Annotated in this window: 53 protein-coding genes and 1 pseudogene (1 of these 54 cut by a window edge); 18 read left to right on the plus strand and 36 right to left on the minus strand. The window is 44.3% G+C overall.

Annotated elements, in window-relative coordinates; genetic code table 11:
• The 4 genes and pseudogenes from ACSU6B_RS10865 to ACSU6B_RS10880 form a co-directional block, all read right to left on the minus strand.
• Window positions 1-43 carry the 5' end (the start) of a UDP-N-acetylglucosamine 1-carboxyvinyltransferase gene (locus ACSU6B_RS10865; RefSeq protein WP_168241299.1) on the minus strand. It extends 1244 nt beyond the left edge of the window, so 43 of the gene's 1287 nt are visible here — the first part of the coding sequence; the start codon lies at window positions 41-43; its stop codon lies off the left edge, out of view.
• A gap of 183 nt (window positions 44-226) precedes the next feature.
• A pseudogene (locus tag ACSU6B_RS10870) lies at window positions 227-404 on the minus strand (fructose-6-phosphate aldolase); the annotation flags it as partial.
• Between the two features lie 108 nt (window positions 405-512).
• Window positions 513-1370, minus strand: coding sequence for a class II fructose-bisphosphate aldolase (locus ACSU6B_RS10875; RefSeq protein WP_215010745.1), 858 nt, complete (start codon window positions 1368-1370; stop codon window positions 513-515).
• Window positions 1371-1618: 248 nt separating this feature from the next.
• A complete protein-coding gene (locus tag ACSU6B_RS10880; RefSeq protein WP_066248710.1) occupies window positions 1619-1990 on the minus strand; it encodes a response regulator in 372 nt (123 codons plus the stop codon).
• A gap of 171 nt (window positions 1991-2161) precedes the next feature.
• Here ACSU6B_RS10880 and ACSU6B_RS10885 point away from each other — a divergent pair, with 171 nt between their 5' ends.
• On the plus strand, window positions 2162-2668 hold the full coding sequence (locus ACSU6B_RS10885) for a DUF2529 domain-containing protein (protein ID WP_410885094.1): 507 nt from the start codon (window positions 2162-2164) through the stop codon (window positions 2666-2668).
• Window positions 2669-3032: 364 nt separating this feature from the next.
• Here ACSU6B_RS10885 and ACSU6B_RS10890 read toward each other — a convergent pair whose 3' ends face one another.
• The 10 genes from ACSU6B_RS10890 to ACSU6B_RS10935 all read right to left on the minus strand — a co-directional run bounded on the left by ACSU6B_RS10890 (window position 3033) and on the right by ACSU6B_RS10935 (window position 17430).
• On the minus strand, window positions 3033-4628 hold the full coding sequence (locus ACSU6B_RS10890; protein WP_410885097.1) for a CTP synthase: 1596 nt from the start codon (window positions 4626-4628) through the stop codon (window positions 3033-3035).
• A gap of 213 nt (window positions 4629-4841) precedes the next feature.
• Window positions 4842-5414, minus strand: a complete 573-nt coding sequence (gene rpoE / locus ACSU6B_RS10895; RefSeq protein WP_410885099.1) for a DNA-directed RNA polymerase subunit delta — start codon at window positions 5412-5414, stop codon at window positions 4842-4844.
• A gap of 207 nt (window positions 5415-5621) precedes the next feature.
• Window positions 5622-5819 (minus strand): hypothetical protein, encoded by a 198-nt coding sequence (locus ACSU6B_RS10900; protein ID WP_410885101.1) that lies wholly within the window; start codon window positions 5817-5819, stop codon window positions 5622-5624.
• 150 nt (window positions 5820-5969) lie between these two features.
• Window positions 5970-9215, minus strand: coding sequence for a fused isobutyryl-CoA mutase/GTPase IcmF (gene icmF / locus ACSU6B_RS10905; protein ID WP_410885103.1), 3246 nt, complete (start codon window positions 9213-9215; stop codon window positions 5970-5972).
• Window positions 9216-9454: 239 nt separating this feature from the next.
• Window positions 9455-10093: a TetR/AcrR family transcriptional regulator gene (locus ACSU6B_RS10910; protein WP_214999328.1), complete on the minus strand. Its 639-nt coding sequence runs from the start codon at window positions 10091-10093 to the stop codon at window positions 9455-9457.
• Window positions 10094-10108: 15 nt separating this feature from the next.
• Entirely contained in the window at window positions 10109-11248 is a 1140-nt protein-coding gene (locus tag ACSU6B_RS10915) for an acyl-CoA dehydrogenase (protein WP_098932368.1), read from the minus strand.
• A 208-nt stretch (window positions 11249-11456) separates the two neighbouring features.
• Window positions 11457-12587: an acyl-CoA dehydrogenase gene (locus tag ACSU6B_RS10920; protein WP_410885105.1), complete on the minus strand. Its 1131-nt coding sequence runs from the start codon at window positions 12585-12587 to the stop codon at window positions 11457-11459.
• A gap of 78 nt (window positions 12588-12665) precedes the next feature.
• Window positions 12666-13517 carry a 3-hydroxybutyryl-CoA dehydrogenase gene (locus ACSU6B_RS10925; protein WP_410885107.1) on the minus strand — a complete coding sequence of 284 codons (852 nt, stop codon included), beginning with the start codon at window positions 13515-13517 and terminating at the stop codon, window positions 12666-12668.
• Window positions 13518-13887: 370 nt separating this feature from the next.
• Window positions 13888-15075 carry an acetyl-CoA C-acetyltransferase gene (locus ACSU6B_RS10930; protein ID WP_410885109.1) on the minus strand — a complete coding sequence of 396 codons (1188 nt, stop codon included), beginning with the start codon at window positions 15073-15075 and terminating at the stop codon, window positions 13888-13890.
• A gap of 252 nt (window positions 15076-15327) precedes the next feature.
• Window positions 15328-17430 (minus strand): heterodisulfide reductase-related iron-sulfur binding cluster, encoded by a 2103-nt coding sequence (locus tag ACSU6B_RS10935; protein WP_410885111.1) that lies wholly within the window; start codon window positions 17428-17430, stop codon window positions 15328-15330.
• 174 nt (window positions 17431-17604) lie between these two features.
• Here ACSU6B_RS10935 and cls point away from each other — a divergent pair, with 174 nt between their 5' ends.
• Both cls and uvsE read left to right on the plus strand, forming a co-directional pair.
• On the plus strand, window positions 17605-18807 hold the full coding sequence (gene cls / locus ACSU6B_RS10940) for a cardiolipin synthase (protein WP_410885113.1): 1203 nt from the start codon (window positions 17605-17607) through the stop codon (window positions 18805-18807).
• Between the two features lie 15 nt (window positions 18808-18822).
• Window positions 18823-19779 (plus strand): UV DNA damage repair endonuclease UvsE, encoded by a 957-nt coding sequence (uvsE, locus tag ACSU6B_RS10945; protein ID WP_410885115.1) that lies wholly within the window; start codon window positions 18823-18825, stop codon window positions 19777-19779.
• Window positions 19780-19846: 67 nt separating this feature from the next.
• Here the strand turns inward: uvsE and ACSU6B_RS10950 are convergent, their stop codons facing one another.
• The 5 genes from ACSU6B_RS10950 to speE all read right to left on the minus strand — a co-directional run bounded on the left by ACSU6B_RS10950 (window position 19847) and on the right by speE (window position 24488).
• Window positions 19847-20026: an H-type small acid-soluble spore protein gene (locus ACSU6B_RS10950; RefSeq protein WP_214999241.1), complete on the minus strand. Its 180-nt coding sequence runs from the start codon at window positions 20024-20026 to the stop codon at window positions 19847-19849.
• A gap of 309 nt (window positions 20027-20335) precedes the next feature.
• Entirely contained in the window at window positions 20336-22006 is a 1671-nt protein-coding gene (gene argS, locus ACSU6B_RS10955) for an arginine--tRNA ligase (RefSeq protein WP_410885117.1), read from the minus strand.
• Window positions 21993-22418 carry a DUF1934 domain-containing protein gene (locus tag ACSU6B_RS10960; protein ID WP_410885119.1) on the minus strand — a complete coding sequence of 142 codons (426 nt, stop codon included), beginning with the start codon at window positions 22416-22418 and terminating at the stop codon, window positions 21993-21995. Before ACSU6B_RS10960 ends, argS begins: the two co-directional genes overlap by 14 nt.
• A 221-nt stretch (window positions 22419-22639) precedes the next feature.
• Window positions 22640-23512 carry an agmatinase gene (gene speB / locus ACSU6B_RS10965; protein WP_410885121.1) on the minus strand — a complete coding sequence of 291 codons (873 nt, stop codon included), beginning with the start codon at window positions 23510-23512 and terminating at the stop codon, window positions 22640-22642.
• A gap of 148 nt (window positions 23513-23660) precedes the next feature.
• Complete coding sequence (speE, locus tag ACSU6B_RS10970; RefSeq protein WP_410885123.1) at window positions 23661-24488, minus strand: spermidine synthase; 828 nt, start codon at window positions 24486-24488, stop codon at window positions 23661-23663.
• Window positions 24489-24703: 215 nt separating this feature from the next.
• Between speE and ACSU6B_RS10975 the strand changes: the two genes are divergently transcribed.
• Window positions 24704-26773, plus strand: a complete 2070-nt coding sequence (locus ACSU6B_RS10975; protein WP_410885125.1) for a transglycosylase domain-containing protein — start codon at window positions 24704-24706, stop codon at window positions 26771-26773.
• A 348-nt stretch (window positions 26774-27121) separates the two neighbouring features.
• Here ACSU6B_RS10975 and ACSU6B_RS10980 read toward each other — a convergent pair whose 3' ends face one another.
• Both ACSU6B_RS10980 and ACSU6B_RS10985 read right to left on the minus strand, forming a co-directional pair.
• Window positions 27122-27631, minus strand: a complete 510-nt coding sequence (locus ACSU6B_RS10980) for a YwhD family protein (protein ID WP_215002085.1) — start codon at window positions 27629-27631, stop codon at window positions 27122-27124.
• Between the two features lie 15 nt (window positions 27632-27646).
• Window positions 27647-28297, minus strand: coding sequence for a site-2 protease family protein (locus tag ACSU6B_RS10985; protein ID WP_410885127.1), 651 nt, complete (start codon window positions 28295-28297; stop codon window positions 27647-27649).
• 203 nt (window positions 28298-28500) lie between these two features.
• Here ACSU6B_RS10985 and ACSU6B_RS10990 point away from each other — a divergent pair, with 203 nt between their 5' ends.
• Complete coding sequence (locus ACSU6B_RS10990; protein ID WP_410885129.1) at window positions 28501-28686, plus strand: 2-hydroxymuconate tautomerase; 186 nt, start codon at window positions 28501-28503, stop codon at window positions 28684-28686.
• A gap of 377 nt (window positions 28687-29063) precedes the next feature.
• Here the strand turns inward: ACSU6B_RS10990 and ACSU6B_RS10995 are convergent, their stop codons facing one another.
• From ACSU6B_RS10995 to ACSU6B_RS11005, 3 genes are all read right to left on the minus strand, one after another.
• Window positions 29064-29567, minus strand: a complete 504-nt coding sequence (locus ACSU6B_RS10995; RefSeq protein WP_410885131.1) for a YwgA family protein — start codon at window positions 29565-29567, stop codon at window positions 29064-29066.
• Between the two features lie 60 nt (window positions 29568-29627).
• Window positions 29628-30926, minus strand: a complete 1299-nt coding sequence (locus ACSU6B_RS11000) for an HD domain-containing protein (RefSeq protein WP_410885133.1) — start codon at window positions 30924-30926, stop codon at window positions 29628-29630.
• A 331-nt stretch (window positions 30927-31257) separates the two neighbouring features.
• Window positions 31258-31497, minus strand: a complete 240-nt coding sequence (locus ACSU6B_RS11005; RefSeq protein WP_335398176.1) for a DUF1450 domain-containing protein — start codon at window positions 31495-31497, stop codon at window positions 31258-31260.
• A 273-nt stretch (window positions 31498-31770) separates the two neighbouring features.
• Between ACSU6B_RS11005 and ACSU6B_RS11010 the strand changes: the two genes are divergently transcribed.
• The gene (locus tag ACSU6B_RS11010) at window positions 31771-32562 is read left to right on the plus strand and encodes an RsfA family transcriptional regulator (protein WP_410885135.1); all 792 of its coding nucleotides are present in this window, start codon (window positions 31771-31773) and stop codon (window positions 32560-32562) included.
• 81 nt (window positions 32563-32643) lie between these two features.
• Here the strand turns inward: ACSU6B_RS11010 and ACSU6B_RS11015 are convergent, their stop codons facing one another.
• Both ACSU6B_RS11015 and pta read right to left on the minus strand, forming a co-directional pair.
• Complete coding sequence (locus ACSU6B_RS11015) at window positions 32644-33474, minus strand: lipoate--protein ligase family protein (protein WP_410885137.1); 831 nt, start codon at window positions 33472-33474, stop codon at window positions 32644-32646.
• A 127-nt stretch (window positions 33475-33601) separates the two neighbouring features.
• Entirely contained in the window at window positions 33602-34573 is a 972-nt protein-coding gene (pta, locus tag ACSU6B_RS11020) for a phosphate acetyltransferase (RefSeq protein WP_410885139.1), read from the minus strand.
• A gap of 249 nt (window positions 34574-34822) precedes the next feature.
• Here pta and hemQ point away from each other — a divergent pair, with 249 nt between their 5' ends.
• Entirely contained in the window at window positions 34823-35566 is a 744-nt protein-coding gene (gene hemQ, locus ACSU6B_RS11025) for a hydrogen peroxide-dependent heme synthase (protein ID WP_410885141.1), read from the plus strand.
• Between the two features lie 231 nt (window positions 35567-35797).
• Window positions 35798-36277, plus strand: coding sequence for a spore coat protein GerQ (gerQ, locus tag ACSU6B_RS11030; protein ID WP_410885143.1), 480 nt, complete (start codon window positions 35798-35800; stop codon window positions 36275-36277).
• A gap of 230 nt (window positions 36278-36507) precedes the next feature.
• Here the strand turns inward: gerQ and ACSU6B_RS11035 are convergent, their stop codons facing one another.
• The 9 genes from ACSU6B_RS11035 to ACSU6B_RS11075 form a co-directional block, all read right to left on the minus strand.
• Window positions 36508-36882: a DUF423 domain-containing protein gene (locus ACSU6B_RS11035; protein WP_214730743.1), complete on the minus strand. Its 375-nt coding sequence runs from the start codon at window positions 36880-36882 to the stop codon at window positions 36508-36510.
• A gap of 148 nt (window positions 36883-37030) precedes the next feature.
• Complete coding sequence (locus ACSU6B_RS11040; protein ID WP_215001473.1) at window positions 37031-37351, minus strand: YwdI family protein; 321 nt, start codon at window positions 37349-37351, stop codon at window positions 37031-37033.
• 175 nt (window positions 37352-37526) lie between these two features.
• Window positions 37527-38546, minus strand: coding sequence for a thiazole biosynthesis adenylyltransferase ThiF (locus ACSU6B_RS11045; RefSeq protein WP_410885145.1), 1020 nt, complete (start codon window positions 38544-38546; stop codon window positions 37527-37529).
• A gap of 5 nt (window positions 38547-38551) precedes the next feature.
• The gene (moaD, locus tag ACSU6B_RS11050) at window positions 38552-38785 is read right to left on the minus strand and encodes a molybdopterin converting factor subunit 1 (RefSeq protein WP_410885147.1); all 234 of its coding nucleotides are present in this window, start codon (window positions 38783-38785) and stop codon (window positions 38552-38554) included.
• Entirely contained in the window at window positions 38778-39242 is a 465-nt protein-coding gene (locus tag ACSU6B_RS11055) for a molybdenum cofactor biosynthesis protein MoaE (protein WP_410885179.1), read from the minus strand. Before ACSU6B_RS11055 ends, moaD begins: the two co-directional genes overlap by 8 nt.
• Before the next feature lie 5 nt (window positions 39243-39247).
• Window positions 39248-41179: a molybdopterin biosynthesis protein gene (locus ACSU6B_RS11060; protein WP_410885149.1), complete on the minus strand. Its 1932-nt coding sequence runs from the start codon at window positions 41177-41179 to the stop codon at window positions 39248-39250.
• A 13-nt stretch (window positions 41180-41192) separates the two neighbouring features.
• Entirely contained in the window at window positions 41193-42425 is a 1233-nt protein-coding gene (locus ACSU6B_RS11065) for a molybdopterin molybdotransferase MoeA (protein WP_410885151.1), read from the minus strand.
• 17 nt (window positions 42426-42442) lie between these two features.
• Window positions 42443-43072, minus strand: a complete 630-nt coding sequence (gene mobA / locus ACSU6B_RS11070; protein WP_410885153.1) for a molybdenum cofactor guanylyltransferase — start codon at window positions 43070-43072, stop codon at window positions 42443-42445.
• A 158-nt stretch (window positions 43073-43230) separates the two neighbouring features.
• A complete protein-coding gene (locus tag ACSU6B_RS11075; RefSeq protein WP_410885155.1) occupies window positions 43231-43392 on the minus strand; it encodes a hypothetical protein in 162 nt (53 codons plus the stop codon).
• Window positions 43393-43549: 157 nt separating this feature from the next.
• Between ACSU6B_RS11075 and pdxK the strand changes: the two genes are divergently transcribed.
• From pdxK to bshB2, 3 genes are all read left to right on the plus strand, one after another.
• Window positions 43550-44392, plus strand: a complete 843-nt coding sequence (pdxK, locus tag ACSU6B_RS11080) for a pyridoxine/pyridoxal/pyridoxamine kinase (protein ID WP_410885157.1) — start codon at window positions 43550-43552, stop codon at window positions 44390-44392.
• Window positions 44393-44595: 203 nt separating this feature from the next.
• Window positions 44596-44928, plus strand: a complete 333-nt coding sequence (locus tag ACSU6B_RS11085) for a YojF family protein (RefSeq protein WP_098932519.1) — start codon at window positions 44596-44598, stop codon at window positions 44926-44928.
• A gap of 192 nt (window positions 44929-45120) precedes the next feature.
• Entirely contained in the window at window positions 45121-45792 is a 672-nt protein-coding gene (bshB2, locus tag ACSU6B_RS11090) for a bacillithiol biosynthesis deacetylase BshB2 (protein ID WP_410885159.1), read from the plus strand.
• Here the strand turns inward: bshB2 and ACSU6B_RS11095 are convergent.
• Window positions 45752-46066, minus strand: coding sequence for a hypothetical protein (locus ACSU6B_RS11095; RefSeq protein ID WP_410885161.1), 315 nt, complete (start codon window positions 46064-46066; stop codon window positions 45752-45754). The genes bshB2 and ACSU6B_RS11095 overlap by 41 nt on opposite strands.
• A gap of 244 nt (window positions 46067-46310) precedes the next feature.
• On the opposite strand from ACSU6B_RS11095, the gene ACSU6B_RS11100 reads away from it, so the two are divergent.
• The 7 genes from ACSU6B_RS11100 to ACSU6B_RS11130 all read left to right on the plus strand — a co-directional run bounded on the left by ACSU6B_RS11100 (window position 46311) and on the right by ACSU6B_RS11130 (window position 53093).
• Window positions 46311-46754 carry a cytochrome c gene (locus ACSU6B_RS11100; RefSeq protein WP_215001456.1) on the plus strand — a complete coding sequence of 148 codons (444 nt, stop codon included), beginning with the start codon at window positions 46311-46313 and terminating at the stop codon, window positions 46752-46754.
• Window positions 46755-46771: 17 nt separating this feature from the next.
• Window positions 46772-48637, plus strand: a complete 1866-nt coding sequence (gene nosZ, locus ACSU6B_RS11105; protein ID WP_410885163.1) for a Sec-dependent nitrous-oxide reductase — start codon at window positions 46772-46774, stop codon at window positions 48635-48637.
• Between the two features lie 208 nt (window positions 48638-48845).
• Window positions 48846-49415, plus strand: coding sequence for a hypothetical protein (locus tag ACSU6B_RS11110; protein WP_410885165.1), 570 nt, complete (start codon window positions 48846-48848; stop codon window positions 49413-49415).
• Window positions 49416-50759: a nitrous oxide reductase family maturation protein NosD gene (gene nosD, locus ACSU6B_RS11115; RefSeq protein WP_410885167.1), complete on the plus strand. Its 1344-nt coding sequence runs from the start codon at window positions 49416-49418 to the stop codon at window positions 50757-50759.
• On the plus strand, window positions 50723-51520 hold the full coding sequence (locus tag ACSU6B_RS11120; RefSeq protein WP_410885169.1) for an ABC transporter permease: 798 nt from the start codon (window positions 50723-50725) through the stop codon (window positions 51518-51520). The genes nosD and ACSU6B_RS11120 overlap by 37 nt, the downstream gene beginning before the upstream one ends.
• Entirely contained in the window at window positions 51517-52194 is a 678-nt protein-coding gene (locus ACSU6B_RS11125) for an ABC transporter ATP-binding protein (RefSeq protein WP_410885171.1), read from the plus strand. Before ACSU6B_RS11120 ends, ACSU6B_RS11125 begins: the two co-directional genes overlap by 4 nt.
• Window positions 52191-53093 (plus strand): FixH family protein, encoded by a 903-nt coding sequence (locus ACSU6B_RS11130; RefSeq protein ID WP_410885173.1) that lies wholly within the window; start codon window positions 52191-52193, stop codon window positions 53091-53093. Before ACSU6B_RS11125 ends, ACSU6B_RS11130 begins: the two co-directional genes overlap by 4 nt.
• Window positions 53094-53115 lie beyond the last annotated feature (22 nt).

A 53115-nucleotide genomic window follows, 5' to 3' on the forward strand; every position in this document is an offset into this window, starting at 1 on the left:
TTCCCTTTAACGGATAACCACCCGCAATTTTAAGTTTTTCCATTTTCGACTCCCTTCTAAGCCCTTGTAAGTCAATCGGTACGCATCCGCTTATTACTGAATGAGGCTCTAGGTATATTTTTCCATCATAAAAAGTCAAAATCCGACAGTTTGTCTATCCTTTAGTTTACACCAAAATTCTATTTTCATGTATGGTAATGAAAATTTTTTTCATAAAACTGGAAATTTATGCCTCTGTACGAGCTTTCCAGTCTGTTAGGAAGCCTTCAATGCCCTTATTATGGATGATGGAATAATCCCATTAATACTTTGTATGGAAGAGTTGCAATATGAGCGCCTCTTAACGCGGCTTCTGTCACGTGAACTGGATTACGAATGGAGGCTGCAATGATTTCTGATTCAATTTTCAGTTTTCTTTACAGACTGAAACCGCCCTTTGGTAAGGACGGTTTCATTTTATCATAATTGGAACAAATATAAAAACGACATTGTTCCTGTTTTTTAGAATTGTCTTACGCTTTGCCTGAAGAACCGAATTCACGAATTTTGCCAATAACGGTTGCTTTGATGGCATCACGAGCTGGTCCTAAATATTTACGTGGATCGTATTCTTCAGGTTTAGCAGCTAATGATTCACGAACAGCTTTTGCAGATGCGATTTGATTTTCTGTGTTCACGTTGATTTTGGCTGTTCCAAGTGAAACAGATTTTTGGATATCCTTTAATGGGATACCAGTTCCGCCGTGAAGGACTAATGGAAGACCAGTAATCTTGCCGATTTCTTCCATCTCAGCAAAACCAAGGTTTGGTTCGCCTTTGTATGGACCGTGAACAGAACCTAATGCAGGTGCAAGGCAGTCGATACCTGTGCGTTTTACAAGTTCTTCACATTCTTTTGGATCTGCATAAATGACGCCTTCAGCGATAACATCGTCTTCTTGGCCGCCAACAGTTCCTAGTTCCGCTTCAACAGAAACACCTTTTGAATGAGCATAGTCAACTACTTTAGAAGTAATTTCGATATTTTCTTCAAATGGGTGGTGAGAAGCATCGATCATAACAGATGTGAAGCCTGCATCAATCGCTTCTTTACATTTTTCAAAGCTTGAACCGTGGTCAAGGTGAATGGCCACTGGTACTGTCACTTTCAAGTCTTCCATTAAGCCTTCAACCATTTTTACAACGGTTTTGAAGCCGGACATATAACGGGCAGCACCTTCAGATACCCCAAGGATAACTGGTGAATTTTCAGCTTGTGCAGCTTGAAGAATGGCTTGTGTAAATTCTAGGTTATTTAAGTTAAATTGCCCAACCGCATATCCTTCTGCTTTTGCTTTGATGAGCATTTCTTTCATTGAAACTAATGGCATTTCTCTTCCTCCTTAGTTTAGGTCGCTATCTTTTTCAAAAATGAGCCTTCCATATTAAGGTTTTCCCTCAATTTTACGGATTATGTATTACTTGAAAAAGATAACCAAACAGTAAAAAGTTCATATGTATCATATCAAACCAAGGTTCGAAATGCCATTAAAAAGACAGAGTTTTATAAACTTTCATAATGAAAGCGCGCCCATTTAACTATTCCCACAGTTCTTATGTTTTTTATACAAAAATGACGTTAATTCATCTTTTGAGGGATGTGTTTTCGAACGGCTGCACGAATATCATCAATGTCAAAAGGCTTGGCAAAATGAGTAATTGCTCCAAGGTCCTTCGCTTCTTGAATCATATCCAGCTCGCCATAAGCTGTCATGATAATGACGCGAATGTCAGGATCGATTACCTTCATTCTTTTTAAAATCTCGATTCCGTCCATTCCAGGAATTTTCATATCCAATAGGACAAGGTCGGGGTCATGCTTTGTTACAATTTCAAGGGCCTGAATGCCATTGGCAGCCTGAAAGGTCTGATACCCTTCTTTTTGAAACACTTCATTTAGCAGGATTCGAATGCCAAACTGATCATCAACAATTAAAATTTTCTCTTTCATAACTCCACCTCTTCCTTATTTTTAAATTGCTTTTTTATTATCCCCTATATCTCTCACTTGTTATATTTCTCGCTGAAAGATAAATTCTCCTGCAGAAATTTTGATATTTTTCTTTTATTTTTGCAGTGGCATAAAAATGCTTATAATAAGAGGGTGAATAGGAGGGTTTTTATGTTAAAAATGTTTACTACTCAATTAACCGGTCTATTGAAGCGGATTGAGGAAAAAGAGGAATATTCCTTTGAAGATGGTGCCCGCTTGCTTGCGCAAGGGCCGATATATATTTTTGCCACGAAGGAAATGAAGGCGGTTGAGTTTGAAGCTTTAGAGGGTGCCGAACCATTGAAGGGCGCAAAGGTGTTTGAGAACGCGGGAGCGCTAACTGACTCTGATCGGGTGCTGATTTTCTCGCGGTATTCAAGTGATGAAGACGCTATGGAGGTGGCCGCTCAACTTCAGGAAAAGATGATACCTTTTGTGGCTGTTTCCACGGCTGTACCGGAGGGTGGAAAATTGCAAGAGTTGGCCGATCTCCATATCGATTTGCGGCTGACGAAAGGTCTCCTCCCCGATGATTTTGGAAATCGCTATGGCTATCCATCATCAATGGCAGCATTATTCGTTTATTTCGGCTTGAAATTTACGATTGAGGAGATTTTAGCGGAATATGAGGAGTAAAACGGGGTGAATAACCCTGTTTTTTTATTGCCTTTGATTATTTCCCGGGGGGTTAAGAGGTCAAAATTATAGACTTTGGGCTTTTGTGCCATTTTGGGGTGGTTTTGTGCTTTTTTGGCATGCTTTTGTGCCATTTTCAAAAGGTTTTGTGCCATTTTGAAGTAGTTTTGTGTAATTAGACAATAAATGGAAATTACTTGCATGATGTTAATACCACTTTTACAAAAATCCCCTATATATATTTCACTGCAAGTTACCTTTTATAAAAATCACCTTTTTATAACCTGACACAAATACCCTTTTTATAAAAACCCAAAGATAAAAAAACAGGACCAGCAAACTAAACTGGTCCTGACCACATAACTTATTTTTGAATCGTTGCTTTAATAAAGTCACGGAACAAGGGCTGCGGACGTGTTGGTCTAGAGACGAATTCCGGATGGAACTGCGAAGCTACAAACCACGGATGGTCCTTCAATTCGACAATCTCCACTAAACGGCCGTCCGGGCTAGTCCCAGAGAACACAAAGCCGCGAGCTTCCATGTCTTGACGATAATGATTGTTAAACTCGTAACGATGGCGGTGGCGCTCATAAATAACCTCTTCGTCATACGCTTCAAACGCCTTCGAGCCCTCAACAATACGCGCAGGATAAAGACCTAAACGCAACGTGCCGCCTAAATCCTCAACATCCTTCTGCTCTGGAAGCAAATCGATAATCGGATGAGCTGTATCCGCATCAAATTCTGCAGAATGCGCACCTTGAAGTCCAAGCACATTGCGGGCAAATTCAATCGTTGCCAGCTGCATTCCTAAACAAATACCAAGGAATGGCTTCTTCTGTTCACGAGCATAGCGTGTCGCTTCAATTTTCCCTTCAATCCCGCGGTCACCAAAGCCGCCCGGAACAAGGACACCGTCGACATCATTCAATAACTCAGCCACATTTTCACGTGTAACCTCTTCGGCATTAATCCATTTAATTTCAACATCGGTATCAAACGCATAACCCGCATGTTTCATCGCTTCAACGACAGAAATATAAGCATCCTGAAGCTCCACATATTTTCCGACAAGACCAATGCGCGTCTTATTCGAAAGGTTGATGACGCGGTCAACGAGTGCTTTCCACTCCGTCATATCCGCTTCGTTCGTAACTAATTTCAAATGATCGCAGACGATTTGGTCCATATTTTGATCTTGAAGCGCTAGTGGAATCGAATAAAGTGTATCGGCATCGCGACATTCGATTACAGCTTTTGCATCAATATCACAGAACAAGGCAATTTTATCCTTCATATCCTGTGAAACTGGCATTTCCGTCCGCACGACAATAATGTTTGGCTGAATTCCAAGGCTGCGCAGCTCTTTCACACTGTGCTGGGTCGGCTTGGTTTTCATTTCACCCGCTGCTTTAATATACGGAATCAGCGTACAGTGAATGTACATCACATTTTCCGAGCCGATATCGCTCTTGATTTGGCGAATTGCCTCAAGGAATGGGAGTGATTCAATATCGCCTACCGTTCCGCCGATCTCCGTAATCACGACATCGGCATTCGTTTCTTTACCGGCGCGGAAGCAGCGCTCCTTAATTTCATTGGTGATATGCGGAATAACCTGTACGGTTGCACCCAAATAATCACCGCGGCGCTCTTTCCGTAAAACCGTCGAATAAATTTTTCCTGTTGTTACGTTGCTGTACTTGTTTAAGTTGATGTCAATAAAACGCTCATAGTGACCTAAGTCCAAATCTGTTTCAGCGCCATCACCGGTAACGAATACTTCCCCGTGCTGGTACGGACTCATTGTTCCAGGGTCAACGTTAATGTATGGGTCGAATTTTTGAATGGTTACATTCACGCCCCGATTTTTCAATAAGCGTCCTAAAGATGCTGCTGTAATTCCTTTTCCCAGTGATGAAACCACACCACCAGTTACAAAAATATATTTTGTCATAAATATTTCCCCCTCTTATACAGTTTGTACATTATTCAGTTTGTTTAAGGGTTTTTGTAAAAAAATATTTTCCTTACGCCCGAAAAAATTTGGAACAATAAAAAACGCTCTCCTACTCTTGGTAGGGAGCGTATTATAAGTAAATAGCGTATCGTCCTTTTTTAAGGAGCCCAAAAGTGATTCTACAAGGGCACGAATAAAATGTCAAGTCGATTAGTCTTCTTCTACTTCCTCTTCTTCAAACACTTCTTCTTCCTCAAGATCATCATCGAGGTCATCTTCTTCATCCAAGTCAATCTCAAGCTCGTCCTCGATCACATCATCATCATCATCGTCTTCGTCAAACTCATCTACTTCGTCGATATCAAGATCATCTTCATCATCCAGGAGATCATCTTCATCATCAAAGTCATCAAAATCATCATCAATTTCTTCCACTTCATCGATTTCATCGAAATCTTCTTCGTCGACAACCTTCTTCGCCTTTTTCTTCTTAGGTTTCACAACGGTGACAACTTCTTCCTCAGCAGTATCGACTGGATACCAAACGCGAAGTCCCCAGCGGTTACTTCCTAATGAAAGGAAACGGCCATCTACATTTATGTCGGTGTAAAATTGTGCTAGTCTTGATTGAATTTCTTGCTCAGTAATCCCAGATGCCTTCCTTATCTCTTTTAATAGATCATTAAAGGCAATCGGCTCCTTACTATTTTTCAAAAATTCAAAAGCCATTTCCATAAGGGAAAACTCTTTTAATTCCTCTTTTGAGTATTGTGCTAAACTCAATATGGGCACTTCCTTTCTCTATTTAACACTCTTAAATGAGTGATTAACGGACATAACAATAAGGTTTGATTAATAATAAACTTGAGAATTGTCCAGCTCCAGCGACTAGTGTATTTCGCTAAATAGGCGCTTCCACTTTTCTCTTAAAAATACATATTCTTCATTATAAACAAATTCTTCCGGTTTATGCTAGTGCTAGTCGTTGTTTCACTTGAATTTTTGCGGATGATCCTTTTCACTATCCGTTTTCTTGGCTTGCTTCTGCTTTCTCATCTCCTTAATAGATATCACTAGAAAGAAGATTGCTAGCAGCAGGAACGAAATCGCGCCCAACTGACGTTGATAGAGATAATTTAATGGCCAGGCACAAACAATTAAAACCACCAATATATGACTTACCTTCATTTGCTCACCTGCCCAAAACCCTCGAAATATGTACGCTAAATCGATTATATAAGATTAACGCAAATATTAATATCTCATAAAATAAGTTTTATTACAAAAATTGGTGTCAGGCACCATGTGAAACATTCACATGGTGCCTGACACCGTACTTTACATATTTCTTCGATATTGTCCGCCCACTTCGTACAGGGCTCTCGTGATTTGCCCGAGGCTGGCTACTTTAACGGTTTCCATTAATTCGGCAAAAATATTGCCATTGTTGACGGCGGCCTCTTTTAAGCGCTTCAACGCTGCTCCTGAAGCATCTGCATGACTTTCCTGGAAGGTGCGTAAATTGACGATCTGCAGTTCCTTCTCTTCGTAGGATGCGCGCGCTATTTCCATATTATTGACATCTTCCGCTGACGGAGGATTCGGGTTCAAATACGTATTCACGCCGATAATCGGTAATTCGCCGGTATGCTTTATCATTTCATAATACATCGATTCATCTTGAATTTTACCGCGCTGATACTGTGTTTCCATCGACCCAAGCACACCGCCGCGGTCATTCAAACGCTCAAACTCTTGTAGGACCGCTTCCTCGACGAGATCGGTCAGCTCCTCGACAATAAACGAACCCTGCAACGGATTTTCATTTTTCGCTAAACCATGTTCTTTGGTAATAATCATCTGAATCGCCATCGCCCGGCGTACTGATTCTTCCGTCGGCGTCGTAATGGCTTCATCATACGCATTTGTATGGAGCGAATTACAGTTATCCTGCAGGGCCATTAATGCCTGCAGTGTCGTCCGGATATCATTAAAGTCAATTTCCTGAGCATGGAGCGAACGGCCAGAAGTCTGGACATGATACTTTAATTTTTGGCTGCGCTCGTTGGCGCCGTATTTATTGCGCATCACCGTTGCCCAAATTCGTCGTGCGACACGGCCAATCACGGTATATTCTGGATCCAATCCATTCGAGAAAAAGAACGACAAGTTCGGGGCAAAATCATCAATATTCATGCCGCGGCTTAAATAGTATTCCACATACGTAAACCCATTTGACAATGTAAACGCCAGCTGCGAAATCGGATTGGCACCGGCTTCCGCAATATGATAGCCCGAAATCGACACAGAATAATAATTGCGGACTAGATGTTCGATGAAATATTGCTGAATATCGCCCATCATCCTTAGAGCAAACTCGGTTGAAAAAATACATGTATTTTGGCCCTGATCTTCTTTTAATATATCGGCCTGCACCGTACCGCGCACCGTCCGTAACGTATAGGCCCGTACCTCCGCAAACTCTTCAACCGTTAACACACGGCCAAGTTCCGCTTCCTTCCGCTGCACCTGCTGGTCGATCGCGGTATTCATAAACATCGCTAATATAATCGGTGCTGGCCCATTAATCGTCATCGAAACCGATGTCGACGGATGGCACAGGTCAAAGCCATCATATAGCTTTTTCATATCATCTAAAGTACAAACACTGACGCCGCTCTCCCCGATTTTCCCGAAAATATCCGGGCGGTAATCCGGGTCTTCACCGTACAATGTCACGGAGTCAAACGCGGTACTTAACCGTTTCGCCTCATCATCCTTCGATAAATAATGGAAGCGGCGATTCGTCCGCTCCGGTGTCCCTTCGCCTGCAAACTGCCGTTTCGGATCTTCCCCCTCACGCTTGAACGGGAATACCCCCGCCGTATATGGGAACGAACCCGGCACATTTTCCTGGTAGACCCAGCGCAGAATTTCACCGTAATCCTTATACCTTGGCAGCACCACTTTCGGAATGTCGAGCCCTGAAAGGCTTTTCGTTTTTAACACCGTGATAATTTCTTTATCACGTATCCTCGTCACAAACTTATCGCCAGAATAGGCCGCCTTTGTCTGTGCCCACGAATCAAGAATTTTCCGTGACTCTGGTGTCAGACGCGCCTCGGTTTCTTGCTTCACCGCTTCTAAAGCAGCAATCACCGCCGTATCGCTTACCGCTTCGATCGCCCCTTCTAACTGGAATAACTTCCGGGCAATATTCGCCTGTTCTTCGGCTTTCTTATGATAACCGCGCACCGTTTCAGATATTTCACGTAAATAATAACGACGGTCGGTTGGAATAATCACATTTTGCTTCTCCACAAGGGCATCTTTACTAAAAGAAGTCACCCAGCCGGTGCCCATTTTGTCATTAATTTTTTCAATCAAGGCCGCGAACAATGCATTCGTGCCCAGGTCATTGAACTGGCTCGCAATCGTTCCATAAACCGGCATATCATCGATGTCTTTTTCAAAAAGCATATGGCTCCGCTGATACTGCTTTTGCACCTGACGCCTTGCATCCTCTGAGCCCTTGCGCTCAAACTTATTAATGACAATCAGGTCAGCAAAATCAATCATATCAATCTTTTCAAGCTGGGACGGCGCTCCAAATTCACTCGTCATCACGTACAAGGAAACATCGCAAATCTCCGTGATTTCCGCATCCCCCTGGCCAATCCCGCTCGTTTCGACAATCACGAGGTCAAAGCCAGCAGCCTTCGTGACGGCAACCGCATCGCCGATCGCCAGTGATAATTCACTTTTCGAATGTCTTGTGGCCAGACTGCGCATATACACATTCGGCGAAAAAATCGCATTCATGCGGATCCGGTCCCCTAACAGCGCACCGCCCGTCTTTTGCTTGGTTGGATCCACCGACAGAATCGCCACCTTTTTATCCGGCAATTCATTAATAAAGCGGCGGATCAATTCATCGGTCAAGGAACTTTTTCCGGCACCGCCTGTACCCGTGATCCCAACAACTGGAATCCGCTTCTCCAGTGACTTTACTTGGTCAAGAACCTGCTCAACCGTTGCCGCCGCCTCGTTCCGTTTATCAACATGAAGCTCTGCCAAGGTAATCAACTTCGCCACTGCATTCACATCACCCGTCGGAAGCTTCTCCATTTGTTCAGCCGCATCCAGCGGAACCGTCGCAAAATCGCACTCCTTCAGCATCCGGTCAATCATCCCTTGAAGCCCTAACTTCCGGCCATCTTCCGGTGAAAAAATCCACGCAATCCCGTACTCATGCAGCTCATTTATTTCCCGAGGGATAATCACACCGCCGCCGCCGCCATAAATGCGGATGTTCGGCGCCCCTTTTTCCTTCAGCAAATCGTACATATATTTAAAGTATTCAACATGCCCGCCTTGATACGAAGAAATCGCAATCCCCTGCACATCCTCCTGAATCGCCGCGTTCACAACCTCCTCAACCGAGCGATTATGGCCAAGATGAATGACCTCGGCCCCGCTTGCCTGAAGAATACGCCTCATAATATTGATGGAAGCATCATGACCGTCAAACAGACTCGAAGCCGTGACAAAGCGAATATGATGCTCCGGCTGATAATTTCCCATAGTTCTCCCCCTTTTTTATAAAAGGCTCCGTTAAACTTGGCTGTTGATTTCCGTTCCAGGCGCTTCGCTTTCCGCGGGTACGAACCGCCTCCTCGGCGCTAAGCGCCTGTGGGGTCTCCCCGGTCCCGTCCTCCCGCAGGAGTCTTCGCGCCTTCCACTCCAATCAACATAGTGAGCACTCTTAACATAGCCTTTTTTATAGAAATGAACTCCATTCACTGTTCGCCATACGTCTAGCATTACGAGCTTGCTTGTGTGGACGAATGAATGCCGTTAAACAATTGATCGGTTTGCAGTTCAATGTATTCATCAAGTGTATATAATTTTTGCAGCGCCCAGCGGCGGAACGCCCACATTTGGCCCTCGACAATAATGTTATGGGAAATCAATTCGATCTGCTTTTCTGATAACTGCAGCTCGCCATTGTCGACGCACCTTGTGATCAAACTCTCAAACATCGCCGCCATTTCCATTTCTTTTTTCAGCACATAGGGAAGGGCATCCTTCGTCAGCGATTTGGCTTCTTGATACATGACAAGAACCTCATCCTGCATCTCATCAATCACTCGGAAATAATGACGGACCCCCATCTTCAGGCTCAAAAGCGTGCCTTTTTTCTGCTCGAGATCCTGCTCGAGGCGCTCGCGAACATGATCATAGATTCTGTCGCACACGAGATAAAGGACGTCTTCCTTGGAACGGATGTATTCATAAAGTGTCCCGATGCTAAAACCGGCCGCTTTCGCGATTTCCCTTGTCGTCGTCCGATGAAATCCCTTTTCCTTAAAAAGGCTGACGGCCCCTTTGATCATTTGATCACGCCTTTTTTGAACCAGGCGTTCATCCTTTACTGAAGCCAGTACTTCCCGCTTTTTCATCATGCTCTAACCGCCTTATTTCGTGATCATCCGTGAGATAACGAGGCGTTGAATTTCTTGTGTTCCCTCGTAAATTTGCGTGATTTTTGCATCGCGCATAAATCGCTCAACAGGATAATCCTTTGTATAGCCATACCCGCCAAAAACTTGTACGGCTTCGGTTGTTACCTTCATCGCTGTATCGCCAGCAAATAACTTGGACATCGCTGACTCCTTGCCGTAAGGCAGACCTTGTGACTCCAGCCATGCCGCTTGATAAGTTAATAATCTCGATGCCTCAATCCCGGTTGCCATATCCGCCAGCTTAAAGCCGATTCCTTGATTGGCGACGATTGGTTTTCCAAATTGATGGCGTTCCTTTGCATAATCCACTGCAGCATCGAGCGCCCCTTGAGCAATTCCCACGGCTTGCGCAGCGATGCCGTTGCGGCCGCCATCAAGCGTCTGCATGGCAATTTTAAAGCCTTCGCCTTCTGCGCCGAGTCGATTGGCAACAGGAACCTTGCAATCTTCAAAAATAATTTCTGTTGTCGGAGAGGAACGAATGCCGAGTTTCTTTTCTTTTTTTCCAACCGAGAAGCCTGGGAAGTCGCTCTCGATAATAAACGCGGTCGTTCCTCTTTGTTTACTTGTTGGATCGGTTAGTGCAAACACGACATAAATGTCGGCCACGCCGCCGTTTGTAATGAATATTTTCGAACCATTAAGGACATAGTGATCTCCTTCTAGACGTGCGGTTGTTCTCATCCCGCCTGCATCCGAACCGCTGCCAGGCTCTGTTAAGCCGTACGCGCCAATTTTGGTTCCTTCTGCCATTGGGCGCAGATAGGTTTGCTTTTGCTCCTCACTGCCAAATTTGTAAATCGGCCAGCCGGCTAGAGACGTATGGGCGGAGAGCATCACGCCTGTCGATGCGTCGACGCGGGACAGTTCTTCAACGGCAATACAGTAAGCAAGATAATCGCTGCCAATCCCGCCGTATTCTTCCGGCCACGGAATCCCGGTTAAACCAAGCTCCGCCATTTTGTCAAAAATCTCGCGGTCAAAGCGCTCTTCCTCGTCCCGCTCTGCGGCTGTCGGTGCTACTTCATTGCGCGCAAAATCCCGTACCATTTTCCGGATCATTTCATGTTCTTCAGAAAGTTTAAAGTTCATTTCAAGTCCCCCTAGTGGATGAATATATATTAAAAGATTAAGATTTGAACTCAGATTACTGTCTAGCTCCGGCGCCCAACGGCTAGTGTACTTCGCCCTTTTCCCTACGATAAGTCAAGCACGAATGCGCTTACGCTCTCCGTGTTTCCTTTATCTCAGTCAAAGGGCTCCAGTCCATACGCCGCTAAACGGGCGCCTCCGCTTTTCTTTAAAGATGTTTACTAATCACAATCCGTTGAATTTCACTCGTGCCTTCATAAATTTCGGTTATTTTCGCGTCACGGAAATAGCGTTCAACCGGATAATCTTCGGTATAGCCGTAACCGCCAAATACTTGGATTGCTTCGGTTGTTACCTCGACCGCTGTTTTGGTCGCGAACAGTTTCGCTATCGACGCCTCCAAGGTACATTTCAACCCATGAGTTCGTAAATAAGCAGCCCGATAGACTAATAGTTTTGCCGCTTCGACACTTGTCGCCATGTCGGCTAGTTTGAAACCAATCCCTTGTTGGCGGGCGATCGGCTTGCCAAATTGCTGGCGGTCCCCAGCATAGGTGGTTGCGGCGGACAGTGCAGCCTCGGCAATCCCTAGTGCTTGGGTAGCAATCCCAATACGGCCGACATCAAGGTTCGCCATCGCGATTTTAAAGCCCTCTCCTTCTGCCCCGAGAAGGTTTTCTGCTGGAACTTGCATGTCCTCGAACGTGAGCTGGACAGTTCTCGAACCATGCAGGCCCATTTTCTTCTCATCCTTACCGACGACAAAGCCAGGGGTATTTTTTTCAACAATAAACGCAGAAATTCCCTTGCTGCCTTGTTCCGGATTCGTTTTCGCAAAAACAATATAAACATCGGCCTCGCCGCCGTTCGTAATGAACACCTTTGAGCCGTTGATGACGTAATGATCACCCTTCTTAACCGCACGAGATTTTAAGCTGGCGGCATCGGAACCTGAACTTGGCTCGGTTAAGCAAAACGCACCAAGGTACTCCCCTGAAGCAAGCTTCGGCACATACTTCATTTTCTGTTCTTCTGAGCCAAAATAGAGAATCGGGTTGGTGCAGACCGAGGTATGGACTGATAGAATCACTCCCACCGTCGCACTTACCTTTGAAAGCTCATTAATCGCTAGGATATAGGAGGTGAAGTCCATCGCGGCTCCACCGTATTTTTCAGGTACAGGAATCCCCATCAGGCCAAGTTCGCCCATTTTGCGAAGGATTTCGCGCGGGAATTCGCCTCTTTCCATATTTTCAATAAACGGTGCAATTTCGCTGTTGGCAAAATCGCGAACCATTTTACGCATCATTTCTTGTTCTTCGGTGAATGACAGATTCATGGTGGTCTCCCCTTTGGAGGAATGTAATATCGTGGTACTCATCATCATCACGACCCCTTTTTCGAAGAAATGCTGTGGTTATTCATACGTATAAAAACCGCGTCCTGTTTTCTTACCGAGCCAGCCTGCTTTCACATATTTACGGAGAAGCGGGCAGGGACGGTATTTGTCGTCGCCAAAGCCTTGGTGAAGCGTTTCCATAATATACAGGCATGTATCTAAGCCGATAAAATCGGCCAAGGTTAACGGCCCCATGGGGTGGTTCATGCCGAGCTTCATGACTTCGTCGATCGCTTCCTTCGTAGCCACGCCCTCATAAAGCGTATAAATCGCTTCGTTGATCATTGGCATCAGAATCCGGTTTGAGACAAAACCAGGAAAATCATTGACTTCAACCGGTACCTTGCTTAAGGTTTTTGTCATATCTTCAATAACTTGGTACACTTCGTCGGCAGTCGCGAGGCCGCGGATGATTTCGACGAGCTTCATGACCGGAACCGGGTTCATGAAGTGCATGCCGATGACTTTTTCCGGACGCTTGGTTGCCGCCGCAATTTCGGTGATTGGCAGTGATGAGGTATTGCTCGCTAGTATTGAATGTGCTGGAGTAATGTCATCGAGTTGGGCAAAGATTTTTGTTTTGATGTCCATATTTTCAACGGCTGCTTCGATGACGAGGTCGACGTCACTGGCATCATTTAGGTCGGTGGAAGTGGTGATGTTGCTGAGAACTTTCTGTTTTTGCTCTTCAGTCAGGCGCCCTTTATCAACGTTCCGTGTAAGTATTTTATTGATCCCAGCTAAGCCACGTTCCACAAATTCCGGTTTTAGATCATTTAAGATGACCGTGTATCCCGCCTGGGCACAAACTTGAGCAATCCCTGAGCCCATTTGTCCTGCACCGATCACCATAAGCTTTGAAATCTTCATTTTTTCCCCTCCGAAGTAAGGCCGGAACAAGTCCGACCTAGATTTTTTATGTTTTTGTCTATTTTTACATCGGTTTTGTGTTAATTTAAGAGTACTTTTGAGTCATCTCAGGTGTTTTGTGTTTTTTCAAACAAGCTTTTGTACCATCTCAGGAGTTTTGTACGTGCTTCTTGGTGTTTTGTGCTATTCCGGCAAGGTTTTGTGTCATTTCCCAATAGTTTTGTGCCATTTTCAAATTGTTTTGTGCCAAAATTCTGCTGTTTTGTGCAATTAGACATTATTTAGAAAAAACCCACTCTGAAAGTTAGCTTTTTGGAACCCTCCGTTGAACACGACTCCGATTAATCAAATTAAAATCTCACCCTTGAGATCAGCCCTTTGGAACCTCGATCATCACGGCATCCCCTTGACCGCCGCCGCTGCAAATCGCAGCAATCCCAATTCCGCCGCCGCGGCGCTTTAATTCGTGCATTAACGTAAGGATAATGCGCGCCCCGCTGGCACCAATCGGATGACCTAAGGCAACCGCACCGCCATTGACATTGACTTTTTCTAGATCAAGACCAGCAATTTTCCCGCTCACTAAAGCAACCGCAGCGAAGGCTTCATTGATTTCAAATAAATCTATTTCCGCCAACGTTCTCCCTGTTTTTCGTAACAGCTCATTAATAACAAGTCCCGGTGTTTTCGGGAAATCCTTCGCTTCCACAGCGACCGCCGTATGGCCGACAATCACCGCTTCCGCCTGCCTGCCTTCACGAATTGCACGCTCTTCACTCATTAACACGAGGGCTGCTGCTCCGTCGTTGACACCAGGGGCATTTCCAGCTGTAATCGTACCAGTTGAATTAAATACGGGTGCTAATTTAGCTAACCGTTCGATCGACGTGTCTTTGCGCGGTGATTCATCACTCTCGACAACAAGTGGTGCACCCTTTCGTTGTGGAACCTCAACCGATACGATTTCTTCCGCAAATTTTCCACTCTCGATTGCGGCAATCGCGCGCTTGTGGCTTCGCAATGCCCACTCGTCCTGTGCTTCCCGGCTAATTTCCATATCGGCAGCCGATACGTTGCCGTATGTGCCCATGTGAGCGCCGGTAAAGCTGCAGGTTAACCCGTCATGAATCATTAAATCTTTGACCTGTGCGTCACCCATTCGGAAGCCCCAGCGTGCTTTTGGTAAAACATATGGTGCATTGCTCATCGATTCCATTCCGCCTGCAACAATCACTTCTTCATCGCCAGAACGGATGATTTGGTCTGCCAAGGTAACACTGCGCATCCCTGACGCACAAACCTTATTGATTGTTTCGGTTTTCACTTCCCACGGCAATCCGGCGTGATGTGCTGCTTGGCGCGATGGAATCTGCCCCTGGCCCCCTTGTAAAACAGTTCCAAGAATGACTTCCTGTACGTCTTCAGGCTTCACTTCGGCACGAACTAATGCCTCTTTTACGGCAATTCCCCCCAGCTTTGAGGCAGTAAGGCTGCTTAATGTTCCCCCTAATTTTCCAAAAGGCGTTCTAACCCCGCTTAAAATGACCGTTCTTCCCATTCAAAACACTCTCCCTTTTCTTAATATTCAGTCAAACTTTTGTATAAAAAATCGCGGCGACTGAACGCTCGCTCGGGTAGGAACCAAAAAAGAAACGCAGGCTCCTGCCTTTTTTAAAAAATGTTAATGTAAGCGTTTTTATCTACGTACTATATTCTACATAAAAATGAGCAGAAGTTGAAATGTTTTCCACAAAATTTTTAAAATTTTATGAATATGTAAACAAATCGAACCTCTGCTCCCCCTTAAAAACTATGCGACTTCCCCGCAAACCGCTTTTTCAAGCAGCTCGGCCACATCGTAAGTCGAAACCTTTTCTTCCACTTCTTTTGCCTTCGTACCATCTGACAGCATCGTTAAGCAATACGGACAGCCTGAACTGATCACCGATGGATTAACAGCAAGTGCCTGCTCGGTTCTAGCCACGTTAATGCGGTGTCCGGTTTCTTCCTCCATCCACATCAAACCGCCGCCAGCACCACAGCACATCGCCTTCTCTCTGTTCCGCTCCATTTCAATCAACTTCACGCCCGGAATGGATTTAAGAATCTCACGTGGTGCATCATAGACATCATTGTAACGGCCTAAGTAACAAGAATCATGGAAGGTGATCGTTTCATCAACCGAATGTTTCGGCACAAGCTTGCCATCGCGAACTAGCTCATATAAAACCTCGGTATGATGGAACACTTCGACATCCGTTAAGCCAAAATCAGGGTATTCATTTTTGAAAATATTATAAGCATGCGGGTCAATCGTGACGATTTTCTTGATCTCTGCTTTTTCAAATTCCTCAATATTTTTCGCTGCCAGGTCTTGGAACAAGAATTCATTGCCGAGGCGGCGCGGTGTGTCACCAGAATTTTTCTCTTTGTTGCCAAGAATCGCAAATTTCACGCCTGCTTCGTTCAGCAGCTTCGCAAACGATAAGGCAATCTTTTGGCTGCGGTTATCGTAAGAGCCCATGGCGCCTACCCAGAAAAGGTATTCAAATTCTTCGCCGGCTTTATTCATCTCTTTCACAGTTGGCACATGAACATCTTCGCGGGCCTCTCGCCAAGTTTCACGTTCCTTTCGGTTCAAGCCCCATGGATTGCCTTGGCGTTCGATATTCGTCATCGCACGCTGGGCATCGGCATCCAATTTCCCTTCGGTTAAAACCAAATAACGGCGCAGGTCAATAATTTTATCGACATGCTCATTCATGACTGGACATTGGTCTTCACAATTCCGGCACGTTGTACATGCCCAAATTTCTTCTTCGGTAATGACATCGCCAATTAAGCTCGGGCTATAAGCTAATGCGGCAGCGGATTCCTGTGCGCCTTGACCTGCAGATGCAAGCGCCAGTTGATTTCCCTTCGTATTCGCAAATGCAATCGTTGGCACCCACGGCTGTTTCGAGGTAACCACAGCACCGTGGTTCGTTAAGTGATCACGAAGTTTGACGATTAAGTCCATCGGTGACAGCATTTTGCCAGTTCCCGTTGCCGGACACATATTCGTACAGCGGCCGCATTCAACACATGCATAAAAATCGATCATTTGGTGCTGCGTAAAGTCTTCTATTTTTCCAACCCCAAACGTTTCTTGGGATTCATCTTCAAAATCAACTTTTTTCAACTTTCCTGGTTTATCTAATCGGTTAAAATAAACATTCGCTGGTCCAGCAATTAAGTGAGCATGTTTGGACTGCGGTACATACACTAAGAACGTTAACAAGAATAATAAGTGCGCCCACCAGGCAATGTAAAAAATTACAATGGAGGCGGTTTCATTTATTCCTGAAAAGATCAGAGAAATTAGCGAGGCTACCGGTTCTGTCCATGAAGCTTCTTCCCCATGCCAGATCAGACTCATTCCGTTGCCAAGTAAAACAGAAAGCATTAAACCACCAATAAATATAAGGACAAGACCGGATTTAAAGTTCCGCTTCAGGCGAACTAATTTTTCCACATAGCGGCGATAAAAAGCCCAAATGACAGCCACTAAGATCATCAGTGTGACAAGCTCTTGGAAAAAAGTGAACCCTGCATAAAGAGGTCCAAGCGGCAAATGTGCCTCAGGTTTAATCCCTTTGATAATAAAATCAATCGCGCCAAATTGGACCAGAATAAAGCCGTAGAAGAACATGACGTGCATGATCCCGCTTTTCTTATCCTTCAGCAGTTTCTTTTGGCCAAACACATTGACCCAAATTTTTTGAAGCCGCTCTTTCACATTGTTATCAAACTCAACCTTTTTCCCGAGTTTAATAAATTCAATTCGAGTTTTGACGACATACACAAACAGACTGACTGCGTAAGCGGTTACAACAAGAAATGCAATCAGGTTGACCCAGAGTAAACCATTCATACAAATGCCCCTTTCCGATAACTTCTAGAAAATAATTAATTTTCAGAATCTACACTTAACTCTATTATATTATGAATGAGCATTCAGTCAAATAGTTTTTGAAAAGTTTCTCTAACTTATAGAAATGACCGCTTTCGGAAAAACTAACAAAACTGATTGGAGGAAAGAATTCTGATGACGTTTGCACTCTTTTCGAGCGTACTTATTTTTCTCATCATTCTATGGTTTGTTTTAGATTTTATTTTAGGTAAAAGGAAGCATCTTTCCATTGTCAGTCGAAGAGAAACAGCCATCATACATGGGAATTTTGATATTTTCACTCACGGAAAGAAGTTATTCGCCGACTATTTCCATGAACTGCGGAACGCGAAAAAGCATATTCATGTGCTATTTTATATTGTTAAAGACGATGCGATTAGTCAGGAGTTTTTCTCTATTTTAAAAGAAAAGGCACGGTCCGGAGTCGAAGTTCGGCTGCTTATTGACCGGCTTGGCAGCTGGAAGGTGAGGAAGGCGGCCGTTAGGTCTTTGCAGGAGGCGGGTGTTCGATTTGCTTTTAGCAATACGATCAAGTTCCCCTTCCTTTTTTATTCTTCGCAGATTCGGAATCACCGCAAGATTACGATTATTGACGGGGAAATTGGGTATCTTGGCGGTTATAACATTGGGAAGGAATATATTGACGAAGAGCCTTCCTTGGGGATCTGGCGCGATTACCATTTAAAAATTACCGGCCGGAGCGTAAATTTTTTACAAAGTGAGTTTTTGCTTGATTGGCACGAGTATGCGGGGGAAGATATTATGGGGAATCCGACCTATTTTCCGACCCTGGCTGATGGTCCTGTCCGCCATCAGTTTGTTCCAACGGAAGCCAATCAATTAGAGCAAAATTATCTTCGTCTGATTCAAAAAGCAACCCATTCGATGATCATTGGCACTCCCTACTTTATTCCATGTCATAAGATTTTGGCCGAGTTACTTGCAGCCATAAAACGCGGGGTTCAGCTTTCTGTCATCGTCCCGTATACCGCTGACCACCTGCTTGTCCAAGAGGCCTCGTTCCGTTATTTACGGAAGCTGATTCGGGCGGGGGCGGCCGTTTATCAATATAAAAAAGGTTTTTATCATGCCAAAACACTCGTTATTGATGACAAACTGTGTGACATCGGCACCGCCAATTTTGATAAACGAAGCATGTATTTAAACAAGGAAATCAATTGCTATATTTATGACCCTGCCTTTATCGAGCGCTTGATGGATATTCTCAAAAAGGACATCGATGACTCAGAACCTCTGACCTTAGCTGAACTTAACAAACCGAACCCTGTCCGCTCCATCAAAGAAGGCATCGCCGCGGCCGTTTCCTATTTTTTATAAGAAAGGAGTTTGTCTATGAAGATTCGGTTTGGGTATGTTTCGCATGCGATAAGCTTATGGGATGCTTCGCCCGCAAAGACGCTGACATTTACTCGTTATCAGCAGTTAAGCCCCGAGGAACGGCAGGAGAAATTGCTTGATGTGACGAAGCAAAATCTGGACCACACCCTTAGGATGCTCTACTACAATATTGCTCATCAACTTGAATTGTATCGGATGTCTAGTTCGATTGTCCCGCTAGCGACCCATCCCGAAGTGAACTGGGACTTTGTGACCCCCTTTCATTCGTTGTGGCAGGAAATTGGTGAACTGGTTAAAAGGAAAGGGCTGCGGGTGAGTTTTCATCCGAATCAATTTACCTTGTTTACCTCACCGCAAACGAAAATTACCGATAATGCCGTAGTCGATATGAGCTACCATTATCGAATGTTTGAAGCGATGGGACTGGAGCAGGAAGGACTGATTAATATCCATATCGGTGGTGCTTATGGTGATAAACGGAAAACTTTACCACGATTCCATCAAAACTTAACCAAGCTGCCAGCGCCGATTAAACGCGTGATGACGCTGGAAAATGATGATAAAACGTATAATGCTGAAGAAACGTTAGCCGCCTGTGAAAAGGAAACGATTCCGTTTGTATTCGATTATCATCACCATATCGCCAATCTATGTGAAACCGCGCTTGAGGATTTGCTGCCGCGGATTTTTCAGACTTGGGAGCATGCACGCCACATCCCGAAGGTACATATTTCCTCCCCCAAAAACGAAAAGGAATTCCGCTCCCACGCTGATTTTGTTGACCCGGAATTTATCATGCCTTTTTTGAAAATGCTGCGCGAAATCGGTGCGGATATTGATTTCATGATTGAGGCCAAAGCAAAGGATCAAGCCGCCCTGAAATTAATTGAAGATCTCAGCCGGATCCGCGGCTTTAAAAGGGTCAGCGGTGGTACTGTTGAGGTGAAATAGACTAGCCGCTGGGTCCCTTGGGCTAGACAATAGAAAAAAGTCTTCGAACGACTTCGAAGACTCTTTTCTATTCCTCAATTAAGTTTAAAACAGGAACTTCCCGCTCATTATCGGGGTCCGTTCTTGAATATATTCGCGCCACTTGTGTGGCCTCATCGACATGTTGAATGATCACAGGTTTCCCCTCGTAAGTGACATTAAACATGTCGGCAGATTCGACGATCTCCTTCGCTCTTCCCACATTCATCCGCTTTATCCACTCCTCGCTCAAAGTTCCCTACTAGTATTTGCCTTTTATTAGGTAATATTCATAAATAGGAACAAGTTTACTTTGATAAATTTTGCCTGTTTTTCAGGTTACTGTCGGATTTTGATTCTTTACTGTCCACTTTACTTAGTTTACTGTCCAGGTCTACGATTTACTGTCGACTTTATTCAACTTACTGTCCACTTTTTCCAGTTTACTGTCCACTCCTCATAATTCCAAATATTCACACAACAATAACATCACCCACAATAAAAAAAGCCCCCTTAACCGTAAGGGAGCCATCATCATTTACATTTTTTCAGGAGCTGAAACCCCAATCAACGCCAGCGCATTGCGGAGTGTAATCTGCACCGCTCGCACCAACGCGAGTCGTGCTTTAGTACGCTCTACATTATCAAGGTCGAGCACCTTTTCCGCATTATAAAAACTGTGGAACGTCGACGCTAAATCAAAGATATAGTTGGTAATCCGGTGTGGGACACGCTTCTGTGCAGCCTCGCCAACAGCCAACGGAAACTCACCAAGCTTCTTCAATAAATCCATTTCCTTCTCCGATGCCACTAACGAAAAATCCGCATCCGAATCAACACGAACACCCTGCTCCTCACCAGAACGCAGAATACTAGAAATCCGTGCATGGGCATAATGCGCATAATAAACCGGATTTTCATTCGACTCCGACACCGCTAAATCCAAATCAAAATCCATATGCGTATCCGAGCTGCGCATCGCAAAGAAATAACGCGTCGCATCAAGGCCGACCTCATCAACCAAATCACGCATCGTGACCGCTTTCCCGGTCCGCTTACTCATCTTCATCTTCTCGCCATTTTTATAAAGGTGCACCAGCTGAATGATTTCCACCTCAAGAGCCTCGCGACTAAACCCGAGCGCCTGAATCGCCGCCTTCATCCTTGGAATATAGCCATGGTGATCCGCGCCCCAAATATTAATCAACTTCTCAAAGCCGCGGCCTAACTTGTCCTTATGGTAAGCAATATCCGGCGTCAAATACGTATACGATCCATCCTGCTTAATTAACACACGGTCCTTGTCATCGCCAAAGTCCGTCGAACGGAGCCAAGTCGCACCGTCTTCCTCATACACATAACCGCTCGCACGCAATGCTGCCAACGCCTCATCAATTTTTCCATTTTTATAAAGAGACGTCTCCGAGTACCACACATCAAAGCCCACGCGGAAATCCTCAAGGTCCTGCTTCAACTTCGCCATTTCATATTTCAGACCGTACTCACGGAAAAATTCCTGGCGCTCTTCAACGGAAACATGCACATACTTGTCGCCAAATTCTTCAGCCAAAGTTTTCCCAATGCCAATAATATCGGTACCATGGTAACCGCCCTCCGGCATTTCTTTTTCCAAACCAAGTGCCTGGAAATACCGTGCTTCCACCGACAGTGCCAGATTATTAATCTGGTTCCCAGCGTCATTAATATAGTACTCACGCGAAACATCATAGCCCGCTTTGTCCAAAATGTTACATAACGAATCGCCGACCGCTGCACCGCGGGCATGACCCAGGTGCAAGTCACCCGTTGGATTGGCAGACACGAACTCCACCATTATTTTCTCGTTGCCGCCAACCGTGGTCTCACCGTACCGCTCACCAGCCTTTAGAACCGTCGGAATCAGCTCCGTTAAATAACTATTATTCATATAAAAATTAATAAACCCCGGCCCCGCCAGTTCAATTTTTTCAATCGAAGCCTTTGAGCGGTCTATATTCTCAATCAATGCTTCCGCAATCACTCTTGGCGCCTTCTTCGCAATACGAGTCAGCTGCATCGCCATATTCGTCGAATAATCACCGTGCACCTTCTCCTTCGGCGTTTCAAGAACCACAGCAGGAATCTGCTCCTCTGTTGCCAGACCCGCCTTCAGCACCGCCGCGCGAATCTCTTCCTTTAACTTACTTTGTACTTGTTCAACTATGTTCATGTTTATCCTCCTGAAAGGTAATTTCCAAATGGTATGTACCGGCATGCGAGCCCTGCATCGTAAAATCATAAAGGATATCAATCAAGCCATCCGAATGCTCAATCCGCTTTGCCAGCGTCATCGTCTCAAAGGTACCAAACGGCATTTCATAACTGCCGCGAAGCTTCTTGTGCAAGCGAAACGGCAAACGCATCTTCACCGCGCCACCGCGCAGAATCAGCGCCTCATCCCCAGCCACCTTCACAATCGTCCGAACATTGCCCTCTTCCTGCACCTCTTCATACTTAAGAAACGAGGCCCCATCTTTTTGCAGGTAACGGCCAAACACCGCCAGCTCATAGACTTCCTTGCTCCCATGCTGATGAATCGTCGTTTTCACATTAATTTTCATAGGAATTTCCGTACTAGACAAACGAAATCGCACTTCCTTTTTTCTTTTTTAAAAAGGAACTCAGTAACACTCTTTGGAATGGTTCTAGTCCTAGTAATTGACTTAACTGCAATATTGCATACTTTTTCTATTATAAACATTGCTGGGGCACAAATCAAAAAATGCCCGCCCTCAAAAAGGGTCAGGCAACTTAAATTTGAAAATTGTCTAGCTCCGGCGCCTAGGCGCTTCGAATTTTCTGTTTATTTCACCCAGCCAAGCAGCATTTCACGAATTAACTTGCTCGCTGTATTGGCCGTTTGCTCGGAAGGGTCGTAGATTGGCGCAACCTCAACCAGGTCCCCGCCGACAACGTTCACTTCAGAACGGGCAATCGCATGAATAGAGGCAAGCAGCTCTTTCGAAGTGATCCCGCCGCAATCAACCGTACCTGTGCCAGGTGCATGCGCTGGATCAAGGACATCGATATCAATCGTGACATAAACCGGACGTCCGGCAAGTGTCGGCAGGATTTCTTTTAATGGCTCAAGCACTTCAAACTTCGAAATATGCATCCCGTTTTGCTTCGCCCACTCAAACTCTTCCTTCATCCCTGAACGGATCCCGAAGGAATAAACGTTGTTCGGCCCGATATGTTCCGCAATCTTGCGGATTGGGGTCGAGTGCGACAACGGTTCGCCTTCATATTGTTCACGTAAATCGGTGTGGGCATCAAAATGGATAATTGCTAAATCTGGATACTTTTTATACATAGCTTTCATGACCGGCCATGAGACCAGATGCTCGCCGCCCATGCCAAGCGGGAACTTGCCGGCAGTAAGGACTTGGTCGACAAAATCTTCAATGATATCAATGCTCTTTTGCGGATTCCCGAATGGAAGCGGAATATCGCCAGCATCGTAATATTTTACTTCCTCAAGTTCACGGTCAAGATAGGCACTGTACTCTTCTAAACCAATCGACACCTCGCGGATGCGGGCCGGACCAAAACGTGACCCCGGACGATAACTAACCGTCCAATCCATCGGCATCCCGTACAGAACAACCTGACTCTCCTCAAAATTTGGATGACTCTTAATAAACACATTCCCTGAATACGCCTCATCAAAACGCATCTATGTATCCCTCGCTCTCTATTCTCTATAAGGGTGTCAGGCACCATCGGTGGACAAAACACCCACTTTGTCCGCACGGAGTGGACACTTATGATTTTGTACCACTTTCTTTGTGGTGCCTGACACCACTTCATTATATCTTTTTGAATTACTTCACTAAATCCCCAACAAACTTAGGCAGTACGAATGCTGCTTGGTGAAGCTCTTTTGTGTAGTATTTTGTTTCGATTTCGTGGAAGCGGTCTTCGCTTACTTCTAATGGATCGTATTTCTTTGATCCGATTGTGAAGGCCCATAAGCCGCTTGGGTATGTTGGGATATTTGCAACATATAGCCGTGTAATTGGGAAGATTTCACGAACGTCGCGTTGTACGTTACGGATTAAATCTGCTTTAAACCACGGATTATCAGACTGAGCCACAAAAATTCCGTCTTCTTTCAACGCCTTCGAAATGCCTGCATAGAAACCTTTTGTAAATAGGTTAACCGCTGGTCCGACTGGTTCGGTTGAGTCAACCATAATAACGTCATACTCATTTTCGCTTTTCGCAATGTGCATGAATCCGTCGTCGACTTGGACATCCACGCGTGGGTCATCAAGCATCCCGGCAATCTCCGGAAGGAATTTCTTTGAGTACTCAATTACTTTGCCATCAATATCAACAAGCGTCGCTTTCTTCACGCTTGGGTGCTTTAACACTTCACGAATCACACCGCCATCGCCGCCGCCGACAACAAGAACATTCTCAGGGTTTGGGTGTGTAAATAAAGGAACGTGTGCCACCATTTCATGGTAAACAAACTCATCGCGGACAGAAGTCATCACCATGTCGTCCAATAACAGCATGTTGCCCCACTCTTCTGTTTCAATCATATCGAGCTTTTGAAATTCCGTTTGTTCTGTATGTAAGGTTTTATTTACTTTCATGGTGATTCCAAAGTTTTCGGTTTGCTTTTCTGTAAACCAAATTGACATGTTCATCTTCCTTTCACTTCATTCTATTTAAACCTCTAGTTAATTACAAAGTAATCACTTCAATTTTATAGTACCCAAACTATTGAATTACAATCACACCAAAAAGTCTAGCAAAATTTAAATAAATCCTACATTAAATGTTTAAAATGACTCTATTTTTTCAATACTATTACTATCTATTTTTTTAAAATCTGGAAATACGGTGGTGAGATATAGTGGAAATCATGACTGATCAAGGGTTTCGGAAGACGATTAAATATTTGCGGGCAGCTATTATCATCAGTTTGATAGGCATGATTTGTATGCTTATTCTCTTCCTTGGAATTCTGGCCTATGCAAAAATCCTCGGCGCGCCGCCGCTCGCCGTGCCGCAATCAACCCTTTTCTTTGCCGATGACGGGACATTGATTGGCGAAAGTAATAGTGGCCAAAAACGGTATTGGGCCCGATTAGAGGATATTTCACCGGATATTGTCGCGGCAACGATCTCGATTGAGGATAAAAATTTTTACGAGCACCATGGCTTCGATTTTAAGCGTATTGGGGGTGCTGTATTAGCCGATATTCAAGCCTTCTCAAAGGTACAGGGGGCAAGCACAATCACCCAGCAATATGCCCGAAATCTATTTCTCGAACACGATAAAACGTGGACACGGAAGCTGCACGAGGCTTTTTATACGATCCGCATTGAGATGAATTATTCAAAAAAGGAAATTCTCGAAGGCTATTTAAATACGATTTATTATGGCAACGGTGCCTATGGTGTACAGGCGGCCAGTCAATATTATTTTGGAAAAGATGCAGCTGACTTAAACCTTGCGGAAGCGAGCATGCTCGCCGGAATTCCAAAGGGGCCGGGAATCTACTCTCCGCTGGCCTCGATGGAACATGCAAAAAAGCGCCAGACGATTATTTTGAAAAGCATGGTAACGAATCATTACATCAAGAAAAAAGAAGCAATAGATGCTGCCATGCAGCCGCTGACAATTGTCGGCGCTCATAACACACAAAAAGTGAAGGTGGCTCCTTATTTTCAGGATGCTGTCAGAAATGCCTTAAAAAATCAATTACATTTAGATGACCGCACGATTGCCCTCGGCGGATTAAAAGTCTATACCACGCTTAATCGCAAACAGCAGGAGGCAGCCGAAAATCAGGTTCATAAATATGTCGCGAATCTATCGGAAATTCAAGTGGGTTTAGTTGCAATGGATCCGAAAAACGGTTATGTGAAAGCGATGGTCGGCGGCAGGGATTATGAAAAGAGCCCGTTTAACCGCGCCGTTCAGGCGATCAGGCAGCCAGGCTCCACGATCAAGCCGCTGCTTTATTATGCAGCCCTTGAGCATGGGTTCACTCCATCCTCGACGATGCGCAGTGAGTTTACGACCTTCCATTTTGACGATGGCCAGGCTGATTATACCCCGCATAACTTTAACAATAAGTATGCCGACGGCGAAATCACCCTCGCCCAAGCACTTGCTGTTTCTGATAATATCTTTGCCGTCAAAACGCATTTATTTTTAGGAGAAGAGACCTTAATTGAAACGGCTAGGAAATTTGGCCTTTCTTCTAAAATGGCTCGTGTTCCCTCACTCGCATTGGGGACTTCAGGTGTACGGGTCATCGAAATGGCGAATGCCTATAGTCTGTTTGCAAATGGTGGAAAAAAGGTGAATCCAACCTTAATTACCAGAGTGGAAGACTACAATGGCAATGTCCTTTTTGAAAAAGAAAATGAGACGAAAAAGGTTTTGGACCCAGCAAAGGCTTTTGTTATGACGCAAATGTTGACGGGGATTTTTGATCCGAAGTTAAATGGCTATGCCAAGGTAACCGGCAGCACGGTCATCAAGGATATTTCGCGCCCCTATGCAGGTAAATCAGGTTCAACGGAAACGGATAGCTGGATGATCGGCTACTCGCCGCAGCTGGTTACCGCCGTTTGGGCCGGCTACGATATGGGAAAACCGATTGAGTTGGTCGCGGAAAAAACATACGCCAAGAATATCTGGGCTAATTTTATGGAAGAAGCCTTAAAAGGGAAACCCGTGAAGGCGTTTAAAGCACCAAAAGAAGGTGTCAAAGGGGTTTATGTCAATCCTGAGAATGGCAAACTAGCGACAAAGGATTGTCCAGTGCGCCGCTTTACCTATTTTGTCGCAGGAACGGAGCCAACCGAATACTGCACAGAGCATCTCAACCATCATCAATCCGCGCCTGCAAATCATAAAGATACCAACAAGAAAGTGCCATGGTACAAAAAGATTATGCCATGGAGTTAAACAAATCTAAATATAGAAAAGCTCCGGAAAAATTCCCGGAGCTTTTCTTGTCCTAGTTTTAAAGCGTTTTTACATTGCTTATAATACTATACCTTTTAAAAAAACTACAAGCATTTATTTCAAAATAAGAAAGTATAAAAGTTTGAACCTAGATAACTGTCTAGCTCCAGCGCCTAGGGGCTTGGGGTCATAAGCCAATCCGTCCTGAAGGTTAAAAAGCTACCTTCACGCCGGCTCGTCTTATGCCTGTCGCCCCGGAACAAGGCGCTTCCGCTTTTCTATTTTCCTTTATCTCAGTCAAAGTGCTCCAGTCCATACGCCGCTCAACGGGCGCTTGTGCTTTTCTTTTTATTCGGCCAATAAACCACGTTTTAGCTCATCCGTTGAGTTGTTCCACAAGACCTCATTATGATTGCGCAAGAAATCGGCTAACACCTTTTTCGAATTCGCATCCATGTCGTCCACAATGATATGGCGTTTCAAAGACTTATCCATGCGGTTCACGTGTTCAGGCAAGGATTTGTAGCCGCGCCGAATCTCCCGGTCAACGGTCATAAAGCAGGCCGTCACACCGGCGTAGTACGGACCTTCTTGCTTGCGGTCAATCGTTACCCACACAAGCCAATACGGTTTCCCGTTCGGAACCTCTTCTTGCGTTTTCAAAAATTTAATCCCCTTTTCCACGACGCTGCGGGCATGCATTGCACCGACATCAATCTCAGCCTCGCCTGCATCGACATCAATGATGACCGGCGACACATTATCAAGGCTCAATGCACCTTTTCCGTAGCCTTTGTGACCATCCGTCGGGTCACTTTTTATAATATTAAAACCAAGTTTCTTCTTTTTTTCATCCATTAAAACGCAAGCCTCCTAAAAAAACAACATACTAAAGAAATTACTTAACCCATCCCACACCCAAGGGATGACCACCCCAAAAATAGGCTCAATCGTAAATTTATCAAGGGGTGTGAAAACTAGAATTAAGAAGATCAACGCACCGTACTGTTCATACTGGGTCATTTTTGCCCGCACATGAGTGGGAGCTAAATCCTCAATAATTCGGTACCCATCGAGCGGTGGAAAGGGTAACAGGTTAAAAATAAATAGAACAATATTAAGCCTGATAAATATTTCGAGAAAATCATAGAAACTATCTGGTACGATGACCCCCGATCGGTTTAATCCAAACGCAACAATGAAGCCTAGCGAAGCTAAAATAAGATTGCTGAGCGGCCCTGCAACCGAAACGAGAATTCCTGCGAGACGGGGCTTTTTAAAGAAAAAGCGATTAACCGGAACCGGTCGGGCCCAGCCAAAGCCGGCGATAAAAATTAAGATGGTTCCAATCGGATCGAGGTGCTTGAGTGGATTCAGCGTCAAGCGTCCTTGGTTTTTTGCCGTCATGTCCCCGAATTTATAGGCAACAAACGCGTGAGCAAATTCGTGAAACGTAAAGGCAATCATCAGGGTTATTGCCAAATAGGGAATCATGCTAAGTGGATAGGCAAGAAAATTTTCCAACGCGTATCTCCTTCCAGCTCTAACGGATGGCACGCTTTGTATGGTGCACAAGCTCCGTTTTTCTATCTATACTATATTCCTTTTAGTATACATGAAACCGTTTATAAAAAGAAAATCAAAAGCGTCATCTATTATTGCACTTTTCGTCGAATTATGGAAAACTAAAATAGAAAAGCGAAAGCGTTATATAGGAGGGGAAAAACATGCCATATGTTACCGTAAAAATGCTTGAAGGACGTTCCGATGAACAGAAACGTGAACTTGTTTCAAGAGTAACCGAAGCAGTCAGCGAAACAACAGGAGCCCCAAAAGAAGCAATCCACGTAATGATCGATGAAATGAGCAAAAGCAATCTCGGAATTGCTGGCGTCAGAAAAAGCGACCAATAAGAATGGTTTTAAAGGTGTCAGGCACCATTGTGAAATTTTCACATGGTGCCTGACACCTTTTTTGTTACAAAAACTTTATCTCGTCTTTTGGACTCCCAATCTTCATTTTTTCCAGCTCTAGCTTCATTTTTTCCCTCATTTACAAATCATAACAAATCCACATCTAAAAGAGTATTGATTTAACTGAAAATCGGGTGCGATTGTACGGATGCCGATAGACAAAATTCCACAAGGGAAAAGGAGAAATGTCTTTCGGACGAGCCACGATGGACAAAACCTCACATGGAAACAAGAGAAATGTCTTTCGGACGAGCTCAAATAGACTCAAAAAAACACCACCCAGACTCCGCAGCAGTCCAAATGGTGTTCGACATAACTTATTGAATTTTACCTTTTAAGGATTCGATATATTGATAGGCCTCTTCGATTTCCGCTTCCGTATAGCGCTGGCTTGCCTTTAATGTAAACACCTTGTTCATGACCTCTTCTTTTGGAAGATTATCAAAATATAAAACGGTGGAAACCAACTCCAAGAATCTAGCATTCTGCTCATTCATATCCACCAGGCAATCCTGCAAAAACGGCATCTCAACCTCATTCACACTTAAAAACTCTTTCCCCGGCTCTGTCAGAGAGTAGCGATACTGAAAATAACCGCCCTTTTTCTCCTTCACCTCATTGAGAAATCCCATATTACATAGCTCTTCGACCCGTAACGTCAATTCCTCTGAGTAGGGGCCATAAAAATGAAACTGGAACCGCTCATGAAAAGGGAATGCCACCTTTTTCGCAATATATATCATCTTTTGCAGCTTTTTTCGTCCGATAATTTCACCGGAAACCATAACCGCCTGCATCAGCTTCGCGTGATCATTTAACAACGTTCGTCATCTCCTACTCCATCTCAACAGATCAATATTGGGTGTCAGGCACCAATCGTTCTATAGCTCTAAAAGGGCACGGATTTGCTTTTTGACATTCTTTTTGGACGAGTCATCCTCTAGGAAATCAGCCGGGTAATAGAGCTTGTGGTCCGTTCTTCTTTTCCCTGAGATCGCATCAACGATCTCTGACTCTCTAGAAAGCTCCTTCAAATCCCCATTATGCATCAACAAATGAATCGGCAGCCGTTCCTCTTCTTCTCCAGGACGGTAGAAATCATACGGCAAATCCGACGAGGAATCGACAACCAAATAGTATTCAGGATCAATCCCTGCCTTTTTGAATAAGGAACCTAATTCGGCGAGCTTTTTGTATTCTTTCGCAGGATCAAATTCGGCATACTTAAATAGATTGCGATTCACAAAACGCCGGCAGAGGTCGCTTATAATCGGGTCAGTTTCCTCCTGCCAAATTTGAAAATAATATAAAATCACGGATTCATCTAATTTTAAATAGTCTTCTAAGGTTACTTTTTCATTGAAGATCGAAGTAAAGTGGATCGGTTCATATTTAAAAGAATAGTTTTCTTCAAATAATTGCTTGGCGCGGTGGAGAATTTTTGTCAAAATAACCTCCGCACTGCGCGAAACCGGATGAAAATAGACCTGCCAATACATCTGGTAGCGGCTCATTATATAATCTTCCACCGCATGCATCCCGCTTTTTTTGATCACCACTTGATCCTCGCGCGGCCTCATCACCCGCAGGATCCGTTCCATATCAAACTGACCATAGCTGACACCCGTAAAATAGGCATCTCGCTGCAAATAATCCATCCGGTCGGCATCAATTTGACTGGAAATAAGGCTGACAACTAGCTTTTTCTCTGAAGTTTTCGCAATCACTTCGGCTACTTTTTCAGGAAAATCTTTACCAACCTTCAACAGTACCTTATTCACTTCGGTATCTCCTAAAATAATCTTTCGGGTGAACTCCTCATGATCGAAATCAAACACTTTTTCAAAGGAATGAGAAAACGGTCCGTGGCCGAGGTCATGGAGCAGGGCCGCGCATAGGGTCAACAGGCGTTCGTCATCGTTCCATTCCGGCCTTCCCGCAAACACATCATCAATGATACGGCGGACAATTTCATAGACACCTAGTGAATGGTTGAAGCGGCTGTGCTCTGCGCCGTGAAAGGTTAAAAAAGTGGTTCCGAGCTGTTTGATGCGCCGCAAGCGCTGAAACTCTTTTGTGCCAATTAAATCCCAGATGGCCAGGTCACGTACATGGACGTAGCGGTGGACGGGGTCTTTAAATACTTTTTCTTCACTTAGCTTTTCCGCCGAATATGCCATAGACTTCCCTCTTCCTCGTATACTAGTTCCTGGCGCGTAGGGCTTCCGAGCCCTTCGCTTATATATTTCCTATTATATCCCAAAAACCACCCAGTTTTCAGCAAAATTCTACAGGATTTTTCGACATTGATGAGAAAAAAAATCACCTAAGTTTATTTGACAAAGGTGACTATTGATTGATAAGAAAGGCTCTATTAACTTAGATTACTGTCTAGCTCCAGCGTCCAGAGACTAGTGTACTTCGCTCTTCTCCCTACGATAAGTCAACATCGAATCGCTTCGCTCTCCGTGTTTCCTTTATCTCAGTCGAAGCGCTCCAGTCCATACGTCTCTAAACGGACGCTTCCGCTTTTCTAATCTTTTTATTCACTTTTTCCATTAATTCCTCTTCCGTTAATGCGGCAACCGGACGGTTATTAACGAAGGCAAAGGTCTTTTTCCGGCCTGGTCCGCAATAGGATTGGCAGCCAATTTTCACTTCAGCATCCGGATCCAGTTCTTTTAACCGAGGGATTAATGTCTTCAAATTCACGGCCTGACAATCATCACAAACGCGAAATTCATTGGACATTTGTTACAACCCTTTCTTTTGGCACTCTCTATCTATATTTTATCCAGTATGGATTACTTAAAACAACCGATTAACTCCTATGGTATTTTACATTTTCTTGTTTTCGATTGCAAGTTGCAATCTTTACTAAACTCGTGAAAAAAATCTACTATCCTTGCAACCATTTTGGTATAAAGGCTCATAAACTTGTCCATCCTAAGACTAGAACTTTTAAAAACTCGTCAAGATTCATTGGCGGGTTCATCAAAAAAACTATAATAGGGAGTTGAAAATATGAAAGTTCGTCAAGATGCATGGACAGATGAGAATGATTTGCTTTTAGCCGAGACTGTCCTTAGGCATGTAAGAGAAGGAAGCACCCAGCTGAACGCTTTTGAAGAAGTGGGCGATAAACTGAATCGTACTTCTGCCGCGTGTGGGTTCAGATGGAACGCTGTCGTCCGTCACCGCTATGAAAAAGCACTACAGCTAGCTAAAAAGCAACGGAAACAAAGACAAAGAGTTTTAGGAAAAGATCAGGGCGGCAAGAAGAAGCTGCTGTATAGTCCGCCGCTCACGGGAACACCGGAGTTTGAAACGATGCCAATGGAAGTTGAAATGCCGCTCGAATCTTCGTTTGAACTGCCAGATATGACGGCAGAAATGGCAGAAGAAACTTATGTAAAACCGGCTGCTTCCGTCCAAACACAAGCGCCAGTTCAAGCACAGGCACCCGTTCAACCATCCGTCCAAACGTACCGGCAGGCAAATACCACAGGGCTTTCGCTTGATTCCGTCATTACTTATTTGCAAAACTTTCATCATGCCAATCTGCAAAATGAAGCATTAAAAAGTGAGAATGAAAGATTGAAAAGAGAGTTGGCTGAGGTAAGGCGTCACAATGAAGAAATGGCAGCCAAAATCGCGGGGCTTGAGCAGAATACCGAAACAATCCAGGAAGATTACGAGACCTTAATGAAGATTATGAACCGCGCCCGCAAGCTTGTTTTATTTGAAGAAGAAGAAAGACCAGCGACTAAATTCAAAATGGACCGTAACGGGAACTTAGAAAAAGTAGCAGAATAAATAGAGCATTGGGAGAAGAGCAAAAGCGCAACATCTCTTTGAAAAAGAGCCGCAATTCCACTTTGGTGGGATTGCGGCTCTTTACATGGCGGCGATTTTTTCATTACGATCAATGACCCTTTGATAATAACCGGGAAATAACGCCAGCTCATAGTCATTCAATGGCCCAGCATATAAAAATTCACTATTTTCCTTTAACTGGTTCAATAGACGGAGCATTACATCGCCGATAGTCAAATTGGTCCCGAGCAATTCCGCAAGTGATGCCATGACAGAAGGGACAATTTCCGGATAAGTAAATTTCGTTTCTTCCTCTTGTTTTGCTAGTTTGTAAAATTGCCTGACCAGCTCGGCCCGCTTTTTACCGCTCCCATTCACACAAAGATAGATCTGAACGGCAACCCCTTTTTTAAGGCGGCGCTGGGAGATACCGGCAAACTTTTTCCCATCGATACTCAGGTCGTAACTTCCTGGGCAATAAGAGCCGATAATTTCCCTGGCCTCAATCTGATGCGGAAAGTCCGCAAACATGTTTTGAATGAGCTGCCACATCGTCTCATAGCCGCGATTAATATCAATCCCTTTTTCCGCCTCTGGAAAAATTAACGAAACGTTAAGGACTCCTTCATCAAGGACGACAGCGAGGCCGCCGGAATTTCTAACAATTGATTGATAGCCTTGCTCCTGTAGAAATTGAATGCCTGCTTGTAAAAATGGTAATTTGGTATCCTGGATGCCGAGGACGATGGTATTGTGGTGGACCCATGTCCGAGCGCTTGCAGGTGCCTGCCCCGATCCGACCGATGCACACAGGGTATCATCCGTTCCAAACGATTGTAATGCTTGAAAATGAATGCCAACAGCTGATTGATCGATGATTCGCCATTGCGGTTGACGCAGTAACCCTTCCATATGAGTAACTCCTTACTGATTTGATAGACTTATTTTAACAAAAAGAAGCAAAATAAAACAGATTGGACCGCGTTCGTTCACTAAAAAAGCCAGCCCACCACCCGTGGACCAGCCCTTCTCAAACCTCTTATAATCCTTGCGCCGCTGTAATTAACGCCAGTTTGTAGACGTCTTCTTCATTACAACCGCGTGATAGATCGTTTACTGGTGCATTTAAGCCCTGTAAAATCGGTCCTACTGCTTCAAAGCCGCCTAGGCGCTGTGCAATTTTATAGCCGATATTTCCTGCTTCAAGGCTAGGGAAAATGAACACATTCGCATCCCCTTGCAGCGGTGAATTCGGCGCCTTACTTTTTGCAACAGATGGCACAAACGCTGCATCAAACTGAAATTCTCCGTCCAAGACAAGTGATGGGTCACGACGCTTGGCTTCTTCTACTGCCGCTGCCACTCGTTCCGTTTCCGGTGATTTTGCTGAACCCTTCGTGGAAAAACTGAGCATTGCAATACGCGGTTCCATATCAAACATATGAGCAGTCTTCGCGCTTTCAATCGCAATTTCAGCTAAATCATTGCTGTCCGGTGCAATATTAATTGCACAATCGGCGAAAACATATTTTTCATCCTCACGAACCATGATAAACACACCTGACGTTTTCTTGACGCCTTCTTTTGTCTTGATAATCTGTAACGCAGGGCGCACCGTATCTGCTGTGGAGTGGGCCGCACCGCTAACAAGGCCGTGTGCTTTATTTAAATAAACAAGCATGGTGCCGAAATAGTTTTCATCAAGCAAAATTTTCCGGGCATCCTCTTCGGTTACTTTCCCTTTACGGCGGTCAACAAACGCTGCCACCAACTCGTCCATGCCTGCATAGCTCGCAGGGTCATAAATTTCCGTATCGTCGAGCGATACGCCAACCTCTGCCGCTTTGGCCTGAACCTGTTCGATGTTGCCAACCAAGATCGGTGTCATTAATTTTTCTGAACCCAAACGACCTGCGGCTCTGACAATCCGTTCGTCTAATCCTTCTGGAAAAACGATTCTCAAATCACGTCCAGAAACTTTTTGCTTTAATCCTTCAAATAAATCACTCACGACTAAAAATCCTCCCTTAATAAACCTACCTAATTAGCATACTTTACCTTTTTTAAATTTCAAGGATATCACTCACACCAGCTAAAAGTTTATCTTTTCAAAAAATTACACTCTAGGTTTTAGAATTTACTTTTTCCCACAAAAATATCCATTTGCCTATTTAGAAAGGTTTATTCGCGCGCCACTGGGTCAAACTATGATATAGTAATGAATGTAAATAAGAAGAGTGATTATTTAGGAGTGATTATAATGAGTGAAGCAGCAGTAACGCTTGATGGCTGGTATTGCCTCCATGATTTCCGTACCGTTGATTGGACAACTTGGAAAATGCTCCCTAGTGATGAGCGCCAGGCAGCGATCCACGAGTTTTTAAGTCTCGTTGAGAAGTGGAATGCTACACAGGAACGTAAAGAAGGCAGCCATGCTTTATATACAATTGTTGGTCAAAAGGCAGATTTTATGATGATGATTCTGCGTCCAACAATGGAAGAACTAAACCAAATTGAAACCGAATTCAATAAAACAAGATTGGCTGAATTCACGATGCCTGCACATTCTTATGTTTCAGTAGTCGAGTTAAGTAACTATTTACCTGCTGGTGAGGATCCATATCAAAACCCGCAAATTTTAGCCCGTCTGTACCCGACGCTGCCTAAGTCCAAATATGTCTGCTTCTATCCAATGGATAAGAAACGCGAGGGCAACGATAACTGGTACATGCTGCCGATGGAAGAGCGCAGAAGTTTAATGCGCAGCCACGGAATGATTGGTCGTACATACGCTGGTAAAGTAAAGCAAATCATCACGGGTTCCGTTGGTTTTGATGATTATGAATGGGGCGTTACTTTGTTTGCGGAGGATGTCCTTCAATTTAAAAAGCTTGTCTATGAAATGCGTTTTGATGAAGTAAGTGCTCGATACGGAGAATTCGGCTCATTCTTTGTTGGTAACCTGCTAGAAGAAGAACGCGTGGCAAACTTCTTACACGTGTAAAATATAAAAGTCCTCAGCTTCGGCTGGGGACTTTTTTGCTGTTTCTCCCCCATTAGCTAGTCATATTCCGCTCCATGTACTCATACTATTTAAACAGCGAGTCTAAGAAAGAACGCCACTAATCTCAAGTGGAAAAAGTTTATTTTTCTCCGTTGGCACATATTTGGGATTGAGGGAGTATTAATAGGATGTTGGGCCACTCGTTTAATTCACTTTTTAGGAGGGAAAAAGATGAATCAATACTACAATCCACAGGGATTTCAGCCTTATACTGGAGCGGCAGAGCAACAACAGAGAGCTCAAGGGATGCCGGGGGGCGGGCAAAGCTTTTATCCCGCACCTGGTGCACAAGGATTCCCACAATTTCCACCCGCCGGGGCAGGAGCTGGAGCACCATCTGCACCGCAAGGGCAAACACCAGGCATGCTGCCAATTGAGCAGTCGTACATCGAAAATATTTTACGCTTAAATAAAGGGAAATTGGTAACGGTCTTTGCCACGTTCGAAGGTAACAATCAATGGAATGCTAAGGAATTTAAAGGGATTATTGAAGCGGCAGGAAGAGACCATGTTGTCTTAAGTGACCCACAATCAGGGGCCCGTTACCTTATCCCAATGGTAGCCGTCGATTACGTCCAATTTTCTGAGGAAATTGAGTATGAATATCCTTACGGCAGCGCTCCGCCTTTATCTACTTACCCGCCAAGATAAATCATTTCAAACAAACACCAATTGACCCACAATTGGTGTTTTATTTTTTGGGTAATCTCTTTATACTATCCTGTTGATTTCCGCTCCAGGCGCTTCGCTTTCCGCGGGCGGTCCGGGGAGCCTCCTCGCCTTCCACTCCAATCAACAGAGTGACAAAATCAATAATAATGTTTAAAAGAGACTTCGACAAAAAAAGTCATTGGGAGCGTTGCCCAATGACTTCCTTTCCATTACAGATGTTTTACCGCACCGATTACCATGAGGATCCAGGCTGCTAAGAAGCATACTCCTCCAATGGGTGTAATCGCCCCTAAGATGCCAATCTTCGTCAAGCTCAATACATACAAACTGCCGCTAAAAAAGATAATACCGGCCAGCATCAACCATCCTGACCAGGTGAATTGCGGACTGGCGGCGGCTACTTTCCCAATCAGCAGCCCGATCATTAAAATACCTATCGCATGGAACATTTGATAGGTGACCCCTGTTTTCCAAATATCTAAATAATGTGCATCCAGTTTGTCTTTTAACCCATGGGCACCAAAGGCACCAAGCGCTACCGCTATAAAGGCGTTGATGGCTCCTACTATAATAAATACTTTCATCTAAAAATCTCCTCCTCTGTTATGTCTAGCTACAGGGCCAAGCCCCCCTCGAGGTCATAAGCCAATCACTTCAGAAGGCAAAAAACCGCCTTCCAAAGTGCTTGTCTTATGCTAGTCGGGGCTGAGACTGGCGCTTCCGCTTTTCGTTTTAAAAATCAAATAGCGAATCCCCGTTTGCTTCGTCTTCCATGTCGAGTTTCTTCGGCTGCTGTAATGTTGGTGCTTGTTGAACGATTGGTTGGTTCATTACAGGCTGTTGGTAAGCCTGGAACGAGATGGCAGGTTGAACTGCAGGCATTGGGGCCGCCGGAACCACGCTTGTCAGTGACGGTTTTTCGTCTAGCAGCAACTCGCATAATATTTTAATAGAGTAAACTTTTTCCCGCAAGCTTTCTTCCTTCGTGCTGGTTTTCGCCAGCTTCAATTCTGCTTCTATTTTCGTTAATAGTTTTTGGACGGATATATTCACTTATCAAGCACCTCAAATTTCAGTCTCGTTTCTATTCTACATGAGTATGACCTTTTTTTCGAAAAATTAGCCCGAGAGATTGGCAGACACTTCGACATAATCTCCATTGTTTCACGTGAAACACCTCGAATGGTGACAAAGAAAAACCCGTACCACTAAAGATACAGGTCATAGCTTATCCTAAGATCCGCTGATAAATCGATTTGGCATGGGTCAAATCCTTTGTCCCGTGAATAAGGGCACGGCCATCTTGAAAAATAACCATCCGTTCTTCGCCCATTTCAACCGACACCAAATAGGGGTTGCCCTTCACTACATATCCAAGTGTACTAAGTTGTCCAGCTAGGCGCTCCAACGATATCTCTCCTGTAGACGAGGGGCGGATTTGGACTGTATCACGGCCGCACAGTACCGTAGTTTTCGTCATATTTTCACGATCAAGATATGGATACGTCCGTTCCTCGCCACACGACAAGCATCCGGCAAACTTTGCCTTCGACATCTTTAAGAGACTATATTGATTTCTCCATAAATCAAAGCTGACAAACGAAGTCCGCACCGCGTCCCAATCCTCGACTAGCATCTTCAGCGCTTCCGCTGTCTGATGGGCGATTACCATTTGCACGGCAGGAGAAATAATCCCGCCCGTATCGCAGGTCATCCCCTGAAGCGGAACCTGGCGCAACAGGCAATTTAAACAGGGAGTTTTTCCTGGGATCATTGAAAACGTCATTCCAAAGCTGCCGACGCAGGCCCCATAGATCCACGGGACCTGGTATTTTTGTGAGGCATCATTCATCGCCATCCGGGTTTCAAAATTATCCGTCGCATCCATCATCACATCGACACCAAGGATAAGTTCCTCCAGCAATTCAGGGGTGGCATCACCGATGATTGAAACCACTTCCACATCGGAGTTAATCGCCCGCAGGCGTTTTTCTGCCGCTGCAGCCTTCGGAAGTTTCTCGGCGACATCTTCTTCGGTATAGAGCTGCTGGCGCTGCAGATTGCTGGCCTCAACATAGTCTCGGTCAATTATCGTAATCTTGCCAACGCCGGCCCGGGTCAACACCTCCGCACTGCCTGACCCTAAGGCCCCCGCCCCGATGATCAGTACATGCTTGCGACTAATCTTAGCTTGTCCTTCTTTACCAATCCCAGGAAAGAGGAACTGCCGTGAATACCGTTCGTTCATGATGATCAGCCCCCGCTTACTGGCGGAATAAAAGCAATTTCATCACCATCTCGAATGATTTCATCGTTCGAGGCAAATTCCTCATTGACCGCAGTCATCACCGTGTCCATTTTCGGCAGGTCATATTTAGCCGATAAGTCCGCTTTTAATTCTGCCACCGTTTTTCCACTGGCATCGACGGAAAGAAACTCTTCGCCGACTGCGTCGCGTAAATGGGCAAAAAATAGTACCTTATTCATTTAAGTCACTCTCCTCAGGCTTGCCGCTTGGGTAGGCGACGGTTTCCAGCTGATTGCCCATCCATGCTTCGCCTTCTTCCCAATGCTCTTTCTTCCAGATCGGGACGATTTCCTTGATCCGTTCAATTGCATAGCGGTTGGCTTCATAGGCATCAGCACGGTGCGGCGTCGAGACGGCAATGACCACCGCTACATCCGTTATATCTAAACGGCCGACCCGGTGGGTGATTGCAACGCATGAACCTTCCCAGCGCTGTTCAATTTCCTGGCCAATCTGCTCGAGCTTCTTTATAGCCATCGCTTCGTACGCTTCATAGATTAAAAACAACGTTTTTTTACCCTTCGTTAATTCTCGAACGGTACCGATAAACGTCGTAATCGCACCAGCCTCGCGCTGGATCACCTTATCAATTACTGCTTGAATATCGATTGGTTCCTTTGATATTTGATACATCATCCTGATTACACCTCTACACCCAAGCACTTAGGCTCTGCATTTTCGACCACTTGGTAACCGCCAATTTTTTCGACTTGTTCTTTAAACGGAGCCGATTGGATTATTGCCATCAGCAGCTTGCCGCTTTCGCTCTCATAAAAGCCTCTCGTCATCAGCAAATCATATTCTTCATCAGCAACAGGCACAAAATCTAGGTTCATCGCCTTCGCGGCAGGATAAATCCCGAGACCTGCCCCGTGCGCATCACCGTTCACTTCCGCTGCTACCGCTAAATGAGAAAACATTTCCCGGTCATAACCGGTAATATCCTCTGGTGTCAGGCACCCTTCTTCGAGTAAAAGATCAAAGAGGATTCGTGTTCCCGCTCCTTTTTGACGGTTGACGTAATTCGCGTTCACACGGGCTAAGTCAGCCGCTGATTCAATGCCAAGCGGATTGCCTTTTGGGAGGATCCAGCCTTGCTTTCTTTTTAGAAATGGATACAGAACGACGTCTTGACCGGCTAATAGTTTGTTTACATAGGAGATATTATATTCTTTTGTACTTGGGTCAAGCAAATGAATACCCGCTACATGGGCCTCTCCTTTTCGAATCGCCATGATGCCTGCCATACTGCCGACATGCGAGGAGACAACTTTCATGTCGGTCCGCACCTGCTTTAACCGTGACGACAACAGGTCAATCGTCAAATCATGGCTGCCGCAAAACACAATTGCCTGCTTGATTTCCTCAAGCGGACGCATCAGTTCTACTTCGGCTAGATCCCCTTGTTCATAGCCAATAATGTTAGCTGGGACGATTAACAGGCCATCTGCCCTGACATATGACATCGTTACTCCTGCTGCTCTTGTCAGCGGATTGGCAACGAACTGTCCATTCACATAGCCGATATTCATTCGTACGAAGTCCTCCGCACCCATGGACGAAACGATGCGGCGCCCTAGCTTAACGGTCACGGTCTGCCTTTTGGGTTCAGGGATTTGCAGGTACTTGCAGATAAGCGGTCTGACAAACCACTCGAGCGCCAAATAAGCTGAGACTGGATAGCCCGGAACTCCGACAACGATCTTCCCGTTTATTTTCCCTAAAATGACAGGTTTGCCTGGCCGTGCGGCGACCCCATGGGTAAAGACTTCGCCGATTTCGCCAATAATGTGGACCGTGTAGTCCTTCGAGCCTGCTGATGAACCCGCATTAATAACAATAATATCAGAGGTCTCAGCTGCTTCTAAAAGTACTTCTTTTATTTTTTCTGGTTCGTCCTTCACAACCGGAAGGAGGTTCGGTTCTCCGCCCCAATCCTTAATGAAGCCAGCAAATACCGAGCCATTAAATTCAATAATCTTTCCAGGTGCTAACTCAGCATTGGCTTCAACCAGTTCATTCCCGGTCGGAATAATCGTCACGACAGGCTTTTTTGCAACAGGAATGACCGTTTGCTGTCCTCCTAATAGGACACCTAAATCAGCTGGCCTGATAATATGCCCTTGTGGAAAAAGCATTTCCTCTTGAACCACGTCTTCGCCAATCGGACGAATATGCTGCCAAGGGGTTGCTGGCTCGATAATTTCAATCGTTTCCTCATCAAGACAATCGACATACTCAATCATAATGACGGCGTTAAACGGTGAAGGGATCGCGTTCCCCGTATCAACATAACAAAATTCTTCGCCACGTTTGAGACGAAGTGGATTTTGCTCATGGGCTGTATAGGTATTTTCAGCAACGACCGCAATTCCATCCATTGCGCTGGCATGGTAATGCGGCATTGAGACCCTTGCAAAAATGGGTTCAGCTGTCACACGGCCCAAGGATGTACTCGTTGCGATTTCTTCCTTTTCAGGGGTCAGGACTTGAGCCGCAAGAATTTCTTCTCTAGCCTGTGCTCGGGGTTTATCTTCTAAATATATTTTTCGTTTAAAATTTTTATAATTCATTGCTTAGCCCCCCTTATCGTGATGCAATCACAGGCACGAATTCCCCCTGTGAAATTCCCTCTTTTTCTGAACTAATCTCGACAAGTCCATCACTTTTGACCAAGGTTGTAATTAAACCGGACTTGCCAATAATCGGCTCAGCCCACCATTCCCCTTCTTTTTCAAATAAACGGACCCGAATATAATCAGACCGTCCTGGTGAGGAAGGAATATTTTTTGTGATTCTAGCAAAAATTCGCTCCGGTTTCCGCCTCGAGTCTTCACCATTTAATTTTCGTAAAATTTGCTCGCCAAACAGCTTAAAGATAATCATCGCGGAGGCTGGATGACCTGGCAGTCCAATCACTGGTTTCCCATTAGACATTGCCAGAATCGTCGGTTTCCCAGGCTTAATCGAAATACCGTGGACAAACACTCCCGGGTCACCTAAAGACTGGATGACATCCGTGGTATAATCCTTTGCGCCGACCGAGCTTCCGCCGGAAAGGATTAAACAATCTACCTGCTGATAGAGTTCACGGGCCTTTTGTTTAAACTCCTCAAAATCATCACGGACAATGCCGCCATATAAGAAATCCACATTCCATTCGCTCGAAGAACCTGAAATCGTCAAATAGTTGATGTCGCGAATTTGCCCTTCTACTAGTTTTTTTGATTGATAGGGAACAATTTCATCCCCCGACGAAAGGTAACCAACTTTTACTTTGCGGTAGACCGTTACAGTCGTAACCCCTAAAGAAGCGAGTGCCCCTAGCTCCTGCGGACGAAGTTTCGTTCCTGCCGTGAGAAGCGTTTCTCCTTCTTTAATATCTTCCCCGGCCCGAATCACGTTTTCTCCGGGTGCAATCTGCTTGTACGTATTTAATAGCGTATCGACCTCTTCACAATGCTCAATCATGATAACGCTGTCACTTCCGATCGGAAGCATCCCGCCCGTTGGCACATAGACCGCTTTACCTGGGCCGGCTTGTGCAGTTGGAACCTCACCCATTTTCACTTCCCCTGTAACCGTAAGGAAGCCTGGCATGGATTCGGAAGAACCATACGTATCCTTGGCACGAACAGCATATCCATCCACCGTTGAACGATCAAAACTCGGCACATTTTCCTGTGCAATCACTGGTTCAGCGAGGATATAGTGAAGCGCCTCTTCGAGCACCCGTACTTCGGTTTGCTTGGTTGCCGGTATTTTTTCCTCGATTAAGGCAAATGTTTCTTCCACTGTTTTTACTTTGAAAAATTGCATGGTCCCCTTTTTCCCCCTTATACTTCCTTGTTCTGCCCGTTAAAGCGGGGAAAATCCGCTTCAGCCCACTTTTTGGCGTCTTCATACTCATTTGGGTGATTCATATTAAAAAAGACTCGTTCTATGTCAATACTGTTTGAGTGAAGGTCTTTTTCCGTTACATATAAAACGTTTAAGTGATCGAGCAAATGCTTCATCCGGAGACGGTCCGCTTCGATCCTTTGTGCAGCCTTATCTGCCACCCTCTTTTGGAAGACGGCAAATAAAGGGTGCTGGACTCCATTAATGACGGGGATGACCGCATCATAATCGCCGGATTTGTTTACGAGCACCTCTGCAAGTTCTCCTGAAACAAATGGCATATCACAAGCTACAATAAAATTCGTATCATATTTGGAAGACAGCAAGCCGGCATGAACCCCTGCAAGCGGTCCTTTATCTGGATAATAATCCGAGACCATCTTCAATCCTAAAAATTGATAGTCTTCAGGATGATTGGTTACAAGAATTATATCATTAAAGGACAACTTTAGCGTATCAGCAATTCTCTCAATGTTGGTTTTTTCGTTTATTTTTAAAAGCGCTTTATTGGTACCCATCCTGCTTGATTTTCCACCTGATAAAATAATAGCCGCTGCCTTCATCATTCGAGCACCCTCTTAATTCAAATCTTTTTTCTCACCCACCGCATGATAGCCATTTTCCTGTGCAACATAATCCAATGGATCGAGTTTAAATCTAGTAAGGCTGCTGATGGTTTTTCAATATATTGTCGTATATCCATAATTTTAATATAGCCATTACATTATTCGCAAACCTGAATTTGCGATACCGCATCGCCTTCAGAAAACAAATATCCATAGGTCCAATCGTCTAAGTTGTATTTTGTTAGTTGAAAAACGGCGATTTCGTAGCCGTTAATAAGCAAGGAAATAGGATATTCATCGGGACAACCTTTATGGTTCATTGTTTTCTCTCCTCTTCAGGAAATACTTCATAAAATGACATTGAGATACTATTTCTTCCAAATCGATTTACCTAGTCTTGTCCTCGCATGAATTCTGTTAAATTTATAAAATTGTTCTATAATAAGTAGAAGGTTTTAGATGCGAAGGAGGATACATATGACGATCAAAAAGGTAATGACGATTGCGGGCTCTGATACCAGCGGCGGCGCAGGAATTCAAGCAGACTTAAAAACATTTCAGGAGCTTGGCGTCTATGGAATGACGGCGCTGACATCGATTGTGACGATGGATCCGAAAAACCATTGGCACCATAACGTGTTTCCGATTGCGGTTGATACCCTTGAGACTCAATTAGAAACGATTCTTTCTGTTGGAATTGATGCAATGAAAACGGGCATGCTTGGTACGGTTGAAATTATCGAATTAGCGGCGCGAAAAATTGATGAAAATAAACTGGAGCGTGTCGTCATTGATCCGGTTATGGTTTGCAAAGGGGAAGATGAGGTCTTAAATCCAGAAACGACCGATGCGATGCGCGAGTTCCTCTTACCACGCGCACTGGTAGTTACTCCCAATTTGTTTGAAGCCGGACAGCTTGCAGGGATGAAGACTCCGCGTACTGTTGCGGAAATGAAGGAAGCAGCGGTAAAAATCCACGAGCAAGGGGCAAAATTCGTGTTGATTAAGGGCGGCGGCAAGCTCCAATCCGAAGAAAAAGCAGTTGACCTGCTTTATGACGGAAAGGACTTTATGCTGTATGAGTCTGAAAAGTTTGCAACTACCTACACGCACGGTGCAGGCTGTACCTACTCATCGGCGATTACCGCAGAATTAGCCAAAGGGAAATCCGTTTATGATGCTGTCGATGTCGCGAAAGAGTTTATTACAGCCGCCATCCAGCAAGGCTTCAAGCTAAACCAATATGTCGGTCCGACCTGGCATGGTGCTTACCGCAGTGGATTTTCAAAAACAGAGTACTGTGAAGATTGTGTTGAATAACCGTAGAGAAAAGTGCCGGTCGATTGATCGGCTCTTTCTTTTGGTGTCAGGCACCGTGACCCTTTGGTGTCAGGCACCGAGCATTGATTTCGCATTTTTTTCCTGATTCTAGTATGATAGTTACATTATTAACTAAAATAGACATTAGACATAATCATTCTATTTATAAAGGGAAAGGAGGTTGCACTTTGGAACCTATTGATATGAAAGGCGCACAGGCTGCGATTACGAGCTTTGCCAATAAAGATGTCTACATACACCTTGAAACGACAAACGGTGCCTATGCATCACATAACGACCAATCATTTTTTTCCGCTGGTGCTTTCATCCGCAATGCGCTTGTCCGTTATGAATTAGGAAAAATAACAGGGAATGGCCCGTTTCGGGTTGGTCTGAAGATCAACCTTGGCTGGATTTATGCAGAAGGGATTACACATTACGAAATAGATGAAGACAATCATCTGCTTTTAGCCGGTCATGATAATGCAGGAAAACTAGCGGTTGCCTTGGAGATTTCCAGCACCCCTTTTGAATAGGCTGTGTTATACTTGCATGTTGATTTCCGCTCCAGGCACTTCGCTTTCCGCGGGCGGTCCGGGGAGCCTCCTCGGCCCCGCCCTCCCGCAGGAGTCTCGTGCCTTCCGCTCCAATCAACATGGCTAAGATATCAACAATAACCTTTAACACAACCTTTGAATAATAGGCAAGGCCCGAAAGGAGAATGATTTATGGAAAAAGAACGTCACCTCTTGGTCGTTTTTCCGCACCCTGATGATGAGGCATTTGGTGTGTCTGGGACGATTGCGACCCATGTACAGAACGACACTCCTGTCACCTATGCGTGTTTAACCTTAGGAGAAATGGGACGCAACATGGGGAATCCCCCGTTTACCAATCGCGAAAACCTGCCGAAAATTAGGAAAGAGGAATTGAAGGAAGCGGCTCGGGTGTTGGGCATTCAAGACCTGCGCATGCTTGGATTCCGTGATAAAACGATTGAATTTGAAGACGAAGAGAAACTCGCCAACAAAATGTTAGCTTTGATTGAGGAAGTCAATCCTTCCCTTATTATTACCTTTTATCCAGGCTATTCCGTTCATCCTGACCATGATGCCACCGGTGCGGCGGTTGTTCGGGCAGTTGGGAAGATGCCCGCTGCCGTGCGGCCAACCTTACACTGTGTCGCCTTTTCGAATAATTGTGTAGACGAAATTGGAGAACCAAACATCGTCAATGATATTAGCCCCGTCGTAGAAACAAAGCTGGCTGCCATCCAAGCTCACCGCTCGCAAACAGAGCAGATGTTTATTGGTATGGAGGAGAAGTTGAAAAATCAAGACCCACAAATGATGAAGTGGATCAACAACGAACGATTCTGGACGTACAAATTTGATAAGTAAACGAAAGCCCTTCGTAGCGAAGGGCTTTTTCAATGTTAATATTCCCGGTGCAGCAGTGTACAAAGCGAACAAAATACACCCCCTTGGCCACCTCCGCCTCAGAAATGATCTGTTCACCTTTTTTCAACTCCAGCGTTTGAATCCTCTTTTCAATAATCGAAAGCGACTTTTGTGATAGATCCTTAAAAATAACAATTTTTCGAAGTAAATCCGTTTGTGTTACTTCTTGATAGACTCCTAGATGCGGATCTTTTAAACAATCGACTCGATTCATCCTTCTCACCTCCCCTTTATAGAACTCTACTTTTGATAAATACTTACCATCTATTGTAAACAACTCCATCCGCTGAAGTAGTGACGAAATTCACAAAATGTTCATTGTTATAAAGCCAATTGTAACAATCGGTTTCACATAACGTTCAAAATCTACCAAAAAGGTGTGAGGTAGGTCACATTTTTCTCCCTCCTGAGCGTTTAGGATGAAGGTGTTCATTTTATATAAAAAGGGAGGGAAAAAAGTGAATAAAGCCATTATTAGTTTTGTAGTCTGTGCATTACTTGGCTTTGGACTTGGCTACTTAGTGTTTGGCGTGATCATGGGGGATTCCGAAAAACAGCCTCAGGTGGCCCAAACAGAAACAACCGAAACTGCTGCTGCCAAAGAAGAAAGTACGGATGCAAAGGAAGCAACAACCGTTTCAGCTAATGAGGATAACATCCTTAACAAGAAGGGCTGTCTTGGCTGTCACAGTGTTGAAGCATTAAATATTAAGGGCGGTGCCGTAGGACCGGACCTTTCCCAAGCGTTTGCTAACGTGGAAGGGAAACATGGCAAGCCGATTGAAGAATTCCTGAAGGCGCCTACTTCTGCCGTTATGTCAGGCGTTATTGGCAAAAATCCATTATCAGATGAAGAACGCAAGCAAGTATTAGAACTACTTAAACAAGCTTCTGAAAAATAAAAAGGTGGTGTAATTAGATGAAAAAATGGATTCCAATTGCATCGGGTCTCTTAGCTGGGTTTGTTGCAGCAACGATTTCTTTTGCCGATTTCTCAGCAAAGACGAATACTGAAGCTTCTTCAAGCACTAAGAGCGATGCAGAAAAGGTGTATGTGCCATTCGGTCAAAAGGATGATTATTACCTATTTGCCTCTGGCGGTCACTCCGGCCAAATGTTTATTTATGGGGTTCCGTCGATGCGAAAAATTAGAACGATTCCTGTATTCTCCCAAGATTCCGCCACAGGATACGGTTTCGATGAACATTCAAAAAAAATGATGGGCGACTATACATGGGGTGACCTTCACCATCCAGCCTTTTCAGAAACAAAGGGCGACTATGATGGAAAATATATGTTTGCTACTGATGTAGGAAACAGCCGTGCCGCTGTTGTAGACCTTAAAACATTTACGACGAAAGATATCATTCAAGTTCCGAACACTGCCGGCCCACACTGTGCAGCATTCGTAACAGAAAATACAGAGTACATGTTCCTGCCAACACGTTTCGCCGTTCCGCTTGGCCAGAAGTATGAATCTCTAGATGACTTCAGCACACAATACCGCGGTGTTATGTCTGCTGTAACCTTTAATGAAAAGAATCAAAAACTAGGTATTGCTTATCAAGTGGCTCTTCCGCCATGGTCCTATGACCTTTCCGACGCTGGTAAAAAGAGCTCTGCGGATTGGGCCGTTATGACGACCTACAATACAGAGGAAGCAACTACAAACATGGAAATCAACGCATCACAAGCTGACCGTGACTATATTGTTCTTTTTAACTGGAAAGAGCTTGCGAAGATGGTCAAGGAAGGCAAGTACGAAAATGTTGGCGGTCAAAAAATGATTTTCCCTGAAAAACAAAAAGGCGGAATTTATTTAATTCCTGTCGCTAAATCACCACATGGTGTCGACGTCACACCAGATGGCAAGCAGTTCATCGCTTCAGGAAAATTAGCACCGACAATGACTGTCTTCTCGTTTGAAAAAGCGTTTAAAGCGGTTGAAAACAAAGACTTCGCTGGTGAACGGAACGGAATTCCAGTACTTAATTACAAATCAGTAATGGAAAGAGAAGTAAACCCTGAAAATGCTTTAGGACCGCTTCACACCCAATTTGATGACAAAGGCATGGCCTATACAACGATGTTCATTTCTTCTGAAATCGTGAAATGGGATCCAAATACAGGTGAAACATTAGACCGAGTGCCTGTTCAATATTCCCCAGGACATTCTGTTTCTGCAGAAGGTGATACCGTTGCACCAGATGGAAAATGGATTATTGCATTAAACAAGATTGCTAAAGACAGCTACTTGTCTGTTGGACCTTCCCATCCTGAATCGATGCAATTGATTGATATCAGCGGGAAGATGAAGGTCATCCAATCTTCACCAGTAGACCCTGAACCGCACTATGCACAAATGATTAAAGCCGATAAGATTAAAACGATTAATGTATATCCTAAGGATGTCAAGAATAAGGAAGCCGTTTACAAGCAGAGTGATACGAAAATCGTCCGCAATGGAAACAAAGTTGACGTATACGGTATTGCGATGCGTTCGAAATTCATCTTTGATGCAAAAGCAAAACGACCAGACGTCATTGAAGTGAATGAAGGAGATCACGTCACCATCCATCTGACGAATATTGATTTCGATGAGGATATTACACACGGATTTGCCATCAACAGCTATAACTTAAACATGGAAGTTCAGCCTGGACAAACCAACACAATGGAATTTGTCGCGAATAAAGCGGGAACCTACCCACTTTATTGTACAAACTTCTGTTCTGCGCTCCACCAAGAAATGAACGGTTACTTCCTTGTAAAACCTAAGAAATAATATGTTGGAGATGGGTATCAATTAAAGAGATTGATACCCATCCCTGTTTACAAATCTTATTATCGATAAAATCTAGTTGCAGCGCCTAGCCCCTCGAGGTCATAAGTCAATCCCTTAAGAAGGCAAAAAACGCCTTCTTGAAGGGCTTGCCTTATGCTTGTCGGGGCTGAGCAAGGCGCTTCCACTTTATAATAAAGGCGATGTTAACATGAAGGGTAAAACTAAGAAGTTATCAGTGGTTTCTTCATTATTAATAACTGCTTCAACTATTTTAATTGTCATCTCATTGTTTTTCCAATGGTGGAAAATGGTCTTTGTTGCACCGCAATATCCCGAAGGGTTGAATATCATTGTTTACCCAAATAAGCTGGAAGGCGAAATCGATATTGTCAATGGTCTCAACCACTATATTGGGATGGCGAACTTCAGTGAAAAAAACTTCCCTGAATTATCGTATTTACCCTATTTAGTGGGAGGATTAGCAGCTCTAACTCTATTAACAGCCCTTCTACGAAAAAAATCGGTTCTATATGGATTAATCGGCCTATTTGTAATTGGCGGCGGACTAGGAGTATTCGACCTCCAACATGCACTGAAAAAGTTTGGCACCAACTTAAGTCCTGATGCACCAATAAAAATGGATCCATTTGTACCGCCTATTTTAGGGCATAACACTGTAGCGAACTTTCAAACCACCAGCCTGCTTGGCCTCGGAACATATTTGGTGATTGCTGCGTTTATCCTATTATTAATTCCTTTATGGAAGGATCGAAAGTAAATGAAAAAAACTGCGCTCTTATCTTTCATTTTTTCTCTATTTCTACTGATGAGCCCTGAGAAAAAGCTGGCAGCCGAAAATTTACAAGCAACCATCGACAGCCTGAAAGATGGGGCGGTATTACAGCTTGAAAATAAAACCTATCAGGGCAATATTGTCATCAACAAGGCAATGACGATTATTGGCTCACCTAAAACCGTCATTAAGGGCGACGGAACGGGAAATGTCATTTCCATTAAAGCCCCTCATGTGAAGCTGAGCCATCTAACAGTAACGCACGGAAGTATGAACCGGAACTCTGCTGAGGAATACGCGGCCATCAAGATTTTTTATACAAACAGCAACGTCGTCGAACATATCAACATCCGCGACTCCTTTCACGGCATATATTTAAGCCAGGCTCACGATAATACGATTCGTGCAAACCATATTAAGGGAATGGGCAAGGGCAAAATCGCCGAGCAGGGAAATGGAATTCACGTTTATTATGCAAATGATAATCTGCTTGAAAAGAATACCATTGAAGGCACCCGGGACGGGATGTTCTTTGAGTATGCCAACAACAATCACAGCTATGAAAATAATATCAGCCACACAAGATATGGACTGCATTACATGTATTCCGACGAAAACATTTTTAAGAAAAATACCTTTACGATGAATACCGGCGGCGCAGCCATTATGAACTCCAATCATTTGAAGCTCGAGGATAATCAATTTATCGTTAACTACGGCAACCAATCATTTGGCCTATTACTCCTTCAAGCCAATGATAATTTTATCGCCAATAATATCTTTTACATGAACCAGCGTGGGTTGTATATCGATCAAGCGACAAGAAACGAATTTCGTCACAACAAAATTGTTCAAAACCAAATCGGGATTGAACTATGGGCGAGTTCCAATGATCAAGTATTTACATTAAATCAAATTTCCGAAAATACGATTCCTGCGGTAACTCTTGGCGGCAATAGTGAGAATAATTCTTGGAGCAAGGATGGCAAAGGGAATGACTGGGGCAGCTCGTTCCCGATTACCGATTTAGACCAAGACCGCATTGGGGATTTTCCAATAACCTATCGTTCCTCTTTATATCAATTAATGGAGGACCAAGAATTATCCTATTTATTTTTAAAAAGTCCGGCCCTGAAGATATATGAAAAGATGAATGCTGCACTTACAAACGAAGCCATTATGTTTAATGACCAACACCCATTAACAGCGTCAAATGGAACACATACGAAGGCTATTTTCCTTATTGTCAGCTTACTAATTGTGGGGATTTTAATAAAGGGGAGACACCTACTATGCATTACATTTGGAAGGAATGGAAGGAAAATATAAGAGGAAAAGGGCTTTGGCTAAGTCTAAGTATTATTGTTCTCATTTCAATCGCGATTTTATTTCGTTCCTCAGCCCTTTCATTTGATAAAGGCTTTTATGTGCTCTTAATCAACTTGTTTGATACGATTATCTATTTTATTCCGATTCTATGCCTATTTATCGGGGCCTTCTCGATTTTTCAAGAAAAGGAACAAAAAACATTGATCATGCTGCTGACAAAGACAGACTCTTTCGGAAGCTTCCTAATTAAAAAAAGCCTTGGGCTTTATGCAGTCGTCCTTGTCCCGCTGATTACGTGGTTTTTCATCTATTTGTTCCTATTAAAATTTAATTTCCAACTCGATATAAAGGGCTATTTTATCTTTGTGGCAGCAATTGTTTGTATGAGTCTCGTCTTCCTGCAAATAGGTGCGGCCATCGGCAGCTTTAGCCGCTCGCGGATGCAGATTTTAGGGTTTACGATCTTCGTCTGGTTTTACTTTTTCTTCTTACATGATTTTATCTTGCTGTCGTTCTTACCTGATGTCACCCATGAAAATGTGAAACTATTTTCTTCCGTCTACTTTTTAAATCCGCTTCAAGCGATTCGAATGTTTCTAGAAACAGGCACGGGGGTATATTCCTTTGGCCATATGTCAAGGCTCTTACAAGCGTTTATGTGGACGAAACCTGTATTCTTCCTGCTCGGAAATCTTTTGTTCTGGCTTATCACTTCGTTTTTAACAGCGATTGTTTTCAATCGTAAGGAGGGGTACGAATGATCAAAGTAACGAATTTAAACCAATCGTTTGGAAAAAAAAATGTCTTAGATTCCATCAATCTAGACATTAACCCGAACGAAATATGTGCCCTTGTTGGCCGCAACGGGGCCGGAAAATCAACGTTCATCAATAGTCTGCTAGGGTTACTGCCAGTAAAGCAAGGGGAAATTTTGATTAACGGGACTGCTGTTAACAAGAAAAATGATGAATGGAAAAAGACGATTGCTTATTTGCCGGAAAAATTCATGCTATATCCGATGCTGACCGGTCTTGAAAATATCACCTTCTTTGCAGAAGCTGTGACCAAGATGGCCAACCAGGAACGGATCGAGCAGGTGCTTCGCTCAGTCAGCTTGTGGGAGGACCGTGATGTTCAAGTGAAGAAATATTCCAAAGGGATGCTGCAGCGCCTTGGTTTAGCAATCACCCTTTATCAGAATTCAAGCCTGCTCATTCTGGATGAACCGACGAGCGGCATCGACCCGCTCGGAAGAAAAGAGATTTTGGAGGTCCTTGGTTCACTCCATGATAAAACGATTCTGCTGTCTTCCCACCATCTTGATGAAATCAAGCAGATTTGCACCCATGTCGCCTATTTGGACAATGGAAAAATGGAAAAGTTTACAGTAGATGAATTCTTACAAACTCATAATTTAGGAGGAATCAGTTCATGAAGACACGGATTATCTTTAGCTCGCTTCTGCTGATTGCCTTAATCACAGGATGCAGTTCAGGCCCTGACTATAAGGTAACAGTGACGAAGGACCTTTATTTCGTCAAGGACACAGCGTTGCCCTTTGAAATAAAAGTAACCGAAAACAACAAGGCCGTAAAAGGTCTCGACGTGGCTGCCCAATTATCGATGACCAATATGGACCATGGCAGCTATGATGTTAAGCTTGTGGAAGGCAAAAATGGGACCTACTCCGGCAAAGTGAATCTGCCGATGGGCGGTAAATATGAGGCCGCGTTTACATTAGAAAAAGACGGTAAAAAGGCAGAGAAAGTCATCGATCTACATGTGACTAAGCCAAAAGGTGTCGCCATCATCAACGGCGAATGGATTACCAATGAAGATGTCAGCTTCTATAAGTTTATTAACCAGTTACAGCTGGAAATCAACCGTGAGAGCGCCCAGAAAAAATACACGGGTAAACAGTTAGAGGAAGAATTGGCTTATTTAGTTTCCCAGGAAAAAACACTTGAGGATAAAAATCAATTATTAACGCAAATTATCCGCCTCCGTGCGATGGCCTTACTGGCGGATGAAAAGGGCCATAAAGCTGCTGAGACGGAAGTGGATACAGCCCTCCTCAAAGCGCGCGAACAATATAATCAGTTCGAATCCGCTAAAAAGCTAATCAATGAGTACGGTGCAGAGAAATTTTGGGCGACGGAAAAACAGCAATATCAAATGATTGTCATGTCCCAGAAGGTGCAAAAGGACTTAATTGAAAAAGTCAAAAAAGAAAACCCAAAAGCAGGCGAACAAGAAATCTACTACCAAGCCCAAAAAGAATACGAAGAACTCCTCGTCTCCCAGGTGAATTCCTTAAAGATTGAGATACTCTAGAAAAAGAAGGGTGTCAGGCACC

Origin of the sequence: Neobacillus sp. C211, from assembly GCF_051842875.1 — a bacterium.
In the GTDB taxonomy this organism is placed as follows: domain Bacteria; phylum Bacillota; class Bacilli; order Bacillales; family Cytobacillaceae; genus Neobacillus.

Excerpts from the sequence above, each read along its gene's own strand:
- ACSU6B_RS10875 (WP_215010745.1), bottom strand. The coding sequence starts at position 1,370 with ATGCCATTAGTTTCAATGAAAGAAATGCTCATCAAAGCAAAAGCAGAA.
- ACSU6B_RS10880 (WP_066248710.1), bottom strand. The coding sequence starts at position 1,990 with ATGAAAGAGAAAATTTTAATTGTTGATGATCAGTTTGGCATTCGAATC.
- ACSU6B_RS10885 (WP_410885094.1), top strand. The coding sequence starts at position 2,162 with ATGTTAAAAATGTTTACTACTCAATTAACCGGTCTATTGAAGCGGATT.
- ACSU6B_RS10890 (WP_410885097.1), bottom strand. The coding sequence starts at position 4,628 with ATGACAAAATATATTTTTGTAACTGGTGGTGTGGTTTCATCACTGGGA.
- ACSU6B_RS10900 (WP_410885101.1), bottom strand. The coding sequence starts at position 5,819 with ATGAAGGTAAGTCATATATTGGTGGTTTTAATTGTTTGTGCCTGGCCA.
- icmF (WP_410885103.1), bottom strand. The coding sequence starts at position 9,215 with ATGGGAAATTATCAGCCGGAGCATCATATTCGCTTTGTCACGGCTTCG.
- ACSU6B_RS10910 (WP_214999328.1), bottom strand. The coding sequence starts at position 10,093 with ATGAAAAAGCGGGAAGTACTGGCTTCAGTAAAGGATGAACGCCTGGTT.
- ACSU6B_RS10915 (WP_098932368.1), bottom strand. The coding sequence starts at position 11,248 with ATGAACTTTAAACTTTCTGAAGAACATGAAATGATCCGGAAAATGGTA.
- ACSU6B_RS10920 (WP_410885105.1), bottom strand. The coding sequence starts at position 12,587 with ATGAATCTGTCATTCACCGAAGAACAAGAAATGATGCGTAAAATGGTT.
- ACSU6B_RS10925 (WP_410885107.1), bottom strand. The coding sequence starts at position 13,517 with ATGAAGATTTCAAAGCTTATGGTGATCGGTGCAGGACAAATGGGCTCA.
- ACSU6B_RS10930 (WP_410885109.1), bottom strand. The coding sequence starts at position 15,075 with ATGGGAAGAACGGTCATTTTAAGCGGGGTTAGAACGCCTTTTGGAAAA.
- ACSU6B_RS10935 (WP_410885111.1), bottom strand. The coding sequence starts at position 17,430 with ATGAATGGTTTACTCTGGGTCAACCTGATTGCATTTCTTGTTGTAACC.
- cls (WP_410885113.1), top strand. The coding sequence starts at position 17,605 with ATGACGTTTGCACTCTTTTCGAGCGTACTTATTTTTCTCATCATTCTA.
- uvsE (WP_410885115.1), top strand. The coding sequence starts at position 18,823 with ATGAAGATTCGGTTTGGGTATGTTTCGCATGCGATAAGCTTATGGGAT.
- ACSU6B_RS10950 (WP_214999241.1), bottom strand. The coding sequence starts at position 20,026 with ATGAATGTGGGAAGAGCGAAGGAGATCGTCGAATCTGCCGACATGTTT.
- argS (WP_410885117.1), bottom strand. The coding sequence starts at position 22,006 with ATGAACATAGTTGAACAAGTACAAAGTAAGTTAAAGGAAGAGATTCGC.
- speB (WP_410885121.1), bottom strand. The coding sequence starts at position 23,512 with ATGCGTTTTGATGAGGCGTATTCAGGGAATGTGTTTATTAAGAGTCAT.
- speE (WP_410885123.1), bottom strand. The coding sequence starts at position 24,488 with ATGTCAATTTGGTTTACAGAAAAGCAAACCGAAAACTTTGGAATCACC.
- ACSU6B_RS10980 (WP_215002085.1), bottom strand. The coding sequence starts at position 27,631 with ATGGATGAAAAAAAGAAGAAACTTGGTTTTAATATTATAAAAAGTGAC.
- ACSU6B_RS10990 (WP_410885129.1), top strand. The coding sequence starts at position 28,501 with ATGCCATATGTTACCGTAAAAATGCTTGAAGGACGTTCCGATGAACAG.
- ACSU6B_RS11000 (WP_410885133.1), bottom strand. The coding sequence starts at position 30,926 with ATGGCATATTCGGCGGAAAAGCTAAGTGAAGAAAAAGTATTTAAAGAC.
- ACSU6B_RS11005 (WP_335398176.1), bottom strand. The coding sequence starts at position 31,497 with ATGTCCAATGAATTTCGCGTTTGTGATGATTGTCAGGCCGTGAATTTG.
- ACSU6B_RS11010 (WP_410885135.1), top strand. The coding sequence starts at position 31,771 with ATGAAAGTTCGTCAAGATGCATGGACAGATGAGAATGATTTGCTTTTA.
- ACSU6B_RS11015 (WP_410885137.1), bottom strand. The coding sequence starts at position 33,474 with ATGGAAGGGTTACTGCGTCAACCGCAATGGCGAATCATCGATCAATCA.
- hemQ (WP_410885141.1), top strand. The coding sequence starts at position 34,823 with ATGAGTGAAGCAGCAGTAACGCTTGATGGCTGGTATTGCCTCCATGAT.
- gerQ (WP_410885143.1), top strand. The coding sequence starts at position 35,798 with ATGAATCAATACTACAATCCACAGGGATTTCAGCCTTATACTGGAGCG.
- ACSU6B_RS11035 (WP_214730743.1), bottom strand. The coding sequence starts at position 36,882 with ATGAAAGTATTTATTATAGTAGGAGCCATCAACGCCTTTATAGCGGTA.
- ACSU6B_RS11045 (WP_410885145.1), bottom strand. The coding sequence starts at position 38,546 with ATGAACGAACGGTATTCACGGCAGTTCCTCTTTCCTGGGATTGGTAAA.
- moaD (WP_410885147.1), bottom strand. The coding sequence starts at position 38,785 with ATGAATAAGGTACTATTTTTTGCCCATTTACGCGACGCAGTCGGCGAA.
- ACSU6B_RS11055 (WP_410885179.1), bottom strand. The coding sequence starts at position 39,242 with ATGATGTATCAAATATCAAAGGAACCAATCGATATTCAAGCAGTAATT.
- ACSU6B_RS11060 (WP_410885149.1), bottom strand. The coding sequence starts at position 41,179 with ATGAATTATAAAAATTTTAAACGAAAAATATATTTAGAAGATAAACCC.
- ACSU6B_RS11065 (WP_410885151.1), bottom strand. The coding sequence starts at position 42,425 with ATGCAATTTTTCAAAGTAAAAACAGTGGAAGAAACATTTGCCTTAATC.
- mobA (WP_410885153.1), bottom strand. The coding sequence starts at position 43,072 with ATGATGAAGGCAGCGGCTATTATTTTATCAGGTGGAAAATCAAGCAGG.
- ACSU6B_RS11075 (WP_410885155.1), bottom strand. The coding sequence starts at position 43,392 with ATGAACCATAAAGGTTGTCCCGATGAATATCCTATTTCCTTGCTTATT.
- pdxK (WP_410885157.1), top strand. The coding sequence starts at position 43,550 with ATGACGATCAAAAAGGTAATGACGATTGCGGGCTCTGATACCAGCGGC.
- ACSU6B_RS11085 (WP_098932519.1), top strand. The coding sequence starts at position 44,596 with ATGAAAGGCGCACAGGCTGCGATTACGAGCTTTGCCAATAAAGATGTC.
- bshB2 (WP_410885159.1), top strand. The coding sequence starts at position 45,121 with ATGGAAAAAGAACGTCACCTCTTGGTCGTTTTTCCGCACCCTGATGAT.
- ACSU6B_RS11095 (WP_410885161.1), bottom strand. The coding sequence starts at position 46,066 with ATGAATCGAGTCGATTGTTTAAAAGATCCGCATCTAGGAGTCTATCAA.
- nosZ (WP_410885163.1), top strand. The coding sequence starts at position 46,772 with ATGAAAAAATGGATTCCAATTGCATCGGGTCTCTTAGCTGGGTTTGTT.
- ACSU6B_RS11110 (WP_410885165.1), top strand. The coding sequence starts at position 48,846 with ATGAAGGGTAAAACTAAGAAGTTATCAGTGGTTTCTTCATTATTAATA.
- nosD (WP_410885167.1), top strand. The coding sequence starts at position 49,416 with ATGAAAAAAACTGCGCTCTTATCTTTCATTTTTTCTCTATTTCTACTG.
- ACSU6B_RS11120 (WP_410885169.1), top strand. The coding sequence starts at position 50,723 with ATGCATTACATTTGGAAGGAATGGAAGGAAAATATAAGAGGAAAAGGG.
- ACSU6B_RS11125 (WP_410885171.1), top strand. The coding sequence starts at position 51,517 with ATGATCAAAGTAACGAATTTAAACCAATCGTTTGGAAAAAAAAATGTC.
- ACSU6B_RS11130 (WP_410885173.1), top strand. The coding sequence starts at position 52,191 with ATGAAGACACGGATTATCTTTAGCTCGCTTCTGCTGATTGCCTTAATC.